This window comes from Streptomyces sp. 3330 (genome assembly GCF_031456635.1).
Taxonomy (GTDB): Bacteria; Actinomycetota; Actinomycetes; order Streptomycetales; family Streptomycetaceae; genus Streptomyces.
In genome coordinates, this window is sequence record NZ_JAVDVA010000023.1 from 1 (window position 1) to 55,756 (window position 55,756).

General features: G+C 73.6%; 48 protein-coding genes, 3 pseudogenes and 1 riboswitch (1 of these 52 cut by a window edge). Of the genes and pseudogenes, 29 read left to right on the forward strand and 22 right to left on the reverse strand.

Going from position 1 to position 55,756, the window contains the following annotated elements; all coding sequences use genetic code 11:
- Positions 1-137 precede the first annotated feature (137 nt).
- Positions 138-4,613, reverse strand: a complete 4,476-nt coding sequence (locus J2X68_RS30795) for a LamG-like jellyroll fold domain-containing protein (RefSeq protein WP_399041245.1) — start codon at positions 4,611-4,613, stop codon at positions 138-140.
- Between the two features lie 309 nt (positions 4,614-4,922).
- Between J2X68_RS30795 and J2X68_RS30800 the strand changes: the two genes are divergently transcribed.
- On the forward strand, positions 4,923-5,657 hold the full coding sequence (locus J2X68_RS30800; RefSeq protein WP_310435879.1) for a lysophospholipid acyltransferase family protein: 735 nt from the start codon (positions 4,923-4,925) through the stop codon (positions 5,655-5,657).
- A gap of 87 nt (positions 5,658-5,744) precedes the next feature.
- On the opposite strand, the gene J2X68_RS30805 is transcribed toward J2X68_RS30800, so the two are convergent.
- The 8 genes and pseudogenes from J2X68_RS30805 to J2X68_RS30840 form a co-directional block, all read right to left on the reverse strand.
- Positions 5,745-7,277, reverse strand: a complete 1,533-nt coding sequence (locus J2X68_RS30805; protein ID WP_399041296.1) for an alpha/beta hydrolase — start codon at positions 7,275-7,277, stop codon at positions 5,745-5,747.
- A gap of 186 nt (positions 7,278-7,463) precedes the next feature.
- Entirely contained in the window at positions 7,464-8,222 is a 759-nt protein-coding gene (locus J2X68_RS30810; protein WP_310435881.1) for an urease accessory protein UreD, read from the reverse strand.
- A gap of 1 nt (position 8,223) precedes the next feature.
- The gene (gene ureG, locus J2X68_RS30815) at positions 8,224-8,901 is read right to left on the reverse strand and encodes an urease accessory protein UreG (protein WP_310435882.1); all 678 of its coding nucleotides are present in this window, start codon (positions 8,899-8,901) and stop codon (positions 8,224-8,226) included.
- Positions 8,902-9,047: 146 nt separating this feature from the next.
- A complete protein-coding gene (locus tag J2X68_RS30820; RefSeq protein ID WP_310435883.1) occupies positions 9,048-9,722 on the reverse strand; it encodes an urease accessory UreF family protein in 675 nt (224 codons plus the stop codon).
- Between the two features lie 21 nt (positions 9,723-9,743).
- Positions 9,744-11,465, reverse strand: coding sequence for an urease subunit alpha (locus tag J2X68_RS30825; protein ID WP_054240444.1), 1,722 nt, complete (start codon positions 11,463-11,465; stop codon positions 9,744-9,746).
- Positions 11,458-11,769 (reverse strand): urease subunit beta, encoded by a 312-nt coding sequence (locus J2X68_RS30830; RefSeq protein WP_307162026.1) that lies wholly within the window; start codon positions 11,767-11,769, stop codon positions 11,458-11,460. The genes J2X68_RS30825 and J2X68_RS30830 overlap by 8 nt, the downstream gene beginning before the upstream one ends.
- 10 nt (positions 11,770-11,779) lie before the next feature.
- Positions 11,780-12,082, reverse strand: coding sequence for an urease subunit gamma (locus J2X68_RS30835; RefSeq protein WP_310435884.1), 303 nt, complete (start codon positions 12,080-12,082; stop codon positions 11,780-11,782).
- Positions 12,083-12,213: 131 nt separating this feature from the next.
- Positions 12,214-12,842, reverse strand: a pseudogene (locus J2X68_RS30840) (TetR/AcrR family transcriptional regulator).
- A gap of 176 nt (positions 12,843-13,018) precedes the next feature.
- Between J2X68_RS30840 and J2X68_RS30845 the strand changes: the two are divergent.
- Positions 13,019-14,014: pseudogene (locus J2X68_RS30845) on the forward strand (ABC transporter permease); the annotation flags it as partial.
- 192 nt (positions 14,015-14,206) lie between these two features.
- Here the strand turns inward: J2X68_RS30845 and J2X68_RS30850 are convergent.
- Positions 14,207-14,485: a type II toxin-antitoxin system Phd/YefM family antitoxin gene (locus J2X68_RS30850; protein WP_310435885.1), complete on the reverse strand. Its 279-nt coding sequence runs from the start codon at positions 14,483-14,485 to the stop codon at positions 14,207-14,209.
- A 74-nt stretch (positions 14,486-14,559) separates the two neighbouring features.
- Here J2X68_RS30850 and J2X68_RS30855 point away from each other — a divergent pair, with 74 nt between their 5' ends.
- The 3 genes from J2X68_RS30855 (at position 14,560) to J2X68_RS30865 (ending at position 16,539) form a co-directional block, all read left to right on the forward strand.
- Positions 14,560-15,195, forward strand: coding sequence for an ATP-dependent Clp protease proteolytic subunit (locus J2X68_RS30855; RefSeq protein WP_310435886.1), 636 nt, complete (start codon positions 14,560-14,562; stop codon positions 15,193-15,195).
- 7 nt (positions 15,196-15,202) lie between these two features.
- Positions 15,203-15,508, forward strand: coding sequence for a hypothetical protein (locus tag J2X68_RS30860; protein WP_310435887.1), 306 nt, complete (start codon positions 15,203-15,205; stop codon positions 15,506-15,508).
- 342 nt (positions 15,509-15,850) lie between these two features.
- A riboswitch (cyclic di-AMP (ydaO/yuaA leader) is annotated at positions 15,851-16,062 on the forward strand.
- 3 nt (positions 16,063-16,065) lie between these two features.
- Positions 16,066-16,539 carry a C40 family peptidase gene (locus J2X68_RS30865; RefSeq protein WP_057601952.1) on the forward strand — a complete coding sequence of 158 codons (474 nt, stop codon included), beginning with the start codon at positions 16,066-16,068 and terminating at the stop codon, positions 16,537-16,539.
- A 58-nt stretch (positions 16,540-16,597) separates the two neighbouring features.
- Here the strand turns inward: J2X68_RS30865 and J2X68_RS30870 are convergent, their stop codons facing one another.
- Positions 16,598-17,080, reverse strand: coding sequence for an ATP-binding protein (locus tag J2X68_RS30870; protein ID WP_310435888.1), 483 nt, complete (start codon positions 17,078-17,080; stop codon positions 16,598-16,600).
- A 213-nt stretch (positions 17,081-17,293) separates the two neighbouring features.
- Between J2X68_RS30870 and J2X68_RS30875 the strand changes: the two genes are divergently transcribed.
- Together J2X68_RS30875 and J2X68_RS30880 are read left to right on the forward strand one after the other, a co-directional pair.
- The gene (locus J2X68_RS30875; RefSeq protein WP_310435889.1) at positions 17,294-18,154 is read left to right on the forward strand and encodes a helix-turn-helix transcriptional regulator; all 861 of its coding nucleotides are present in this window, start codon (positions 17,294-17,296) and stop codon (positions 18,152-18,154) included.
- Positions 18,155-18,163: 9 nt separating this feature from the next.
- A complete protein-coding gene (locus tag J2X68_RS30880) occupies positions 18,164-18,406 on the forward strand; it encodes a DUF397 domain-containing protein (protein ID WP_310435890.1) in 243 nt (80 codons plus the stop codon).
- Positions 18,407-18,451: 45 nt separating this feature from the next.
- On the opposite strand, the gene J2X68_RS30885 is transcribed toward J2X68_RS30880, so the two are convergent.
- Positions 18,452-19,579 carry an 8-amino-7-oxononanoate synthase gene (locus J2X68_RS30885; protein ID WP_310435891.1) on the reverse strand — a complete coding sequence of 376 codons (1,128 nt, stop codon included), beginning with the start codon at positions 19,577-19,579 and terminating at the stop codon, positions 18,452-18,454.
- 147 nt (positions 19,580-19,726) lie between these two features.
- Here J2X68_RS30885 and bioB point away from each other — a divergent pair, with 147 nt between their 5' ends.
- From bioB to bioD, 3 genes are read left to right on the forward strand one after another with little or no spacing between them, the layout of a single operon-like run.
- Entirely contained in the window at positions 19,727-20,938 is a 1,212-nt protein-coding gene (bioB, locus tag J2X68_RS30890) for a biotin synthase BioB (protein WP_310435892.1), read from the forward strand.
- The gene (locus J2X68_RS30895) at positions 20,931-22,229 is read left to right on the forward strand and encodes an adenosylmethionine--8-amino-7-oxononanoate transaminase (RefSeq protein WP_310435893.1); all 1,299 of its coding nucleotides are present in this window, start codon (positions 20,931-20,933) and stop codon (positions 22,227-22,229) included. The genes bioB and J2X68_RS30895 overlap by 8 nt, the downstream gene beginning before the upstream one ends.
- A 2-nt stretch (positions 22,230-22,231) precedes the next feature.
- The gene (gene bioD, locus J2X68_RS30900) at positions 22,232-22,954 is read left to right on the forward strand and encodes a dethiobiotin synthase (RefSeq protein ID WP_310435996.1); all 723 of its coding nucleotides are present in this window, start codon (positions 22,232-22,234) and stop codon (positions 22,952-22,954) included.
- Positions 22,955-22,957: 3 nt separating this feature from the next.
- Here the strand turns inward: bioD and J2X68_RS30905 are convergent, their stop codons facing one another.
- A complete protein-coding gene (locus J2X68_RS30905; RefSeq protein ID WP_399041256.1) occupies positions 22,958-25,456 on the reverse strand; it encodes a LuxR C-terminal-related transcriptional regulator in 2,499 nt (832 codons plus the stop codon).
- Between the two features lie 114 nt (positions 25,457-25,570).
- Between J2X68_RS30905 and J2X68_RS30910 the strand changes: the two genes are divergently transcribed.
- Entirely contained in the window at positions 25,571-26,257 is a 687-nt protein-coding gene (locus J2X68_RS30910; RefSeq protein ID WP_310435894.1) for an alpha/beta fold hydrolase, read from the forward strand.
- A 147-nt stretch (positions 26,258-26,404) separates the two neighbouring features.
- Entirely contained in the window at positions 26,405-27,082 is a 678-nt protein-coding gene (locus J2X68_RS30915; protein WP_310435895.1) for a methyltransferase domain-containing protein, read from the forward strand.
- On the opposite strand, the gene J2X68_RS30920 is transcribed toward J2X68_RS30915, so the two are convergent.
- Positions 27,077-27,451 carry a fic family toxin-antitoxin system, toxin component gene (locus tag J2X68_RS30920; RefSeq protein ID WP_310435896.1) on the reverse strand — a complete coding sequence of 125 codons (375 nt, stop codon included), beginning with the start codon at positions 27,449-27,451 and terminating at the stop codon, positions 27,077-27,079. The genes J2X68_RS30915 and J2X68_RS30920 overlap by 6 nt on opposite strands.
- Before the next feature lie 4 nt (positions 27,452-27,455).
- Complete coding sequence (locus J2X68_RS30925; protein ID WP_310435897.1) at positions 27,456-27,698, reverse strand: toxin-antitoxin system HicB family antitoxin; 243 nt, start codon at positions 27,696-27,698, stop codon at positions 27,456-27,458.
- Positions 27,699-27,846: 148 nt separating this feature from the next.
- Between J2X68_RS30925 and J2X68_RS30930 the strand changes: the two genes are divergently transcribed.
- From J2X68_RS30930 to mug, 8 genes are all read left to right on the forward strand, one after another.
- Positions 27,847-28,710: an ABC transporter ATP-binding protein gene (locus tag J2X68_RS30930; RefSeq protein WP_310435898.1), complete on the forward strand. Its 864-nt coding sequence runs from the start codon at positions 27,847-27,849 to the stop codon at positions 28,708-28,710.
- A gap of 4 nt (positions 28,711-28,714) precedes the next feature.
- The gene (locus J2X68_RS30935) at positions 28,715-31,279 is read left to right on the forward strand and encodes an ABC transporter permease (protein WP_310435899.1); all 2,565 of its coding nucleotides are present in this window, start codon (positions 28,715-28,717) and stop codon (positions 31,277-31,279) included.
- A 152-nt stretch (positions 31,280-31,431) separates the two neighbouring features.
- The gene (locus J2X68_RS30940; RefSeq protein ID WP_310435900.1) at positions 31,432-31,857 is read left to right on the forward strand and encodes a GNAT family N-acetyltransferase; all 426 of its coding nucleotides are present in this window, start codon (positions 31,432-31,434) and stop codon (positions 31,855-31,857) included.
- Positions 31,858-32,043: 186 nt separating this feature from the next.
- Positions 32,044-33,384, forward strand: coding sequence for a hemolysin family protein (locus J2X68_RS30945; protein WP_310435901.1), 1,341 nt, complete (start codon positions 32,044-32,046; stop codon positions 33,382-33,384).
- The gene (locus J2X68_RS30950; protein ID WP_310435902.1) at positions 33,381-34,412 is read left to right on the forward strand and encodes a hemolysin family protein; all 1,032 of its coding nucleotides are present in this window, start codon (positions 33,381-33,383) and stop codon (positions 34,410-34,412) included. The genes J2X68_RS30945 and J2X68_RS30950 overlap by 4 nt, the downstream gene beginning before the upstream one ends.
- Before the next feature lie 98 nt (positions 34,413-34,510).
- The gene (locus J2X68_RS30955) at positions 34,511-35,290 is read left to right on the forward strand and encodes an SGNH/GDSL hydrolase family protein (protein ID WP_310435903.1); all 780 of its coding nucleotides are present in this window, start codon (positions 34,511-34,513) and stop codon (positions 35,288-35,290) included.
- 168 nt (positions 35,291-35,458) lie between these two features.
- Positions 35,459-36,901 carry an adenylosuccinate lyase gene (gene purB, locus J2X68_RS30960; protein ID WP_310435904.1) on the forward strand — a complete coding sequence of 481 codons (1,443 nt, stop codon included), beginning with the start codon at positions 35,459-35,461 and terminating at the stop codon, positions 36,899-36,901.
- A complete protein-coding gene (mug, locus tag J2X68_RS30965; protein ID WP_310435998.1) occupies positions 36,898-37,443 on the forward strand; it encodes a G/U mismatch-specific DNA glycosylase in 546 nt (181 codons plus the stop codon). Before purB ends, mug begins: the two co-directional genes overlap by 4 nt.
- Positions 37,444-37,481: 38 nt before the next feature.
- Here mug and J2X68_RS30970 read toward each other — a convergent pair whose 3' ends face one another.
- Positions 37,482-37,853 (reverse strand): hypothetical protein, encoded by a 372-nt coding sequence (locus tag J2X68_RS30970; protein ID WP_310435905.1) that lies wholly within the window; start codon positions 37,851-37,853, stop codon positions 37,482-37,484.
- Between the two features lie 142 nt (positions 37,854-37,995).
- On the opposite strand from J2X68_RS30970, the gene J2X68_RS30975 reads away from it, so the two are divergent.
- Together J2X68_RS30975 and J2X68_RS30980 are read left to right on the forward strand one after the other, a co-directional pair.
- The gene (locus J2X68_RS30975) at positions 37,996-38,352 is read left to right on the forward strand and encodes a hypothetical protein (protein ID WP_310435906.1); all 357 of its coding nucleotides are present in this window, start codon (positions 37,996-37,998) and stop codon (positions 38,350-38,352) included.
- Positions 38,340-39,497, forward strand: a complete 1,158-nt coding sequence (locus J2X68_RS30980; protein WP_310435907.1) for an ROK family transcriptional regulator — start codon at positions 38,340-38,342, stop codon at positions 39,495-39,497. The genes J2X68_RS30975 and J2X68_RS30980 overlap by 13 nt, the downstream gene beginning before the upstream one ends.
- A gap of 188 nt (positions 39,498-39,685) precedes the next feature.
- Here the strand turns inward: J2X68_RS30980 and J2X68_RS30985 are convergent, their stop codons facing one another.
- The gene (locus J2X68_RS30985) at positions 39,686-40,447 is read right to left on the reverse strand and encodes a GntR family transcriptional regulator (RefSeq protein ID WP_310435908.1); all 762 of its coding nucleotides are present in this window, start codon (positions 40,445-40,447) and stop codon (positions 39,686-39,688) included.
- A 336-nt stretch (positions 40,448-40,783) separates the two neighbouring features.
- Between J2X68_RS30985 and J2X68_RS30990 the strand changes: the two genes are divergently transcribed.
- Positions 40,784-41,614 (forward strand): alpha/beta hydrolase, encoded by an 831-nt coding sequence (locus tag J2X68_RS30990; protein ID WP_310435909.1) that lies wholly within the window; start codon positions 40,784-40,786, stop codon positions 41,612-41,614.
- A gap of 93 nt (positions 41,615-41,707) precedes the next feature.
- Here J2X68_RS30990 and J2X68_RS30995 read toward each other — a convergent pair.
- Positions 41,708-42,553: pseudogene (locus J2X68_RS30995) on the reverse strand (EamA family transporter); the annotation flags it as partial.
- Here J2X68_RS30995 and J2X68_RS31000 point away from each other — a divergent pair.
- From J2X68_RS31000 to J2X68_RS31010, 3 genes are all read left to right on the forward strand, one after another.
- On the forward strand, positions 42,544-43,980 hold the full coding sequence (locus tag J2X68_RS31000) for a PLP-dependent aminotransferase family protein (RefSeq protein WP_310435910.1): 1,437 nt from the start codon (positions 42,544-42,546) through the stop codon (positions 43,978-43,980). The pseudogene J2X68_RS30995 and the gene J2X68_RS31000 overlap by 10 nt on opposite strands.
- Before the next feature lie 126 nt (positions 43,981-44,106).
- Entirely contained in the window at positions 44,107-45,693 is a 1,587-nt protein-coding gene (locus J2X68_RS31005) for an alkaline phosphatase D family protein (RefSeq protein ID WP_310435911.1), read from the forward strand.
- Between the two features lie 194 nt (positions 45,694-45,887).
- Positions 45,888-47,300 carry a GNAT family N-acetyltransferase gene (locus tag J2X68_RS31010; protein ID WP_310435912.1) on the forward strand — a complete coding sequence of 471 codons (1,413 nt, stop codon included), beginning with the start codon at positions 45,888-45,890 and terminating at the stop codon, positions 47,298-47,300.
- Positions 47,301-47,450: 150 nt separating this feature from the next.
- Here the strand turns inward: J2X68_RS31010 and J2X68_RS31015 are convergent, their stop codons facing one another.
- Entirely contained in the window at positions 47,451-48,677 is a 1,227-nt protein-coding gene (locus J2X68_RS31015) for a PLP-dependent transferase (RefSeq protein ID WP_310435913.1), read from the reverse strand.
- A 60-nt stretch (positions 48,678-48,737) separates the two neighbouring features.
- On the opposite strand from J2X68_RS31015, the gene J2X68_RS31020 reads away from it, so the two are divergent.
- Positions 48,738-49,229, forward strand: a complete 492-nt coding sequence (locus tag J2X68_RS31020) for an Lrp/AsnC family transcriptional regulator (RefSeq protein WP_054240412.1) — start codon at positions 48,738-48,740, stop codon at positions 49,227-49,229.
- A 33-nt stretch (positions 49,230-49,262) separates the two neighbouring features.
- Complete coding sequence (locus J2X68_RS31025; protein WP_310435914.1) at positions 49,263-50,954, forward strand: DUF885 domain-containing protein; 1,692 nt, start codon at positions 49,263-49,265, stop codon at positions 50,952-50,954.
- A 57-nt stretch (positions 50,955-51,011) separates the two neighbouring features.
- Here J2X68_RS31025 and J2X68_RS31030 read toward each other — a convergent pair whose 3' ends face one another.
- Positions 51,012-51,527 (reverse strand): rhodanese-like domain-containing protein, encoded by a 516-nt coding sequence (locus J2X68_RS31030; RefSeq protein ID WP_310435915.1) that lies wholly within the window; start codon positions 51,525-51,527, stop codon positions 51,012-51,014.
- Between the two features lie 139 nt (positions 51,528-51,666).
- On the opposite strand from J2X68_RS31030, the gene J2X68_RS31035 reads away from it, so the two are divergent.
- Positions 51,667-52,113: an Lrp/AsnC family transcriptional regulator gene (locus J2X68_RS31035; protein ID WP_054240409.1), complete on the forward strand. Its 447-nt coding sequence runs from the start codon at positions 51,667-51,669 to the stop codon at positions 52,111-52,113.
- Here the strand turns inward: J2X68_RS31035 and J2X68_RS31040 are convergent.
- On the reverse strand, positions 52,074-55,097 hold the full coding sequence (locus J2X68_RS31040; RefSeq protein ID WP_310435916.1) for an SMC family ATPase: 3,024 nt from the start codon (positions 55,095-55,097) through the stop codon (positions 52,074-52,076). The two genes, J2X68_RS31035 and J2X68_RS31040, sit on opposite strands and share 40 nt — an antisense overlap.
- Positions 55,094-55,756 carry the 3' portion of an exonuclease SbcCD subunit D gene (locus tag J2X68_RS31045; protein WP_310435917.1) on the reverse strand. It continues 501 nt past the right edge of the window, so only the last 663 of its 1,164 coding nucleotides appear in the window; the start codon falls outside the window, past its right edge; the stop codon is at positions 55,094-55,096. The genes J2X68_RS31040 and J2X68_RS31045 overlap by 4 nt, the downstream gene beginning before the upstream one ends.

The following is a 55,756-nucleotide window of genomic DNA, read 5'->3' on the forward strand; positions in this document are numbered from 1 at the left end:
GGGGTGGGGGGGGGGGTGGGGGGGGGGGGCCCCGGGGGGGGGGGGGGGGGGGGGGGGGGGGGCCCCCGCGGGGGGGGGGGGGGGGGGGGGGGGGGGGGGGGGGCGCGCCCCCCCCCCCCCCCCCGCCCGTGGCGGCGTCAGCTGCCGGCCGGGACCTGGGTGGGCACGTCGAACCAGGAGCCGGAGAGCTCTCCGACCTGGCTGTCGTCGAGCGCCCCCTGGAAGAACCAGACGTCGTCGATCACGCCGGGGAAGTATTCGGCGCCCGTGGCGCCGGTCTTCGTCCGTCCGATCTGGAGCGACTTGCCGGCCTTGGTGGTCAGGACGTTCTCGCCCCAGGCGATCATGTCCTGGCAGGAGGTGTCGTCCGCCGTGCCGTCGGCGTCGGAGTCCTCGCACGCGGCTTCCTGGAGCACGCCGTTGACGTACAGACGGGCCTGCTTGGCGAAGCCGTCGTAGACCAGGGCCAGGTGGTTCCAGTCGGTCACACCGGTGAACTCCGTGCTGGCCAGGCGTACCGTCGTGGCGCCCGAGGCGTCGGCGTCCGGCAGTTCGATCTCCCAGCTGCCGAGCCCCTCCGGGTCGTTCACGGCCGGGACGAAGCGCATCGAGAACGGGCTCCGTCCGGTTCCCTCCGCGCTGACCACCGCCGCGTTCTGGGTGGGGACCGAGGCGGCCTGGGCCCAGGCGGTGACGGTGAAGCTGGCGCTCGTGTCGACGGGGACCGCCGGGGCGCTCGCGTAGCCGGCCTTGCCGTCCAGCTCCAGGCCGCCCTCCATGAACCCGGCGCCGATCCTGGCACCGCCCGCCAGGGACAGGGCGGCCGTCCGGCCGGCGTCGTCCGGCGAGGCGGAGCCGGTGACGGCGTCCAGCTTCCACCGGGCGTTGAGCAGCGCGCGCTGCTTGAACAGCTGCTGCACCTCGTCGGCCGACACCGGCCGGTCGAAGAGGCGTACGTCGTCGATCTGGCCGGGGAAGAACGAGGTGGCCTTCCCCTCGAACGCGCTCGCGCCGATCTGCACGGCGCCTCCGGCGTACCAGGTCGACGGCAGGGCGGTGGTGCCCGCCAGGGTGCCGTTGACGTACAGCGAGAGCTTGTCGGCCTCGGTGTCCTGCACGCCCACCAGATGCGTCCACTCACCGCCGTACGCGGTGGTGCCGTCGGGCTGCATCGCCCGCACCACCGTGGAGTCGGCGGTGTCGGCGCTGTGCTGGTTGAACACCCAGCGGTCGAAGGAGCTGGAGTAGTACAGCTCCGGCCCCGTGACCGCGGCACCGGCCTGCGAGGCGACGCTCGCCGCGTGGCTCGGTTTGGTCTTCGCCAGCTTCACCCAGGCCGAGACGGCGAAGCTGTACGAGGTGTTGAGGTGCGGGTTGCCCGTGGTGGCGTAGTCGTCGGTGCCGTCCAGGGTGAGCGCGTTGCCGTCCACTCCGGCCGCGCCGGTCGAGGCGCCGCCCTTGAGGACGGCGGGGCTCACGTCGGCCCGGCCGCTCAGTTCGGTCGCGTCGGCGGCCTCGTCCAGGTGGAAGACCATGCGGGCCGGACGGCCGCCGCTCGTGTTCGCGCTGTAGAGGCTCGACACCTCGGCCGGCGACAGGGGCTTCTCGAAGGTCTTCACCTCGTCGATGGCCCCCGGGAAGGGCGACGACGGGATCCCGTTGAGGAAGCTGCCGCCGATCACCATGCCGCGACGGGCGTTCCACGCCGTGCCGTACGCCGTGGTCCCGGCCAGCGCGCCGTCGACATACAGCTTGAGCAGCTTCTCACCCGCGGCGTAGACGCCGACCAGATGCGTCCACTTCCCGGCCTCGGCCCCGCCCGCGGCGGACTGCATGGCCCGGACGGGGGTGCCGTCGGCGGTGTCGGCGCTGTACTGGTTGAACACCCAGCGGTCGTAGCCCTTGGAGTAGTACAGCTCGAAGCCCGGCGCGTTGTTGCCCCGCTGGGAGGCGACGACGGCCGCGCCGGAGGGCATCGCGGACAGCTTCACCCAGGCGGACACCGAGAAGCTGGTGTCGGTGTCGACGGTGGCGATGTCGGAGGCGGCGTAGTCGTCGACCCCGTCGAACTGCACCGCTTTGCCGAACCGGCCCTCCACGTTCGGCGTGGGGCCGTTGTAGAGGGTGGCGGTCTGCTCGGGCGCGCTGCCCGCCACCTGGGTGGCGCCGGCCGCCTCGTCCATGGTCCAGTCGGCGCGTTCGACCTGCCCCGACTTGACCCGGAACTGGTAGGTGCGGATCTCGGAGCCGTTGCCCGCCGCGTCGAACGCCCTGGCGGTGACGAAGTTGAGGCCCGGCTTGGCGGGCAGCATCTTCGCCGCCCTCGCCGCGCCCGCCGCCGTGGTGATCGTGTTCTTCGAGGTGGGGTCGCCGTTGATGCCGAACCAGTACTTCGTCACGTCGGTGTCGGCGGCCTTGAGCTGGAACGAGCCGTAGCGGCCGACCCCGTCGAACCACGGGTCGTCGGGGTTCTCGGGATCCGAGGCCGGATACTCCGCGGACGTGACCGCCGGGGCCTTGGGGACCTTGGTGTCGTAGGTGAAGTAACAGCCCGTCGGGTCACCCGCGCTGGACCACGGCGAGTACTGCGCCCCGTCGTAGCTGCGCGCGTACCAGTTGATCTGCTTGTTCTCGGGCAGGGTGGAGGGGAGGGTCAGCGAGAAGCCGGATCCGGACTTCTTCAGGCCGGTGCGGGCGGGCTTCCAGCGGGCGATCGTCCCCTTGCCGTCGCCGGAGTCCCAGGCGGCCTCGATCTGCACGCCCACGGTGTCGCCGTCCGGGTCCGTGACGCCGTTGGCGTAGATCTTGCCGAGGGTGCGCACGCGCGGGGCGTCGGCCGGCTTCTTGCAGGTGCCGCCGTACTCCATGGTGAGCTGCGACATCTTGATCTGCGTCGGCGGACGGTTGTACTTGACCCGCAGATACGCCTTGTCGGAGAACCGCTTCCAGCCGTAGATGTCGGACTCGCTCGCGGCCTGCATGCCGAACGTCATCGTCGACGACTTGGCGTTGGCCGCGGTCTGCACGGCCGACTTCACGTCGAACTCGGCGTCCTTGGCCGAACAGCCCTCGAAGCCGTGGGCGAAGGAGTCCGTCCTCAGCTTGTCGATCCAGAAGCCGTCCGCGTTCTGCGAGTTCCACGTGGTCGACGAGGAGATGTCCTTCGTGCGCCACAGCTCCACGCTGCGCGCGCTGCACGACGCGGACCACACGTTCCGCACGACGAACTCGGCCTGCAGGATGGTCTTGCCCGCGAACTTCGACACCGGGATGCGGTAGAAGAGCCGCTTGGTGTCGTAGGGCTGGCAGTAGGCCCAGCCGCAGTAGCCGAGACCGGCGTTGTTCTCGCCGTTGAACTTCCACTGCGGAGACGACGCCCAGTACTTGGACGCCATCGTCCACGCGGCGGCGCGCGGCGAGTACCACTGGGGGTCGATGAACACCGGGTAGGTAGTGTCCTCGCCCTTCAGCACGTCCGCGTCCGGGGTCAGGACGAGCTCCCCGCCGCCGGCCGGGATGTCCACCCCGACCGGGGCGAGCTTCGCGGACTCCCCCGCGGCGGGCTCGTCGTCCGGAGCGGGCGCGGCAGCCGAGGAGGCGGACGAGGCCGGGGCGGACGAGGAGGACCACGCCGCCTTCGCCGCCGTGGCCGACCCGGCCGGCCCGGCCGGGGTGGTCTTCCCGTCGGGCGCGGCCTGCTCCGCCGGGGCGGCCTCCGGCGCGGTCTGCTCCGCCGGGGCGCCGGGCTGTGACGCCGTGCTCCGCCGCGGCTCGGCGCCCGGCTGTGGTGCCGTGCTCGCCCGCGGCGCCGTGCTCGGCCCGGGCGCCGTGCTCTGCCGCGGCGGCTCCCGGGTGCTGGAGTCCCACATCACGGGCTTGGGCGCCTCGAACACCGCGCTCCCGGCGCCCTCGTCGACGGCTTCCAGGCCGCCCTCGGACGTCTCGCGGACGTCCATGCCCTCCGCGGAGAGTTTCAGCCGCAGCCGGGTCAGCTCGGGGTCGGCGGCCGCCTCGGCCGACTTGACGACGAGCAACTGGGTGAAGCCGTCCTCCTGGGCGCCCATCCGCAGGTCCACGTCCGGCAGGACGTCGCGATAGGTCGCCGTCGCCCCGTCGAGGACGGGGGCGGGCAGCTCGCCCGGCCAGGTCAGGGCCAGTTCGCGCCCCGCCTTCTCCATCCGCACCAGCGGCGCGTCGCCGCCGCCGGAGAACTCGAGACCCACGGTGGTCGCGCCCGGCGCGACCGCCCCCTCCGAGGTCTTCGCCAGGTCGGTGTCGACCGGCTTCCACTCGCCCCCGACCCGGGTCCGCACGGGGCGCAGATACTCACGCGCCTCCAGGTTCCCGTCGGGCGTGGCGTACACGTCGCCGCTCTCCGAACGGAGAGAGTCGACCTCGACACTCTTGCCGGACCGTTTCGCCTCGGCCAGGGCGTCCTGCGTGGTCGGCGCAGCGCCCTCGGCCGAGGTCTTCGTCCGTACCGGGGCCGTCGGGGCGGCGGCGACCGCCGCGGTCACCGGCGTCACCCCGACCCCCAAGGCCGTCACCAGCGCCAGCGCCAGCGCCAAGGCCGACGTCCGGGCATGTCTTCGCGTCAACACGCGCCCCCGCATTCACAGTTCACAACACGACTCAGTGAGAAAGCACTGAGGAAAGATGGTCAATGACGGAGGTTAAGTAAGAACTTGATGAAGATCCATCGAAATCAATGCGACATGTCCGGCGTCTCCCCCTCGGTGGATGTGAGAACCGACACGGTTGCGGCAAGATCCGTGGAGATTCGACGAAAAAGCGCCGTGCGCGACTCCCGACGGCCGCGCGATCGCTTCCCGCGGCGCCCTGCGGCTTGCTGCGCACCGTCCGGGAGCAGCACCCTGGTCAGGCGGCCATCCCGCCGATCCGCCGGAGTGAGGAGCGACCCCTTGTTCTACTACGTGCTCAAGTACGTCTTGCTGGGCCCCCTGCTGAGACTGGTCTTCCGACCGCGGATCGAAGGCCTCGAGCACGTTCCGGAGTCGGGTGCGGCGATCGTCGCCGGGAACCATCTGTCGTTCTCGGACCACTTCCTGATGCCCGCGATCCTCAAGCGCCGCATCACCTTCCTCGCGAAGGCCGAGTACTTCACGGGTCCCGGCATCAAGGGCCGGCTGACCGCGGCCTTCTTCCGCAGCGCGGGCCAGATCCCGGTCGACCGCTCCGGCAAGGAGGCGGGCCAGGCGGCGATCCGCGAGGGCCTCGGCGTGCTCGCCAAGGACCAACTGCTCGGCATCTATCCGGAGGGCACCCGCTCGCACGACGGCCGCCTGTACAAGGGCAAGGTCGGGGTCGCCGTGATGGCGCTCAGGGCCCGGGTCCCCGTCATCCCCTGTGCGATGATCGGCACCTTCGAGGCGCAGCCGCCCGGCAAGGTCATCCCGACCCTGCACCCCGTGGTGATCCGCTTCGGCGAGCCCCTCGACTTCTCCCGGTACCTCGGCATGGAGAACGAGAAGGCGGTGCTGCGCGCGATCACCGACGAGATCATGTACGCCATCCTGACGCTCTCCGAGCAGGAGTACGTGGACCGGTACGCGGCCGACGTCAAGGCGGAGGAGGCCGCGGCGAAGGCGGCCAAGGCGGAGAAGGAGCGCAAGTTCCCGCGTCTGCCGTCGCGTTGACGTAAAGCGATGAGCTGATGTTCCGTCAGTACGACGGAAAGGGCGGCCGGATCACTCCGGCCGCCCTTCGCTGTCGTGCGAGCGGTGCTACGGCTTGGGCGTGGCGTGCGGCGCGCAGGTCACGTCCGCGGTGTCCAGCTTGCCGGTGAGGAGGTAGGAGTCCACCCGCGCGTTGATGCAGGTGTTCACCAGGCCGGTCACTCCGTGGGAGCCGGCGTCCTTCTCGGTGATCAGGCGGGAGCCCTTGAAGCGCTTGTGCAGTTCGACGGCGCCCTCGTACGGGGTGGCCGCGTCATCCGTGGACTGCACGATGAGCACCGGCGGCAGGCCCTTGTGGGTCTTGACGTCCACCGGCGTCTGCTGCTTGACCGGCCAGAAGGCGCACGGCAGGTTCATCCACGCGTTGGCCCAGGTCATGAACGGGTAGTCCTTGTGGAGCCGCGTGTTGTCGCTGTTCCACTTGCGCCAGCTGGTGGGCCACTTGGCGTCGGTGCACTCGACGGCGGTGTAGACGGCGTTGCCGTTCTCCGAGGAGATGTTGCCGGCCGTGTCGGTCAGGTCCGGGGCGGCCGCGTCGACGAGCGCCTGGGTGTCCCCCGCGAAGTACTTGCTGAAGACCGTGGCGACCGGGATCCACGAGGAGTCGTAGTACGGGGCGCTCTGGAAGAAGGAGATCAGCTCGGCCGGGCCGACGATCCCGCCGATGGGGTTCTTCTTCGCGGTGGCGCGCAGTTCGAGCCACTTGGCCTGGACGGCGTCGCGGGTGGTGCCGAGGTGGAAGGTCGCGTCGTTGGCGGCGACCCAGTCCTGCCAGTCCTTCCAGCGGCCCTCGAAGGCGATGTCCTGGTCGAGGTTGGCCTCGTACCAGATCTTCTCGCGGGAGGGGTTGACCACGCTGTCGACGATCATGCGGCGCAGGTGGCCCGGGAACATGGTGCCGTAGACGGCGCCGATGTAGGTGCCGTAGGAGACGCCCAGGAAGTTGAGCTTCTTCTCGCCCAGGGCGGCCCGGATGACGTCCAGGTCGCGGACGGTGTTCGGGGTGGTCATCTGCGCCAGCACGGCCTTGCCGCTGCGCTCGGCGCACCCGTCCGCGTACTCACGGGCGAGCTTGATCTGGGCGAGCTTGTCGGCCTCGCTGTCCGGGACCGGGTCGGCCTTGGGCGCCTTCACGAACTCCTGCGGGTCGATGCAGGAGATGGCCGCGGAGTGACCGACGCCGCGCGGGTCGAAGCCCACGAAGTCGTAGGCCTTCGCCACGTTGGTCCAGACGGGGGCCTTGGTGGTGACGCGGCGCGGGAAGCGCAGGCCCGAGCCGCCGGGACCGCCGGGGTTGTAGACGAGCGCGCCCTGGCGCTCCCCCGCGGTGCCGGTGTTGCCGATGCGGTCGACGGCCAGCTTGATCTGGGTGCCGTTGGGCTTGGCGTAGTCGAGCGGCACGGTGACCCAGCCGCACTGGATCGGCTTCTCCAGGCCCCAGTCAGCGGGGCAGTCCTGCCAGTCGATGCCGGCCTTGCCCGCGCGCTCCGCCGCGAGCGCGGCACCGCGCGCCTCCCGGTCCTGACCCGCACTGCCGCTGGTCGCGCTCGCCGTGGGCGCCGCGACGGCGCCGGCAAGCATCGTCGCGACGACGAGAGCGCCTGCCGAGCCGAGCGCCGTGGTGCGCCTGTTCGGTCGTATGTCCTTCAAGTGGGAACTCCCCTACCTGGTGATGGCGGCAGAGGGATCCTCTCGGCTGTGAGGCACCTGAGAAAAGGTGTCGTTGACCTTCTTTGCCAATCCGATAACCGGAAAGTGATGTACCGCTCACCGGATGTCGACATGGTCGAGCGCCTCGTCCAACGCCCGCCGCAGCCGCAGCGCGTCGGGCGCGACGGCGCTGACGAGAGCCGCCGGACCGGCCAGCGGCATGACACCGGCGTACTCGCCGATGTTCCTCGCCTGCGCCGGCTCGTCGAGGAACTCAGGTTTCACGACGACGAGTTGACCCACGGCACGATACTCCGCGAGAACGGCGGGCCCGTCCCAGCCGCCCGGCGCGCCGGGACCGCAGGCCAGTTCCTGATCGAGGACGACCCGCCCGCCGACCCGCACGGTGAGCCGGCTGGTGAGCCTGCCCGGCTCCTCCCCCACCCGGCCGAGCACCTGCTCCTCGCGCAGGACGAGCCGGGCGTCGGCCCCGAGCTCGACCCGCGTGGCGACGTACAGGTCGCTCCCCTTCGCGGAGATCAACTGCTCGGGCAGCCAGCGCAGTTCACCGCCGTCGGCGACCGTGAGCCGTACCTCGTAGTGGGCCTCGTCCTTGGCCTGGCCGGGCAGGGCGATGGTGGCGGCGGCCGAACCGACGTGCAGCCGGGCTCCGTTGCCGACGTCGGCCTCGACGGCGAAGCGGTCCCCGCCGAGAGGCCCGCTCATCGCGCCGACGAGCAGGACGCGCGCCTCGCCGCCGACGCCTCGGGTGCGCCGCAGGGCGAGCGGACCGTCGCTCTCGAGGACGGGCAGCGAGGTCCCCCCGCGCCCGTCGGCCCTCGCCCCGATCCGCGCGGTGGCGTGCACTCCGCTCATGTCACGCCGTCCAGGCGGCGAACTGCGCCCGCACCCACGCGGCGACGTCCGTGACGCCACCCTCGCTCCGCAACGACTGGAAGACGAAAGGCAGTTCGGCCCGCTGGGCCTTGGCGTCGGCGGCCATCCGGGCGAGGTCGGAGCCGACGTACGGCGCAAGGTCGGTCTTGTTGACGACCAGCAGGTCGGCGGTGGTCACCCCGGGCCCGCCCTTGCGCGGGATGTCGTCCCCGCCCGCGACGTCGATCACGAAGATCTGCGCGTCCACGAGGCCCTTGGAGAAGGTGGCGGTGAGGTTGTCCCCACCGGACTCGACGAGGATCAGGTCCAGCGGCCCGACCTCGTCCTCCAGGTCCTCCACGGCCTCCAGGTTGGCGGAGATGTCGTCCCGGATCGCGGTGTGCGGGCAGGCGCCCGTCTCGACGGCCGTGATCCGCTCGGGCGGCAGCACGGCCTCCCGGAGCAGGAACTCGGCGTCCTCGCGGGTGTAGATGTCGTTGGTGACGACGGCGAGGGACAGCTCGTCCCGCAGGGCGCGGCAGAGCGCGGCGACCGTGGCGGTCTTGCCGGATCCGACGGGACCGCCGAGCCCGATCCGCAGGGCACGGCGGCTGCCGTCGGGGCGACGGGCGTCGGCGCCGACCGCGGCGGGACCGTCGTGGATGTGGTCGAGATGCATGACTGCGGCTCCTCTGGTCAGCCCCGTCCGGCGTTCGGGGAGAGGCCCTTCTCAGGGCCGGACGGGGGTCCTGGTGGTGGTCGGGGAGGGGTGAAGCCCTCGGGGGCGGGAAGGGAGAGGGCTGCCGGGGGCGAGGGCGGGGTCCCTCACGAGGCGAACAGGCGCACCGGCCAGCCGGCGTGTGCCTGCGCCCCGATCTCCAGCAGCGGCGCCGACGCCGCCGGCAGCATGTCGACACCCCGCGCCGGCACGGCCGACCCGGCGGACACCGCCCGGTCGACCACCAGATCCAGCTCCGGCGCCAGCCGGGCCAGCACCGCCGTGGCCTCGAACGGGTCCAGGCTCAGCAGCCGCACCACGGCCGTCGCCGGTCCGCTCACGCTCTCGTAGACCGCGCAGTGCGCCGCGTCCTCGGCCCCGAGCCCGGCCGACCGCGCGGCCAGTCCCAGCACCACCGGCTGGTGCGCTCCCTTGGGGAACTGCCGTGCCAGGGAGTCGAGTTCGGCGCTCGGCCAGGCAGCCCGGGCGGCCCGCATCAGCTGCCGGCCCAGCTTCCTGGCGGTCAGCCGGAGCGCCGGGGACGGGGTGCGGGCGTCCGCCGCCGCGTCCAGCGCCGCCGGGTCGCCCCCGGCCGCGGCCGCGGCCGCCAGCGCCGCGCCCACCAGCCCCGTGGTGTGCAGCCTCCCGCGGAGGAAGGCCTCCAGGCTCGTCGCGCCGGTGATCCGGCCCGCCTTGACGGCCTGCTCCGCCCCGCCGGAGTGCGCGTGCCCTCCGGCGGGGAAACGCCCGTCGGCCAGGACGAGCAGTGCTGCCCTTGTCACATCGATGTCCTCCGTACCGGATCAGAACAGGAAGTAGCGCTGCGCCATGGGCAGTTCGGCGGCCGGAGTCGCCTCGACGAGCTCCCCGTCGATGTGCACGGCGAAGCTGTCGGGATCGACCCGGACGCGCGGCCGGGCGTCGTTCTCCCGCATGTCCGCCTTGGTGACCCCGCGCGTGGACTCGATGGCCACGAACTTCTTGCCCAGCTGCAGACGCTCCGGCAGGCCGTCCTCGATGGCCAGCGGCGCCACGAAGTTGAACGAGTTCGACGCGGGCGCCCGGCCGATCGCGCCGTACATCGGACGCGGCAGGATCGGCTGCGGAGTCGGGATGGAGGCGTTGGCGTCGCCCATCTGCGCGTACGCGATCTGACCGCCCTTGATCACGAGGTGCGGCTTGACGCCGAAGAACGCCGGCTCCCACAGCACCAGGTCGGCGAGCTTGCCGCCCTCGACCGAGCCGATCTCGCGGGCCAGGCCCTGGGCGAGCGCGGGGTTGATCGTGTACTTGGCGATGTAGCGGCGCACCCGGTGGTTGTCCGCCCGGCCGTCGCCCGGCAGGGAGCCCCTGCGCCGCTTCATCACGTGCGCCGTCTGCCAGGTCCGCAGGATGACCTCGCCGACCCGGCCCATGGCCTGAGCGTCGGAGGAGATGATCGAGATCGCCCCGAGGTCGTGGAGGACGTCCTCGGCCCCGATCGTCGACGGCCGGATGCGCGACTCGGCGAACGCCAGGTCCTCCGGGACCGCCGGATTGAGGTGGTGACACACCATCAGCATGTCGAGGTGTTCCTCGGCGGTGTTCACCGTGTACGGCCGCGTCGGGTTCGTGGAGCTCGGCAGCACGTGCGGCTCGGAGACCACGGTCATGATGTCCGGCGCGTGCCCGCCGCCCGCGCCCTCGGTGTGGTAGGCGTGGATGCCGCGTCCGGCGATCGCGGCGAGCGTGTCGCCGACGAACCCGGCCTCGTTGAGGGTGTCCGTGTGGATCGCGACCTGGATGCCCGTCCGGTCGGCGACGGTCAGCGAGGCGTCGATGACGGCCGGCGTCGAGCCCCAGTCCTCGTGCAGCTTCAGGCCGAGCGCGCCGCCCCGGATCTGCGACAGCATCGCGTCCTGCGAGACGGTGTTGCCCTTGCCGAGGAAGCCGATGTTCAGGGGGTACTGCTCCATCGCCTCCAGCATCCGGGCGAGGTGCCACGGGCCGGGCGTCACGGTGGTCGCCTTCGAGCCCTCGGCCGGCCCGGTGCCGCCGCCGACCAGCGTCGTGACCCCGGCGGACAGCGCCTCGTCGGCGATCTGCGGACAGATGAAGTGGACGTGCGCGTCCACCGCGCCGGCGGTCAGGATCCGTCCGTTGCCGGCGATGATCTCGGTCTCCGGGCCGATGACCAGGTCCGGGTGGACCCCGTCCATCGTGTCGGGGTTGCCGGCCTTGCCGATACCGGTGATGCGCCCGTCACGGATGCCGACGTCGGCCTTGACGACCCCCCAGTGGTCGACGACTACGGCGCCCGTGATGACGGTGTCGGGCGTGCCGTCCGCGCGCGTGGCGCGGGACTGCCCCATGGACTCACGGATGACCTTGCCGCCGCCGAAGACCGCCTCCTCACCGGCGAGTCCGGGGCCGCCGCAGCGGTCCTCCTCGATCTCGATCAGCAGATCGGTGTCGGCGAGCCGGATGCGGTCGCCGGTCGTCGGGCCGAACAGGTCGGCGTACGCGGCACGCGAGATCTCAGGCATCGAGGGCACCTCCGGTCTCCCCGCGCAGACCGGGCACGACGCGGGCGCCGGCGAGGGGGACGAGTTCGACGTCGACGGGGATCCCGGGCTCGAAGCGCACGGCGGTGCCGGCGGCGACGTTCAGCCGCCGGCCGCGGGCGGCGGCGCGGTCGAACTCCAGGCCGGGGTTGGCCTCGGCGAAGTGGTAGTGGGAGCCGACCTGGACGGGCCGGTCGGCGGCGTTGAGGACGGTGAGCCGGGTGACCTCGCGGCCCTCGTTGAAGACGACCGGGTCCGCGGCGAACAGGATCTCTCCGGGAATCATCGAGGCCCCTTCAGACGATCGGGTCGTGGACGGTGACGAGCTTGGTGCCGTCCGGGAAGGTGGCCTCGACCTGGACGTCGTGGATCATCTCGGGGATGCCCTCCATGACGTCGTCGCGGGTGAGCAGCTTGCGGCCGGAGGACATGAGTTCGGCCACCGTGCGGCCGTCGCGCGCGCCTTCCAGGAGGTGCGCCGTGATGAGGGCCACGGCCTCCGGGTGGTTGAGCCTGAGCCCGCGGGCCCGGCGCTTCTCGGCGACGTCGGCCGCCACGTGGATCAGCAGCCTCTCCTGCTCGTGCGGGGTCAGTTGCACGTCCCACCTCACATCCTCGCTCCGGACCGTGCGGGGCCCGGTTGCCGCGGCCACGGGCGAAGACCCTGGTGGCATGGATCGGCAGGCTAGTTGGAGCGCATTTCGAGCAAGTTAACCGAGCTGTGATCGGTTCAGGCCCCCGACGACGGGGCCGACACGCTCATCAGCGCGCGCAGCCCGTCGCGCAGCACCTCCACCGGGGCGGGCCCGAACAGCGTCTGCTGGGCGAGGAATCCCAGCACGACGGCGATCATCGTGCGCGCCACCTGGTCCGGGGCCACGTCGGACCGCATCATCCCGGCCTCCTGGTACGCGACGACGATCCGCCCCCACGCCTCGCGCACGCCGGTGCAGCCCTCCTCCAGGAGGGCGGCCGGCTCGGCGTTGCGCAGCGTCTCCGTCCCCACCTGGATGACCAGCCGGGGGAAGGCGGGCCGCCCGTCGACGAGCAGGGACGCCCGGGAGGCGTGGACCCGGTCGAAGACCGAGGAGACCAGGATGTCGGGCGACGGCGGCGGGATGTGCCGGCCCTCCTCCTCGAAGGCCTCGCTGACCTCGTCGAGCACCTCGCCGACGATCGCGGCGATGAGCTCCTCCTTGCCGCTGAAGTAGCGGTACACCGCCCCGGCGGACAGATCGACCTCCTTCAGCACGTCCTGCATCGACGTGGCGTGGAAGCCGTTGCGGCGAAGCAGAGCGCCGCGCCGTCGAGGATCTGACGACGGCGGGCGTCGAGGTGCGCCTGGGATACACGGGCCATGCGCCACACGTGGAACGACCATTCCTTCTTGACCACCCGCCTCTCCTGGCGGACGGCGTGAGCGAACCTGAAACGAACGATCCTTCTTTTCAGCGCCACGACCCGGCCGTGTCCTCCACGGCGCGACCCGTCGCAGCTCGGCCTCCGCGGCTCGGCCCGTTCGCGGCGCCGCCCGCCTGTCCGTCCCGTCGACCCGCCTCCCAGAGGAGCCCACGTCCGCCACCCGGCGCCTGATCGCCGTCGTCCTGCCCGTCCCGACCCTCGCCGCCGTCGCCCTCTGGGCCTTCGCCTGGCCGGCCGCCCGCACCGCGCCCCGCGAACTGCCGCTGGGCGTGGCCGGTCCGCCCGCCGCGACCGCGCAGCTGGAGAAGCAGCTGACCCGGCACGGGACCGCCTTCGAGATCCACCGCTACGCCGACGGAACGGCCGTCCGGAACGCCGTCGAGAGCCGGACCGTATACGGCGCGGTGGTCGTCACGGCCGGGCGAACCGAACTGCTGACCGCCTCGGCCGGGAGCCCGCTCGTCGCCCAGCTGCTCCAGCAGGCGGTCGCGGAACGGGCGGCCGCCTCGGGCGCCCGGGTGCAGACGGTGGACGTGGTGCCGGCTCCGGCCGCCGACCCGCGCGGCTCGGCTCTCGGCGCGAGCGTGCTGCCGCTGGCGCTCGCCGGGATCGCGGCGGGCGCGCTGGTGTCCCTGTCGGGTCTGCGCGGGATCCGCGCCGTGTCCGGGCTGGTCGGCGCCGCCGCTCTGGTCGGCCTGGCCGCGGCGGCGCCGGCGCACGGCTGGCTCGGGGTGCTCACCGGCGACTGGTGGGCCGAGGCCGCGGTGCTGGGCCTCTCGACGCCGGCGGTGAGCGCGGCGGTGGCGGGCTGCGCCGCCCTGCTCGGCACGCCGGGCATCGGGGCGGTGTCGTTCGTGGTGATGTTCCTCGGGAACCCGTTCTCGGGGGCGGCCTCCGCGCCGCGGATGCCGCCCGAGCCGGTCGGGGCGATCGGCCAGTGGCTGCCGCCGGGCGCGGGTACGACCCTGCTGCGGTCGGTGTCGTTCTTCGACGGGGCGGCGGCCACCGGCCCGGCGCTCACGCTGGTCCGGTGGGCCGCGCTGGGCCTCGGGGCCGTCCTGCTGGGGGCCCGGCCGAAGGGGGACCGGCCCCGGCCGAGCCGGCCGGCGAGGCCCGACGGCCCGCGCTCGTCGCCTGACTCCCGCCTCTCGGCCCTTGCCCGTGATCCGACCCCGCACCACCGGGCCGTGCACCCCGGCTCCGGGACCGCACGGCCTTTCGCGTGCCGGTGCTCCGGTCCTGCTCCCCCGCCTCCTGCTCCCCCGCCCCCGCACGCGCTTCATGGCGCACAGGCGTGTCCCCTAGGACGGATCCGGCCCCCGGTACTCCGCCGTGACCCCGAACCGGTGCTGTTCGCGGGGAGCGGACGCGACCTCGCGCACGGCGGTGACCGAACGGATCACCGGCTCCTCCGCGGCCTTGTCGAGTTCGTCGAGCCGCTCCAGGTCGACGGCGGAGACGAGGGCGACGAGAGGCTTGCCGTGGCGGGTCACGACGACACGTTCACCGCCGTACACCACGCGGTTGATCAGGTCGGCGAGTTCAGCCCTGGCTTGCGTCACCGGAATCTCGTAGGCCATGACCCCATTCTAACGTAACGTACATCCTGTACATTTTTTACAGTTCCTGTGAGGCCGCAGAGGGAGGGGCTCCGATGAACCGACCGTCCGCCCGCCATGTCCTGCCCGGGTTCACCGAGCGCACGGGCTTCGGGCACCGGACCACGGATCCGTACGCGAAGCTGCTGGAGGAGCGGATCGTCTTCCTGGGGACGCGGATCGACGACGTCTCGGCGAACGACGTGACGGCCCGGTTCATGTACCTCGCGCACACGGATCCGGACCGGGACATCGCGCTGTACATCAACTCCCCCGGCGGCTCCTTCAGCGCGATGACGGCTCTCTACGACACGCTCCGGTACGTCACCTGCGACGTGGAGACCACCTGCCTGGGCCGCGCGGACGCGTCCGCGGCGGTGCTGCCGGCGGCCGGCACGCCGGGCAAGCGGTACGCGCTGCAGGGCGCGCGGATGACGATCCGCCGGCCGTCCCTGCCCGGGCAGGCCGAGGGGCGGGCGAGCGACCTGGCGATCCGGGCCGAGGAGCTGGCGCGGACCCGCGCGAGCCTGGAGGAGATGCTCGTACGGCACACCGGGCGGCCGCCGGAGCAGGTGACCGCGGACATCGAGCGGGACAGGTTCCTCCCCGCCCAGGAGGCCGTGGAGTACGGCCTGGTGGACGGGATCGTCCCGCCCCGCAGGGCCTCGGCCGGCACACCCGGCGGGCGGTGAGCCGCCGATGGTGCCCGAACTGCCGCCGTTGCCCGCGCTCACCCGCGCGGAGGCCGAGCTGATCGACGGTTACCTCGACGTAGTCGACATGCTCGGCCGGATCAACCCCGCCCACCAGGGCGACACCTACCGCGGACTGCGCGCCGCCCAGGCGCTGGTGACCAAGGCGGCCGCGCTGCGCGACGCCCTGGCGCGGATGCACCAGCGGGGCGAGAGCGAACTGCACGCGCCGACGCTCGCGCGGGCGCTGCGCGTCCTGGACGGGGAGCGCCGCACCGCGCGGGTCACGCTGCCCCCGCTCTCCGACAGTTGACCCGCCGGATCCACCTCCGGTCCGGCCCGCTCGCGCCCAGGACGTGACGACCGGACCGGAGTTGAAACGGCCCAGAAGAGGTACCCCCGTTCAGCGGAGCGTCTACGGTTCCCCCGACCCCTCCGCGGTTGCGCAAATGGGCGCTCTTCGGGCGGAATAGCGAGCTCCGCCGCTGGTGGGAGGCCCTGGAGCGCCTTGACACCTGATCGCCCATCAGGGTGTCCACCCGAACGGGTGAGTGGTGAGTAACCCCACAAATCCCCGGTTCCGTTGGGATTTTCGGACATCGGTGAGCCAAGATCCCTGACTGACGACAAGCCCCCGCCACAAGCGGCGGGGCGGTCCGGGCGGACGCCGAGTCCTGCCGCCGCCCGGATGACCGGTCGACAGGAGTGCATCGGCAGGAGTGGAGGACCCAAGCACGACGGGTCGCCGGAACGGTCACGCCATGACCGGGCCGAGCAGCCCTTGGGGTGAAGCCGCAGCAGCGGCCGGGCAACTTCGCCAGCCCGAATCCGACAGGTCATCCTTCACAGGCGGCTGACGAAGGGTTGCGCATGACTGCGCTCAATCGTGTCCCGTCGCTCATGGCCCGGGCCGGTACGGCCTCGGCTTTCGCCATCGCCGCCGTGGGCGGCTCGGTCGTGGTCCCGGGGCTCGCCCCCGACGCCGCGGCCGCCACACCGGCGACGAAGGCGCTCCAGATCGCGGCCTCCAAGAAGGGTGCTCCCTACAAGTACGGGGCCACCGGACCGAAGAGGTTCGACTGCTCGGGGCTCACGCTGTACTCGTTCAAGAAGGCGGGCAAGAGCCTGCCCCGGACGGCGTCCCAGCAGTACAACAAGACGAAGCACATCAAGGCGTCGAGCCGCAAGGCAGGCGACCTGGTGTTCTTCCACTCGGGCTCGAACGTGTACCACGTCGGGATCTACGCGGGTAAGGGCAAGATCTGGCACTCGCCGAAGACCGGCGACGTGGTGAAGCTTCAGAAGATCTGGACCAAGAGCGTCTGGTACGGGCGGGTCCGCTAGGGCCCACCAGGGTCACGGGCGGTTCTTCCCGGGGCGGTGGGGGCGTCCTGACGCGCCTTCACCGCCCCGGGAGCTCACCCTCCGCCGAGGCCGTCAGGGCGCCGGCCACCGGCTCCGCCACCGGGACGGCCCACGGGAGCTCGACGGTGACCGTCTTGCCGCCCTCCCGGGTGGGCCGCACTCTCAGCCTGCCGCCGCGCTCCGCGGTGAGCCAGCGAATGATCACCATGCCTCGGCCGTTGTCCTGCTGGACGGCGGCCGGCAGTCGTTTGGGGAAGCGCGGGTGGCTGTCGGTGACCCCGACGCGCAGGTGTTCGTCACGGTCGAGGACCAGGTCCACCGTGAAGGTGGGTGACTGCCCGAAGGTGTGCTGCACGGCGTTGGTGGCGAGTTCCGAGACGATCAGCCGGACGGCGTCGGCCATCTCCGCGTCCGCCGGAAGGCCCCATTCCCCGAGGGCGCCGGCCACGAAGACCCGGGCCGCGGAGACCGAGGCGGGATCGCTCGGCAGAGTGACGGATGCTTCCAGGTGATCTGCCATGGCGACGTCGACCCTTTCCCACGGGACCGGGAGCCCGACACGGCGCGGATGGTTCGAGTACGGTCCCGGACTGGTGCTTCTTCGCCAGACTGCCATTACCGGGCCGGTCACGGGTCGGATCCACCGAGATATGCATATATCTGTCGCCCAATGCGGTGAACTCTGCGACGGCAGAGCGTATTTGGTCGGCCCGATAGGAGTAAGGAGGAGCCCATGCAGCACGGTCCCGCGGTACGCCGCCGAAAGCTGGGCGCCGAACTGCGCAATCTGCGCGCCCAGGCGGGGCTCACCAGTGGTGAGGCGGCCCGGCTCGTGGGCTGGCACCAGTCCAAGGTGAGCCGCATCGAGACCGGCATCAGTGGATCGAAACCGGCCGATGTGCGGTTACTCCTCGACGCCTACGCCGTCGAGGATCCGCAACTGCGGGAGCTGATGCTGGCATTGGCGGGCGCGGGCGGCAGCGGCGGCCGGGACCACTGGTGGCACGCCTACCGCGGGGTGCTGCCGCCCACCTACCGGGACTTCATCAGCCTGGAGTCGCAGGCGAGCGCCATGCGCACCCTGGAGACGACGGTGGTGCCGGGACTGCTGCAGACGCCCGAGTACGCGCGCGCGGTGACCAGGGCATCCGTGGAAGGGGGCGACGAGGACCAGCTCGACACCCTCGTGGAGGTGCGGCTGGCCCGCCAGGACGTGCTGCGCGCGCAGCCGCCGCTGGAACTGTGCGCGGTACTGGACGAGGCGGTGCTGCGGCGGGTGGTGGGCGGTCCCGAGGTGATGGCACGGCAGCTCGGCCGGCTCGTCGAGGCCGCCCGATTGCCCCAAGTCCGGCTTCAGGTGTTGCCGTTCGCCGCCGGAGCGCATATCGGGGTAACTGGCCCTTTCGTTATCTTCTCATTTTCGCGCACTTCTGATCTGGATGTTGTCGTTCTAGACCACTTGACGAGTAGCCTCTATCTCGAACGGAAAGAAGACCTCCAGGCCTACACCGAGGCCTTCAACGCCCTTCGGGCGCACGCCCTTTCGCCCGGGGACTCATCGGATTACATCGCCGCGATAGCCGACGGCGCGTAAGGAGGCACCATGTCCGCATCACCGCGGAACGTACCTTCCAGTACCGATCCCGACCGACTTCCGGATGTGCGCTGGCTGCGCAGCAGCTACAGCACGGGAGCGAACAACTGTGTGGAGACCGCCCGGCCGGCCTCCGGCCCCTGGGCCGGTCTGCTCGCCGTCCGCGACTCCAAGGACCCGGCCGGCCCCGCCCTGCTCTTCTCCCCCGAGAGCTGGTCGGGCTTCACGGCCGTCTTCTCACGGGTCCCCTGACCGCACCGCAACCGTCAGAGCGGTCCACGGCCGTGTCACGCCGACTCATGGTCGTGTTTCGCCGATCACCTGTACAGCGCGTTCCAGCTCGGCCCCGGAGAGGTCCGCGCGCGCGGTGAGCCTGAGACGTGAGATGCCGTCGGGCACGGAGGGAGGACGGAAGCAGCCCACGGCCAGGCCTGCCGACCGGCAGTCCGCCGCCCAGCGCAGGGCCCCCTCCGGGGACGGGGCACGCACGGAGACGACCGCGGCGTCCGGACGCACCGCCGCCAGGCCCGCGGCCGTCAGCCGCGCGTGCAGCTCGCCCGCCACCTCACGCGCGCGTGCCGCGCGCTGGGGCTCCCTGCGCAGCAGCCCGAGGGCGGCCAGCGCCGCCCCCGCCGCCGCCGGGGCGAGGCCCGTGTCGAAGATGAACGTCCGGGCCGCGTTCACCAGATGCTCGATCACCCGCGCGGGACCCAGCACGGCGCCGCCCTGGCTGCCCAGCGACTTGGACAGCGTGACCGTGACGACGACGTCGTCGGCGCCCGCCAGACCCGCCGCGTACGGAGCGCCCTGCCCGCCGTCCCCGAGCACACCGAGCCCGTGGGCGTCGTCGACGACCAGTCCGGCGCCGTACGCCCGGCAGGCGTCCGCCAGGGCGGCCAGCGGGGCGGCGTCGCCGTCGACCGAGAAGACCGTGTCGGAGACGGCCACGGCGGGGCCGTCGTGCGTGCCGAGCGCCTTGCGCACCGCGTCCGGGTCGGCGTGCGCGACGACCTGGGTGGTGCCGCGGGCCAGCCGGCAGCCGTCGATGAGCGAGGCGTGGTTGCCCGCGTCGGAGACGATGAGCGACCCGTGCGGGGCCAGCGCGGTGACCGCGGCCAGGTTGGCCGCGTACCCGGAGGAGAACACGAGGGCCGCCTCGAAGCCGCAGTGCTCGGCGAGCTCCCGCTCCAGCTCGCCGTGCAGCTCCGTGGTGCCCGTGACGAGCCGGGAACCGGTGGCGCCGCCGCCCCAGGTCCGGGCGGCCGCCGCGGCGCCCTCGGTGACCTCGGGGTGCCGGGCGAGGCCCAGGTAGTCGTTGCTCGCCAGGTCGAGGAGCGGCGAGTCGGCCGGACGGGCCCGCAGCGTCCGTACGAGTCCGGCCCGGCGCCGCAGCCGCGCCTGCTCGTCGATCCAGCCGAACGCCATGGGTCCTCCGGGCTTTTGTAGGTAGCGGACAGACACTAGCGGTCCGGCCGCCCACCCACGGTGTGGCAATACCCACACGTCGAACCCGGTGTGTTGTGTGATCCCTACCTTGGCCCGGAGCGGGTGCGTAGGACAGGATCGGCTCTCATGGACCTGCTGAACACGCTGGTGGACAAGGGGCTTCGGCGCGAGCTGCCGACCCGCGAGGAAGCGCTGGCCGTGCTGGCCACCTCCGACGACGACGTGCTGGACGTGGTGGCCGCGGCCGGCCGGGTGCGCCGGAAGTGGTTCGGGCGACGGGTGAAACTCAACTACCTCGTCAACCTCAAGTCGGGGCTGTGCCCCGAGGACTGCTCCTACTGCTCCCAGCGGCTCGGCTCCACGGCCGGGATCCTGAAGTACACCTGGCTCAAGCCGGAGGAGGCCTCGCAGGCCGCGGCGGCCGGGCTGGCGAGCGGGGCCAAGCGGGTCTGTCTGGTGGCGTCCGGGCGCGGTCCGACGGACCGTGACGTCGACCGGGTGGCCGGCACCATCAAGGCGATCAAGGACCAGAACGAGGGCGTCGAGGTCTGCGCGTGTCTGGGCCTGCTCTCCGACGGCCAGGCCGAACGGCTGCGCGAGGCGGGCGCCGACGCCTACAACCACAACCTCAACACCTCCGAGGGCACGTACGGGGAGATCACGACCACCCACACGTACGCCGACCGGGTGGACACGGTGCAGAAGGCGCACGCGGCGGGCCTGTCGGCCTGCTCGGGCCTGATCGCCGGCATGGGCGAGTCCGACGAGGACCTGGTCGACGTGGTCTTCTCGCTGCGCGAGCTGGACCCGGACTCCGTTCCGGTGAACTTCCTCATCCCGGTCGAGGGCACCCCGCTCGCCAAGGAGTGGAACCTCACCCCGCAGCGCTGTCTGCGCATCCTGGCGATGGTGCGGTTCGTCTGTCCGGACGTCGAGGTGCGCATCGCGGGCGGCCGCGAGGTCCATCTGCGGACGATGCAGCCGCTCGCCCTGCACCTGGCCAACTCGATCTTCCTGGGCGACTACCTCACGACCGAGGGCCAGGCCGGCAAGGCCGACCTGGAGATGATCGCGGACGCCGGATTCGAGGTGGAGGGCGCGGAGCAGGTCACCCTGCCGGAGCACCGGGCGACGGCCGCCGGGGGCTGCGGGTCCCACGAGGGCGGCGGGTGCGGCTCCCACGAGGACTCCGGGTGCGGCTCGCACGCGGGGGGCGGGGTGTGCGGCTCCGCACCGGCGTCGGCCCCGGCACCGGCCGCGGCGGTCGGCGAGGCCCGTACGGACCTGGTCGCCGTACGGCGGCGGGGCGCCGGTACCGATCTCGCGCCCAATGCCTGAGCGGCCCCCGCTCGGGGTGCCCGAGCTGCTGGAGCTCGACCGGCGGCACGTGTGGCATCCGTACGGTCCGATGCCCGGCCGGGCCGAACCGCTCGTCGTGGAGTCGGCGAGCGGGGTGCGGCTGCGGCCCGCGGACGGTTCCGGCGACCTGGTCGACGGCATGGCGTCCTGGTGGTCGGCGATCCACGGCTACAACCACCCGGTGCTGAACGAGGCCGTGCGCGAGCAGCTGGGCCGGATGAGCCATGTGATGTTCGGCGGGCTCACCCACGAGCCCGCCGTGCGTCTGGCGAAGCACCTTGTCGACATGTCGCCCGAGGGTCTGGAGCACGTCTTCCTCGCCGACTCCGGTTCGGTGTCGGTCGAGGTCTCGGTGAAGATGTGCCTCCAGTACTGGCGTTCGCTGGGCCGCCCGGCCAAGCGACGCCTGCTGACCTGGCGCGGCGGCTACCACGGCGACACCTGGCAGCCCATGTCCGTGTGCGATCCCGAGGGCGGCATGCACGACCTGTGGACCGGGGTGCTGCCCCGGCAGGTCTTCGTGGGCCCGCCGCCGGCGGAGTTCGAGGAGGCGTACGCCGACCTGCTGCGCGAGACGATCGAGCGGCACGCCGACGAACTGGCCGCGGTCATCGTGGAGCCGGTGGTGCAGGGCGCGGGCGGGATGCGGTTCCACTCCCCCGGGTATCTGCGGGTGCTGCGCGAGGCGTGCGACGCGCACGACGTGCTGCTGGTGTTCGACGAGATCGCGACCGGGTTCGGGCGCACGGGCGCGCTGTTCGCGGCCGGGCACGCCGCGGTGACTCCGGACGTCATGTGCGTCGGCAAGGCGTTGACCGGCGGCTACATGACGATGGCGGCCACGCTGTGCACGTCCCGGGTGGCCGACGGGATCTCGCGGGGCGAGGTGCCGGTCCTGGCCCACGGTCCGACGTTCATGGGCAACCCGCTCGCCGCGGCCGTCGCATGCGCCTCGATCGAACTGCTGCTCGGACAGGACTGGCTCGCCGAGGTCAAGCGGATCGAGGCGGGGCTGCGGGACGGCCTCGCCGCGGCGACGGAGATCCCGGGGGTGCGGGACGTCCGGGTGCTCGGCGCGATCGGCGTCGTCCAGCTGGACCACCCGCTCGACGACGCGGCCATGGCGGCCGCCACCCGGGCCGCCGTGCGCGAGGGCGTCTGGCTGCGGCCGTTCCGCGACCTGATCTACACGATGCCGCCGTACGTCACCGGTGACGCGGACGTGGCACGGATCGCGCGCGCGGTGTGCGCCGCGGCGCGGGAGGGATGAACATGCCGATCCTGGTGATCACGGGGACGGGCACGGAGGTCGGCAAGACCGTCACGACGGCCGCGGTCGCCGCGTCGGCGCTCGCGGCGGGGCGGTCGGTGGCCGTCCTCAAGGCCGCGCAGACCGGCGTGAGCGCGGACGAGCGCGGGGACGCCGACGAGGTGGCCCGGCTCGCGGGCGCGGTGACCACGGCCGAAGTGGCCCGCTATCCCGAGCCGTTGGCTCCGGCGACGGCGGCGCGCCGGGCGGGCCTGGCGGCGGTGCGGCCGCAGGACGTGGCGGACGCGGCGCAGAAGCTGGCCGCCGGGCACGACCTCGTGCTGATCGAGGGCGCGGGCGGACTGCTCGTACGGTTCGACGAGGCGGGCGGGACCCTCGCCGACGTGGCGCAGCTGCTGCGGGCGCCGGTGCTGATCGTGGCCTCGGCGGGCCTCGGCACGCTGAACACGACGGAGTTGTCGGCTCGTGAACTGCGCGGCCGGGGCGTGGAGTTGCTCGGGGTCGTGATCGGCAGCTGGCCCGACTCCCCCGACCTGGCGTCCCGTTGCAACGTCGCGGACCTGCCCGAGGTGGCCGGGGCCCCGCTGCTGGGCGCACTGCCCTCGGGGGCGGGCGCCCTCGCACCGGCCGACTTCCGCGCCGTGGCGCCCGGTTGGCTGGCGCCGCGGCTGGACGGGACCTGGGAGGCGGAGGCCTTCCGGGAGCGGACCGGTTCGGGGTCCTAGCCCCTAGGTCGGGTCCGCGAGCAGCCGCACGAGCTCGATGCGGGAGCGGATGCCGAGGCGGCTGAAGACGCCTCGCAGGTGGTGGTCGATGGTGCGGGGGCTGAGGGCGAGCCGGCCGGCGATCTCCCGGTTCGTGGCGCCCTCGGCCGCCATCCGGGCGACCAGGAGCTGCTGGGCGGTCAGCTGGGCGGTCGGGCTCCGGTCGCCGCGGGCGGGAGCCGCGGGGGCGCCGAGCGCGCGCAGTTCGGCGCGGGCGCTCTCGGCGCAGTGCGGGGCGTCGAAGGACTCGAACGACGCCATGGCGCTGTGCAGCCGGTCGCGGGCCTCGGTACGGCGGCGCAGTCTGCGCAGCGCGCTGCCGAACAGCAGTTCGGTACGGGCCCGTTCGACGACGCGGGTACCCTCGGCGTGCAGCCGGAGGGCCGTGCGGTAGTGCTCGACCGCGTCGGGGCCCGGCGTGAGCAGGGCCCGGCAGCGGGCGCTGAGGGCCAGATCGTCGGGGCTGCCGACGGCACGGGCCCAGCGGTCGTAGTCGGCGTGCGCGGCGCGCGCCGCGCGGGTCTCGCCGGTGCGGACGGCGGCCTCGACGTAGTGCGGGGTGGCCAGGTGGCGGATGGCCCGGTGGCCGTGGCCGGGGCCCGAGGCGGCGAGCGCGCGCAGCCGGGCCGCGGCGGCGTCGAAACGGCCCGAGCCGAGATCGAGGAAGGCGAGCGCCCACTGCGCCAGGGCGGCGGGCAGGCCCAGGGCGTGGGCGAGGGCGTGGGAGCGCGCGGCCGCGGCCCGCTCGCGGCACAGGTCCTCGTCGCCGGTGAGCGCGGCGAACATCGCCAGCGCGGCCTGGAGATGGCAGGCGCCGTTGTCCTGCCCGGTGGCGTACGCCTGCCGCAGAGCGTCCAGCGCGGCGGCCTCGGCGGCGCGTGGGCGGCCGGTCCAGAAGTCGGCGTAGGCGCGGAACTCCATGGCCTGGGGGACGGCGGAGGTGACCCCCCGGGCGCGGGCCGCGGCGGCCGACCGGACCGTGGCGGTGGCGGCTCGGGTGTGGTCGCCGAGCATCAGGGCGGCGATCCCCGCGTGCAGCAGGAGGGTGGGGTCGCCGCCCGGACCGCACCGGCCGGCGGTGGCCTCCAGCAGGTCGCGCGCGTCCTCGTACCGTCCGTCGACGGCGGCCGCGATCCCGCCCAGCACACCCGGCGGTTCGATGCCCGACTGCCGTGCTACGAGGGCCGCTTCACGGCATCGACGCAGATCGCCGGTGTATACGGCCGCTTCGGCGGCCCGGGCCAGGAAGTGGGCGACGGGAGGGACAGGGGTGGGGGCCGGGGTGGTGGGGGCCGGGACCGGGGCAGGGGCTGGGCCCGCCGCCCCGCCGGGCTTCCGCGAGGGGACGGGGACGGCGCCGGAGGAGGCGGTGGCGCCGTCACGACCCGGTGACGGGTCGACGGGTGCGGGCCGCACGGGGGAGACGGTGGCGCCGCCCCGGCCCGGTGGCCGGTTCCCGGGGGCCGGCCGATCACCGGGGGCGGGCCGGTTCCCGGGAGTGGGCCGGTCACCGGGAGTGGGCCGATCACCGAGGGCGGGCCGGTCACCGGGGGCGGGCCGGTCACCGGGGGCGGGCCGTGCCGCGGCGGACCGCGCCGCCCCGGCCAGCAGCGCGTCGAACGCCTCCCCCGCGTGCCCGGTCCGCAGGGCGAGGAGGCCGGTGAGGGCGTCGGCGTCGGTGCGGGCGGCCAGGCCCCGGGCCCGGTCGCCGTCACCGCGGAGCCAGGCGTCGGTCGCCGCGTGGGCGAGCAGCCGGGACCGTTCCCCCGGGTCCGTGCAGAGCCCGGCCGCCCGTTCGGCGAGGGCCCCCGAGAGCGCCGGGTCGGCGGCGGCGCGCGCCTGGGCGGCCGCCGCCGTGAGTTCGGCGGCGAGCCGCGCGCTGGGCCCGAGCGCGCCCGCGCCCCGGTGCCAGGACCGCCGGGGCGTCTCGGCCGTGCCGTGCAGGACGCGGGCGAGCAGCCGGTGGGCGTCGCGCCGGTCGGCGGGGGCGGCCGTCTCGTACGCGGCGATCCGGGTCCAGGCGTCGCGGAAGCCGACCCCGCCGGCCGTGGCGTAGGCGATCCCGGCCGCCACGGCCGCCTCCAGCGGCCGGGTGTCGAGCCGGGCGGCGGCGACGGCGCGCAGGAAGGCGTGGGTGGCCACCGGGTACTGGTCGGCGGCGGCCAGCAGGAGCACCAGCCGGGTCCCGTCGGGCAGCGCGCGGACCTCACGGCGGTGGGCGCGCAGCGTCTCGGGGGCGAGGTCGGACGGTTCGGCCGGCAGCGGGTCGAGGCCGGCCGCCTGCCGTTCGGTGAGCCGCGCGACGAGTTCGGCGGCGGCGCGCGGGTCGCCGTGCACGAGGCGCAGCACGCGCACGCGGACGCCCTCGGACAGCGCCGGGACCGGCCGCGGGCCCGGGCCCGTGCCCGGGAGCGCCGACGGCGAAGTGCGGTCCAGCGAAGGGGGGTTCACTCGTGTCACCACACAAGTGACGTTACTGGCGGGTTACTTGAACCGTAAAGACTGGCGATTTCACCGATGCGGCGCGCGTAGACCCGCCCGACACTCCTGGCAACCCCACACGTTTCAGGAGGCATCATGCAGCGCCACAAGCGTCGCATCGCCGCGGCTTTCTCGGCCGTGGTCTCTTCGCTCCTTCTGTCACTCTCGTTCTCCGCCCCCACCGCCCACGCCGCGTCCCACCATCCGATCGTCTTCGTGCACGGTCTCAGCAGTTCCTCCAGCAGCTGGGACGAATGGGTCGCGGCCTTCAAGGCCGACGGCTACACGGCCGCCGAGCTCGACGCCTGGACCTACAGCTGGTCCCAGTCGAACGTCACGACCGCCTCCCAGCTCAACACCGAGATCAAGAGCGTGCTGGCCAGAACCGGCGCGTCCAAGGTCGACGTGGTCGTCCACTCCATGGGCGCGCTGAGTTCCCGCTACTACCTCAAGAACCTCGGCGGCACGGCGTACGTGGACGACTTCGTCTCCGTCGCCGGTGTCAACCACGGGACGTCGGTCGCCTCGTGGTGCAGCTGGATCTACACCTCCTGCGCCGAGATGGTCACCGGCAGTTCGTTCCTCACCTCGCTCAACTCCGGTGACGAGACCCCGGGCAGCGTGACCTACGCGACCTACTGGTCGAACTGCGACTCGGCCATCGACCCGGACTCCTCGGCGCTGCTGAGCGGGGCCACCAACGTCGGCGTCGGATGCATCTCGCACACCGACATCAACAACGACTCCGGCGTGTACGAGCAGGTGCGCGACTTCGTCCAGTGACCCGGCCCGGGCGGTGAGCCCACCGCTCGCCGGGCCGACCGCCCGGCGAGCGCACCGCCCGGTGAACGACGCGACCGCGACAGCGTGGGTGCGGCGGGCCCGCACGGGGGAGAATCCCGGTAGGCCCGTCCTGCCCGGGAGGTCGCCATGCCCCTACGGTCCACCGGCTCCGGCAAGATGCCCGGTGATCTCGTCCACCATCCGCTGTTCGCCCGCTGCTACGCCCGGCTCGGCACGGCGGCCGAGACCCGCGGCGGTCTGGCCCCGCTGCGCGATCAGCTGCTCACGGGGCTGTCCGGCCGGATCATCGAGGTCGGCGCGGGGAACGGACTGAACTTCGCGCACTACCCGGCCGCCGTCTCGGAGGTCGTCGCGATCGAGCCGGAGCGCCATCTGCGCACGCTGGCCCTGGAGGCCGCCCGGCACGCCGAGGTGCCGGTGGACGTCGTACCGGCCGTGGCGGAGGCGCTGCCGGTGAAGAGCGAGGCCTTCGACGGTGCGGTGCTCTCGCTGGTGCTGTGCAGTGTCCGGGACGTCCCCCGCGCGCTCGGGGAGCTGTCGCGGGTGCTGCGGCCCGGCGGCGAACTGAGGTTCCTCGAGCACGGTCCCGGCGGCGGTCCGGTGATGCGGTTCACCCAGCGCGCGCTGGACCGCACGGTGTGGCCGGCCCTGGCCGGCGGCTGTCACCTCACCCGGGACACGCTCGGCGCCCTGCGCGAGGCCGGGTTCGAGCCGGGGCCCCATCGCCGGCTGTGCGTGCCGGAGAAAGGCCCGCGGCTCCCCTCCTCGTACTGCGTCCTCGGCAGCGCCCGTCGCCCCTCATAGGCTCCACGCGCGCAGCTCCCGCGCGATGTCGGACACCGACGCCTCCCCGGTCTTGGCCAGGCGGGCCAGGTCGCGGACCTGTTCGGGCGAGGTGGCGACCTTCAGGCCGCTGGCGACGAGATAGCCGTACGCGACGGCGCAGGCGAACAGGGCGTTGGAACGCTCCAGCGCCGGGACGTGGAGGAGGAGCTGGAGCAGCGCGGCTGCGCGGGCCGGCGCGTCGTCGTAGACGGGGACGTCGAATATCTCGGCCTGATGGCGCGCCACGGCGGCCACGAGCGCCCCCCAGTCGGTGACCTGGGGGTCCCCCGGGGTCTTCTGTTCGGCGAGCATGAGGAGCCAGGCGAGATCGATACGGAGGTCGCTCAAGGGATCAGCGGCGACCTTCGCGCGTGCCGCCCTCGCGGTCGGCGCCGAACTCCTCCGCGAACACGGCCCCGTACTGCTTCATGAAGTCGCTCGCGGCCTCGACGAACGTGTGGCCGACTTCGCCGGCGTCCTGTCTGACCAGCTCTTCTATGTAGCGGTTGACGCTCATGCCGCGGGCCGTGGCGCGCTCGCGGGCGGCGCGGGCCGTGCCCTCGTCGACGCGTACGTTCAGCTGGGTCTTCGCCATGCTTCGACGCTAGCGCCGTGGTGCTAGCAACGGCAAGGGCGGCCCGGAGGTGAAAAGGGATACCGGGTGTGCGCCGGGTCACACTACGCTCGGGCGGGCAGAAACCCGGCCCACTGGTCGGCATGTCCGAACGAGCGAGGAGGCAGCCTTGTCCACACCTGCTGCGGAGCACGCCCCCGGCCTGGCTTCGGCCGGCGGGATCGCGGCCCGCGCCCGCGGTCTGACCAAGGCGTACGGCTCGGGCGAGACCACGGTGCTCGCCCTCGACTCGGTCGACGTGGACATCGCGCGCGGCCGCTTCACCGCCGTCATGGGACCGTCCGGCTCCGGCAAGTCGACCCTGATGCACTGCCTCGCGGGTCTCGACACGGTGTCGGCCGGCCAGGTGTGGATCGGCGACACCGAGATCACCGGGCTGAAGGACCGGGAGCTGACCCGGCTGCGACGGGACCGGATCGGGTTCATGTTCCAGTCGTTCAATCTGATCCCGACGCTGAACGCGGCCGAGAACATCACCCTGCCCATGGACATCGCGGGGCAGAAGCCCGACCAGAAGTGGCTGGACCAGGTGATCGACACGCTCGGCCTGCGGGACCGGCTGAAGCACCGGCCGGCCCAGCTGTCCGGCGGCCAGCAGCAGCGTGTGGCCTGCGCCCGGGCGCTCGCCTCCCGCCCGGAGCTGATCTTCGCCGACGAGCCGACCGGCAACCTGGACTCGCGCGCCGGGCTGGAGGTCCTCGCGTTCCTGCGGGAGGCCGTCGACCAGCTGGGGCAGACCGTCGTCATGGTCACCCACGACCCGGGCGCCGCCACCCACTCCGACCTGGTGCTCTTCCTCGCGGACGGGCGGATCGTGGACGAGATGGAGCGGCCCACGGCGGAGGCGGTGCTGGAACGCATGAAGCGTTTCGACGTGATCCGCGCCCAGTCCGACGGCGAGACCGGCGCCGCCGTCGGCATCTCGGCCGCCGACGCCGCCGCCCACGGCGCCGACGTCGCCGAGGAGAAGTGATCCGGTGCTGAAAGCCACGCTCAGGAGTTTCCTCGCGCACAAGGGGCGGCTGCTGCTGTCCGCGCTCGCCGTCGTCCTGTCGGTGGCGTTCGTCGCGGGAAGCCTGATCTTCTCCGACACGGTCTCGCGCACCTTCGACCGGCTCTTCGCGTCCACGTCCGCGGACGTGACGGTCGAGCCCGCCGACGACCTGGACGCCTCCGTGCCGACCGGCGCGGTGCAGACCGTGCCCGCCTCCCTCGCCGCGGAGGTGGCCCGCCTCGACGGCGTCGCGTCGACCCACGCGGACGTGAGCGTGGAGAACATCACGGTCGTGGACGGCGAGAACGAGTCCGTCGGGCCGACCACGGGCGCGCCCACCATCGCCACCGACTGGTACGTCACCGACCGCAGCCCGGTGAAGCTGACGTCCGGCCGCGCACCGCGGGGCGCGGCCGAGGCCATGCTCGACGCCGACACCGCCGACAAGAAGCACGTGGAGATCGGTGACACCCTCACCGTGATGGCCCAGCCGGGCTCGTTCAAGGTGAAGGTCGTCGGCATCGCCACCTTCACCACCACCAACCCGGGCGCGGCCCTCGTCTACCTCGACCCCGTGACCGCCGGCGCCCAGCTCCTCGGATCGCCGGACAAGGCCACGAGCATCTCCGTCGACGCGGCGCGGGGGGAGAGCGACGCGGCCCTCGCGCGGCGCGTCACCGCCGCGATCGGCGCCGGGTACGACGTGAAGACCGCGGACGAGCAGGCCGAGTCGTCGGCGGAGGCGCTGGGCGGGTTCCTCGACGTGGTCAAGTACGTGATGCTCGGCTTCGCCGGGATCGCCGTCCTGGTCGGGGTGTTCCTGATCGTCAACACGTTCTCGATGCTGATCGCCCAGCGCACCCGCGAGCTGGGGCTGCTGCGCGCCCTCGGGGCCGACCGGCGTCAGGTGCGCCGCTCGGTGCTCACCGAGGCGGTGCTGCTCGGTGTCGTGGGCTCCACGCTCGGCCTCGCGGCGGGCGTCGGTCTGGCGGCCGGGCTGATCAAGCTCATGAGCGCGTTCGGCATGAACCTGAAGGCCACGGAGATGGTCGTCGGCTGGGCGACCCCGGTGGCGGCGTACGTCGTCGGCGTCGGCGTCACCTTTGTGGCGGCGTACCTGCCGGCCCGGCGCGCCGCGACCGTGTCGCCGATGGCGGCCCTCGCGGACGCGGACATCGCCGGTGTGGGGCGGCCGCTGAAGGTGCGCGCGGTGGTGGGCGCGGTCGTCGGCGCGCTGGGCGTGGCGGCGCTCGCCGGCTGTGTGACCTCCTCGGAGACGGCGTCCGCCGCCTCCCTGCTGGGTCTGGGCGTCGTGCTCACGCTCGTCGCCACGGTCATCGCGGGGCCGCTGCTGGTGCGTCCGGTGATCCGCGTCCTCGGCGGCGCCTTCCCCGCGCTGTTCGGCTCGGTCGGCCGGATGAGCCAGCGCAACGCCCTGCGCAACCCGCGCCGCACCGGCGCCACGGCGGCCGCGTTGATGGTGGGCCTCGCCCTGGTGGGCGGGATGTCGGTGGCGAGCGCCTCGATGTCCAAGTCCTTCGACCAGCAGATCGACAAGACGCTGGGCGCCGACTTCGTCGTCCAGAACGCCAACTTCACGCCGTTCTCGCAGGAGGTCACGGACGCGGTGCGCGGCACCGACGGCGTCGGCCTCGTCGTACGGCAGCGGTTCGCGCCGCTCGCGGTACGGCTGCCCGACGGCAAGCGCGTGGAGACGACCGCCGCCGGTTACGACGACCGGGTCGACGACGTCGCGCACGTCACCTACGCGCAGGGCGACACGGCGGCCGCGCTGGCGGACGGCGCCATCGGCATGGACGTCGACTTCGCCAAGGACCACGGGGTGCGGCTGGGCAGCGTGCTGCCGGTGGAGTTCCCCGGGAAGCAGACCACGTCGCTGAAGGTCGCCGCGCTCACCGACCAGGACGGCGGCGACGGGTTCGGCATGCAGGGCGGGCTGTTCCTCGGGATCGCCACCGTCGAGAAGTACGTGCCCGGCGGGCAGGACTCCGCGCTGTACGTGAACGCGGCCTCCGGCACCGGCGGCGACCGACTCCGTCCCCGGCTGGAGCGGACGCTCGACGCGTATCCGCAGGTACAGGCGCGCGACCAGGCCGACTACAAGAAGCTGGTGCACGATCAGATCGCGGTACTGCTCTACCTGGTGTACGCGCTGCTCGGGCTCGCGATCGTCATCGCGGTGCTCGGTGTGGTCAACACCCTGGCGCTGTCGGTGGTGGAACGGACCCGGGAGATCGGGCTGCTGCGGGCCATCGGGCTGGGCCGGCGGCAGTTGCGCCGGATGATCCGGCTGGAGTCGGTCGTGATCGCGGTGTTCGGCGCGGTGCTGGGTCTGGCGCTCGGTCTGGTGTGGGGCGTGTGCATCCAGCAGGTGCTGGAGCTGCAGGGCATGAAGGCGCTCGCCGTCCCGTGGGGCACGATCGTCGCGGTCGTGGTGGGCTCCGCGGTCGTCGGCGTCGTGGCGGCGCTGCTGCCCGCGCTGCGCGCCTCGCGGATGAACGTGCTGGCCGCCATCGCACACGAGTGAGCGGCCGCGGCGGGCACCCGAGTTCCTGACGGCGGCGCGGCGGCAGCATCGCCGCGCCGCTCCCGGCGGGCCCGGCGGCCCGGCGGCGGGCAGGCGTCCGCATGCTGGAAATCCGCGGCCGGCCCGCTCTCCCGCGTGGTGGGATCGGTTCCATGACCGATCTGCGGATACGGGCCGCCGGGCCCGAGGACCTGGACACCGTGCTGGCCTTCTGGAAGACCTCCGCCGAGGGCACGAGCATCAGCGACGACCGGAGCGGGGTGGAGCGGCTCGTCGCGCGCGATCCGGGGGCCCTGATCCTCGCCGAGCGGGGCGGTGAACTGGCCGGGACGGTGATCGCCGGGTTCGACGGATGGCGATGCCATCTGTACCGGCTGGCGGTGCACCCGGAGCGGCGCCGCCAGGGCATCGGCTCGGCGCTGCTGGCCGCCGCGGAGGAGCGGTTCGTGCGGCTGGGCGGGCGCCGCGGGGACGCCATGGTGCTCACCCGCAACGAAACGGCTCATCATGCCTGGCGCGCGGCGGGGTACGCGCCGGAGGAGAAGTGGCGGCGCTGGGTGAAGCCGCTCAGCGACTGACCGGAGCCCCGAAAAGGCTCCTTTGCCGATCCTTTACTATTGGGGGACTGCGCGGAGGATCCGTGCGGTCCCCTGACGACTCCATGAAAGGTGTGAGCGTCCGCCCATGGGCGAGCCTCCCCGTACCCCCACGCGACATCGCGCGCCCCTCGCCACCCTGTCCGATCATGGGACGGAGGTGACCCGATGACCGAAGTCCTGCTCCTCCTGGTGGCGATCCTGCTGTCGCTCGCGTGCGGCGCCTTCGTCGCCGCGGAGTTCTCGCTGACCACGGTCGAGCGCAGCGAACTGGAACGGGCGGTGGAGCGCGGGGAGCGCGGCGCTCCCGGAGCGCTCAAGGCCGTACGGAACCTCACCTTCCAGCTCTCCGGCGCCCAGCTCGGCATCACCGTCACCAACCTGGTGGTCGGCATGCTCGCCGAGCCGTCGATCGCCCAGCTGATCGCCGGGCCGCTGGAATCGCTCGGCCTGTCGAGCAGCACGTCGAGCTCCGTCGCACTGGTGCTGGGCACGGCCCTGTCGACGGTGTTCCTGATGGTCGTCGGCGAACTCGTGCCCAAGAACTGGGCGATCTCCTCCCCGCTGGCCGTCGCCAAGCGCGTGGGCAACGCGCAGCGCTGGTTCAGCGCCGCCTTCCGGCCCTTCATCACCCATCTCAACAACACCGCGAACCGCATCGTGCGCCGCTTCGGCGTCGAACCCACCGAGGAACTGGCCGCCGCGCGCGGCCCGCAGGAGCTCGCGGCCCTGGCCCGGCACTCCGCCAAGGAGGGCGCGCTGGAGGCGGACACCGCGGAGCTGTTCGTGCGCACGCTGAACCTGGCCGATCTCACCGCGGAGAACGTGATGACCCCGCGCGTCCAGGTCATCGCCCTCGAAGCGGCGGCCACCTGCGAGGATGTGGCGAACGCGACCCGGGCGACGGGTCTGTCCCGGTTCCCGGTGTACCGCGGCAGCCTCGACTCGGTGGTGGGCACCGCGCACATCAAGGACGTACTGGCGATCCCGGCCGAGCGCCGGCTGCGCGTGCCCGTCTCGGAGATCATGCGGGAACCGCTCCTCGTGCCCGAGTCGCTGACCGTCGACCGGCTCCTGGACCGGCTGTCCGGCAAGCGGACGATGGCGGTGGTCATCGACGAGTACGGCGGCACGGCGGGCGTGGCGACGCTGGAGGACATCGTCGAGGAGGTCGTCGGCGAGGTCCGCGACGAGCACGACCCGCACGAGACGTCCGACCTGGCGGCCGCGGGCAAGGACGACGAGGGCCGCACGCTCTATTCGGCCGACGGCGCCGCCCGCACCGACCAGCTCGCGCGCGTGGGCCTGCAGACGCCCGAGGGGCCGTACGAGACGCTCGCCGGCCTGCTCGCCACCGAGCTGGGCCGGATACCGGCCGTCGGCGACTCGGTGGAGGTCGCGGGCTGGCGCATGGACGTGGTGGACGCCTCCGGCCGGCGGGCCGCGCGCGTGCTGCTGCACGCGCCGCTCGCCCCGTCCGAGGACTTCGAACAGGAGGCCGGGAAGTGACCGCCGTCCAGTTGCTGATCGCACTGGCGACCCTCGTCGTCAACGCGTTCTTCGTCGGCGCCGAGTTCGCGCTGATCTCCGTACGCCGCTCCCAGATCGAGCAGTACCTCGAGGACGGCGCGAAGGGCGCCCAGGGCGAGCGGCGCGCCCGGAGCGTGCTGTGGGGCCTCCAGCACGTGTCCGCCCTGATGGCGGCCGCGCAGCTCGGCATCACGCTGTGCACGCTGGTCCTCGGTGTGGTCGCCGAACCCGCCATCGCGCACCTCCTGGAACCGGTCTTCCACGCGGTGGGCGTGCCCGAGGGCGCGGGACACGCGGTCTCCTTCGTGATCGCGCTGGCGGTGGCGACCTATCTGCACATGCTGCTCGGCGAGATGGTGCCGAAGAACATCGCGCTCGCGGAGCCGGTGCGCAGCGCGCTGCTGCTGGGCCCGCCGCTGGTCACGCTGGCCCGGGCGCTGCGTCCGGTGATCTTCGCGATCAACGCGTTCGCGAACGGCCTGCTGAAGCTGCTGAGGATCGAGACCAAGGACGAGGTCGCGGCGGCCTTCTCGGACGCCCAGCTCGCCCAGATCGTCAAGGACGCGGGCGAGGCCGGCCTCATCGACGACCGGGCGCTGGAGCGGCTGCACGACGCCCTGGAGCTGGGCCGCCGGCCGGTGCGGGATGTCGTCCTGCCGCTGGAGCGGGTCGTCTACGCGCGCGTCGGCGTCACTCCGGAGGAACTGGAGCGGCTGGCGGCGGAGTCCGGGTTCTCGCGGTTCCCCGTGGTGGACGAGGGGCGCCGGATCGTGGGTTACCTGCACGTGAAGGACGCGCTGGACGCCTCGCCGCGGGACACCGCGTTCCGGCCGGCCGACATGCGGCCCATCGCGCGTGTGCGGGAGGCGACTCCGCTGGACGACGTCCTCACCGCGATGCGGGGCACCCGTACGCACCTGGCGGCCGTGCTCGGATCCGACGGCCGGCTGTCCGGCCTGGTGACCATGGAGGACGTCCTGCGGGAGCTGTTCGGTCAGCGGGCGTGAGCCCGCCGGGGCCGGAGGGCGAGCGGCCGCCGCGCGGCGGGAGAGGTCGGAGGTGACCGACCGCTGGGTATGGGACTCGGGCTACCATCGATGGCGCCATGCAGACGAATCCCACACACACCAGCCTGGTCGCCCTCGGCGACTCCTTCACCGAGGGCATGTCCGACCTGCTGCCCGACGGCTCCTACCGGGGCTGGGCGGACCTCCTCGCCGCGCGGATGGCCGCCCGCACCCCCGGCTTCCGGTACGCCAACCTGGCGGTGCGCGGCAAGCTGATCGGGCAGATCGTCGACGAGCAGGTGCCGGTGGCCACCGCGATGGGCGCCGACGTGATCACCCTGGTCGGCGGCCTCAACGACACCCTGCGCCCCAAGTGCGACATGGGCCGCGTGAAGGGTCTGCTGACGGAGGCCGTGGAACGCCTGACCCCCGCCTGCAAGGAGCTGGTGCTGATGCGCAGCCCGGGCAGGCAGGGGCCGGTCCTGGAGCGTTTCAGGCCGCGCATGGAGGAGCTGTTCGCGCACGTCGAGGAGCTCGCGCAGCGGCACGGCGCGCTCCTCGTCGACCTGTACGGCGCCCCGTCCCTCGGGGACCCGCGCATGTGGGACATCGACCGGCTGCACCTGACGGCGGAGGGCCACCGCCGGGTCGCGGAGGCGGTCTGGCAGGGCCTCGGGCACGACCCCGAGGACACCGAGTGGCATACGCCGATGCCGGCCACGCTGCCTCCGGGCTGGGCCGCCCGCCGCGTCGCGGACGCGCGGTTCGCCCGGCAGCACCTGCTCCCCTGGATAGGCCGCCGCCTGACCGGCCGGTCCTCCGGGGACGGCCTGCCGCCGAAGCGGCCCGACCTGCTGCCGTACGAGGGCCAGGGGTAGGCGTCTCCCGAGCCCGTCCCGCGCGCGTCCCGAGCCGGCCCGGGGCCCAGGCCGGTGGCCGGAGCCGGGGCGGGCCCGCGGGCGGGGCGGGGTGACGCCGGTCTCGTAGGTTCCGCCGAACGGGACCGTGGCGCTGGCCTGCACGAATCGCCAGTAGAATCCGTACACGTGACTTCCGCTCCCGCCAAGCCCCGCATCCCCAACGTGCTCGCCGGACGCTACGCCTCCGCCGAGCTCGCCACGCTCTGGTCGCCCGAGCACAAGGTGAAGCTGGAGCGTCAGCTCTGGCTCGCCGTGCTGCGGGCTCAGAAGGACCTCGGGATCGAGGTGCCGGACGCGGCGATCTCCGACTACGAGCGTGTCCTCGACACCGTCGACCTGGCCTCCATCGCCGAGCGCGAGAAGGTCACCCGGCACGACGTGAAGGCCCGGATCGAGGAGTTCAACGACCTCGCCGGGCATGAGCAGGTCCACAAGGGCATGACGTCCCGCGACCTGACGGAGAACGTCGAGCAGCTCCAGATCCGGCTCTCGCTGGAGCTCGTCCGCGACCGCACGGTGGCCGTGCTGGCGCGCCTCGGCAAGCTGGCCGGCGAGTACGGCGAGCTGGTCATGGCCGGGCGCTCCCACAACGTGGCCGCGCAGGCCACGACCCTGGGCAAGCGGTTCGCGACCGCCGCCGACGAGCTGCTCGTCGCCTACGGCCGGGTCGAGGAGCTGCTCGGGCGCTACCCGCTGCGCGGTATCAAGGGCCCCGTCGGCACCGCCCAGGACATGCTCGACCTGCTCGGGGGCGACGCCGCCAAGCTCAGCGAGCTGGAGGACCGGATCGCCGGTCACCTGGGCTTCTCGCAGGCGTTCACCTCGGTCGGCCAGGTCTACCCGCGGTCGCTGGACTACGAGGTCGTCACCGCGCTGGTGCAGCTCGCGGCGGCCCCCTCCTCGCTGGCCCGGACGATCCGGCTGATGGCCGGGCACGAGCTGGTCACCGAGGGGTTCAAGCCCGGCCAGGTCGGCTCCTCGGCGATGCCGCACAAGATGAACACCCGCTCCTGCGAGCGCGTCAACGGCCTGATGGTCATCCTGCGCGGCTACGCCTCGATGACCGGCGAGCTGGCGGGCGACCAGTGGAACGAGGGCGACGTGTCCTGCTCGGTGGTGCGCCGGGTCGCGCTGCCGGACGCGTTCTTCGCGCTCGACGGTCTGCTGGAGACGTTCCTGACGGTGCTCGACGAGTTCGGCGCCTTCCCGGCGGTCGTCGCCCGGGAGCTGGACCGCTACCTGCCGTTCCTCGCCACCACCAAGGTGCTGATGGGCGCCGTGCGCGCGGGCGTCGGCCGTGAGGTCGCGCACGAGGCGATCAAGGAGAACGCCGTCGCCTCGGCGCTGGCGATGCGCGAGCAGGGCGCCGAGCGCAACGAACTGCTGGACAAGCTGGCCGCCGACGAGCGGCTCCCGCTCGACCGCGCCCGGCTGGACGAGCTGATGGCCGACAAGCTGTCCTTCACGGGCGCCGCGGCGGCCCAGGTGGCCACGGTCGTCGGCCGGGTCGAGGAGATCGTGAAGCAGCGCCCGGAGGCGGCGGGCTACACCCCGGGAGCGATCCTCTGACCCGCTTCACCCAGGCGGAACTGGAGGCCGCCCGCGACCGTCTCGTACCGGACGTCGTCGCGGGCGGTCTCCGCGTGCTGTTCTGCGGCATCAACCCGGGCCTGATGACGGCGGCCACCGGTCACCACTTCGCCCGCCCGGGCAACCGCTTCTGGCCGGTGCTGCATCTGTCCGGCTTCACCCCGAGACTGCTGAAGCCCGCCGAGCAGCAGGAGCTGCTCTCCTACGGGCTCGGCATCACGAACGTGGTGGCGCGGGCGACCGCGCGGGCCGATGAGCTCACGGCGCGGGAGTACCAGGACGGCGGCCGGCTGCTGGCGCGCAAGGTGACCCGGCTGAAGCCCCGCTGGCTGGCGGTCGTGGGCGTGACCGCGTACCGGGCGGCCTTCGACGACCGCAAGGCCGCGGTGGGCCCGCAGGAGCGCGTCATCGGGGACACGCGCGTGTGGGTGCTGCCCAATCCCAGTGGGCTGAACGCGCACTGGACGGCGGCGACGATGGCGCAGGAGTTCGCGCGGCTGAGGGCGGCGGCGGAGGACTGAGGGCCTCGCGCCGGAACGGCGCACGTCGTCCGGGGCGCTCAGGGCGGGTCGGTCTCGGTGACGACCAGCAGGAGCTGGATCTCGTCGTACGGGTCGAGGTCGGCTACTCCCAGGGCCACCCAGCGGCCGTGCTCCTCCGCCCGCCAGAGGCACATCTCGCCCACCCGGAGGCTCAGCTCGGCCCAGGGCTCGGGTATCTCCTCGGCCCCGGTCCGCAACCGGACCGTCTGCAGTCCGACGCGGTACGGAGCTCCCCATCGCACCGTCAGTTTCCCGGCCAGGTGCTCCTTCTCCTCGAAGAACCGCTCCCCCTCCGCCCGGCGCACCGCGGCGTCCGCGACCGCGAGGCCGTAACTGGTCACCAAGGCCGTCGTACCGTGACCGGGCCCGAGGTACCTGTCGATGTCCATGAGCTCCAGTAAACCGGCCGCCACTGACAATTGGCGGACCGTCAGCGGGCCGGGCGGCCGGGCGACCCGCACCGCCCCCGCCGCGCGTCGGCGGCCCGAGGGTCCCGGCGGGGCCGCCGCCGCGCTGATCTACGCTGGCCGGATGCCGGTCACCGTGGTCCTCGTCGACGAAGAACCCCTGGTGCGGGCCGGGCCGAACAAGCGGGAGGCCGAGGGACCGCGGCGGCCGCCCTGCCGGATGCCGGAAGCCGGGATCGCGGCCCGGCCCGTCCCCGGGGCCACGACGCCCCGGTCCCGTGCCGGGGGCGCCTCCGGCGACGACCGGGGCGCGGGACCGGGCGCGGGCGGTGATCACGGTGTACGGGTCGGGGTCCGTCGCGGCGGGGTGAGCGCGCCGGTGGATATCGGTACGGATTCCTTACTCGCCGGGGTCCGCATCGCCGAGTACGATCCGCGCAACACGCGCACGAGCTGGAAGGACGGACGTTGGGGCAGCTGACCGGCGGGGATCCCTCGCTGCTGCGAAGGATCAATTCCGCGGTGGTGCTGCACGCTCTGCGTGCCGCGGACTGCGCGACGCTCACGGAGATCACCCGCGTGACGGGCCTGTCCCGGCCGACCGTCGAGGGGGTCGTCGAGGACCTCATCGGGGCGGGGCTCGTCGTCGAGAAGGCGGCCGACGGGAGTGTCGCCCGGCGGCAGGGGCGGCCCGCGCGGCGGTTCCGGTTCCGGGCGGAGGCCGGGCATCTGCTGGGGCTGGAGATCGGCTCGCACCGGGTGGCCGCGCTGCTGTCCGACCTGGACGGCCGGATCCTGGGCGCGCAGGCCAAGGAGGTCGACGAGGCGGCTCCTGCGGACGATCGGCTGGAGCGGCTGCGCACGGCCGTGGCCGAGCTGCTGCGCCGGGCGGGCGTCCCGCGCAGCTCGCTGCGGGCCGTGGGGGTGGGCACGCCCGGGATCGTGGAGGCGGACGGGACCGTGCGGCTCGGCACCGCGCTGCCCGAGTGGACGGGGCTGCGGCTGGGCGAGCGGCTGAGCCGTTCGTTCAAGTGTCCGGTGCTGGTGGAGAACGACGCCAACGCGGCGGCCGTGGCGGAGCACTGGAAGGGGTCGGCCACCGAGTCGGACGACATCGTCTTCGTGCTGGCCGGCCTGAGCCCGGGCGCGGGCTCGCTGATCGGGGGCCGGCTGCACCGGGGGTACGGCGGGGCGGCCGGGGAGATCGGCGCGCTGCATCTGCTGGGCCGGGAGGTGACACCGGAGACGCTGCTGTCCATGACGGACGAGCCGCTGCATCCGCTGGACGAACAGGCGGTCGCCGCGGTGTTCGCGCAGGCCCGCGAGGGCGACCGGCAGGCCCTTGCCGCGGTGGACCGCTTCATCCAGCGGCTCGTCCACGACGTGGCCGCGCTGGTCCTGGCGCTCGATCCGGAGCTGGTCGTGGTGGGCGGCTGGGCGGCCGGGCTGGACGGTGTGCTGGAGCCGCTGCGCAACGAGTTGGCGCGCTACTGCCTGCGCCCGCCGAAGGTGGCCCTGTCGCTGCTGGGCGAGGCGGCCGTCGCGACGGGGGCGCTGCGGCTCGCCCTCGACCATGTCGAGGAGCAGTTGTTCGCGGTCGAGGGGACCGTGACGGCGCGGCGGTGACGGCGTTCCGACGACGCGGCGGTGACGGTCCGTCACCGTGAAGAGCGCCGCGCCCCGGTGGAGTTCCGGGGCGCGGCGGGCAGGTCCGCCCGGTGAGGTGCGCACCGGCGCGCGGACCGCCCTCGACGGGCGCCGGGTGCAGGCCGTTCAGGGTGCCTGCCGTGTCCGGCGCGCGGCGGACGGGGTGTTCAGGAGGCCCGGCGCTCCGGTCCGTGGTGTATCTCCACGCCGCCGGACGCGCCGAACGTCAGCCGGCAGGTGTCCGCGCGGTAGGTCGCGACGGACAGCGCGGCGGTGCGTCCCGCGGCGAAGAAGCGGGTGGTGACGACGAGGACGGGTGCGCCGGGGAGGCGGTCGAGTTCGCGGGCGTCGTCCGCGCGGGCGGAGCCCAGCTCCACGGCGCGGTCCTGGCCGTCCAGTTCCAGGTGCTGGAGGGCGCGCAGCACCGCACGCGCGCGTGCCGCCTCGGAGGGGGTGTCGATCGCGGCGAGGCCGGGCACCGACGCGACGGGGACGTAGAGCAGTTCGGCGGCGACGGGCTGGCCGTGCGAGACCCGCGAGCGGCGCACGATGTGGACGGCCTGGTCGCGCGCGGTCTCCAGCGCGGTGGCGACGGCCGCGGGCGGAGCCGCGAGGGTGCAGTCGACGGCCTGCCAGGCGTCGTCGCCCGTGCCCGGCCAGACCTGCTGGTCGCTGCCGACGGCGACGCCCATCCGGGGTGGGGCGACCGTGGTGCCGACGCCCCGGCGGCGCTGGAGCCGGCCCTCGAGTTCGAGCTGCTCGAGTGCCTGGCGGAGCGTGGCGCGTGCGACGCCGAAGCGGGCGGCCAGGTCACGCTCGTTGGGCAGGATCTCGCCGACGGTGAATTCCGAGTCGAGTGCCTCGCTGAGCACGGTCTTGAGATGCCAGTACTTCGGTTCCGGTACCGATTCCAGCTGCGTGGTCCCCACCCTGTCCTCCGCAATCGCCGTGGTCCGGCGGCGTTTTTCGCGCCCTTGTTTATTAAAGGTTGTTGTACTTCTCTGCGACGATAGGGCGGCCCCCACCCTTGGTCAAGACCAATCCTCGATCCCTGCGGGGGCCGGCAGGCGTCGGGATGAAAAGGGTTCACGGGGCGTTCGTACGGGCGCGGTTCCGTGACACTGCGGCAAGGTCCGCGCAGCAAAGGCGGACTCGCGGCGGGCAGCGCGGCCGGCCCCGGGGGCTACCCGCCGGTAGCTATTGCTGACAAACTGTCCAGGGCGTCCGCCGGCCGGCCCACGGCCCGTCCTGTCGAGGAGCTCACCATGTCCGCCACCGTCTCCTTCACGGTCCCCTCCCCCCGTGGCCCGCTGCCCGTCACGGTGTCCTACGCGCGCGTGGGCCGGGGCGAGCCGCTGCTCCTGCTCCACGGCATCGGACACCACCGGCAGGCCTGGGACCCGGTGGTGGACATCCTGGCCGCCGAGCGCGAGGTGATCTCCGTGGACCTGCCGGGCTTCGGCGTGTCCCCGCCGCTGCCGGACGGACTCTCCTACGACCTGCGCACGACGGCCGCCGTGTTCGCCGCCCTCTGCGAGGCGCTGGAGCTCGACCGGCCGCACGTCGCGGGCAACTCCCTCGGCGGGCTGATCGCCCTGGAACTGGGCCGCGAGAAGCTCGTACGGTCCGTCACCGCGCTGTCGCCCGCCGGGTTCTGGTCGCAGGCCGAGCGGCGCTACGCCTTCGGCGTCCTGCTGACGATGCGGCAGATCTCGCGCCGGATGCCGCTGCCCCTCGTCGAACGGATGGCGAGCACCGCGGCCGGCCGCACCGCTCTCACCAGCACCATCTACGCCCGGCCCAGCCGGCGTTCACCCGAGGCCGTGGTCGCCGAGACGCTGGCCCTGGCCCGGGCCACCGGGTTCGACCAGACCCTGCGGGCCGGCGCCACCGTCCGCTTCACCGACGACCTCCCCGGCATCCCGGTCACGCTCGGCTGGGGCACCCGCGACTGGCTGCTCGTGCGCCGCCAGGGCGTGCGCGCCAAGCGGGTCATCCCCGGCGCGCGTCTGGTGCGGCTGCCCGGCTGCGGCCACTGCCCGATGAACGACGATCCGGCGCTCGTCGCGCGCGTGATGCTCGACGGCAGCCGCTGAGGCACCGGGGCCACGCCCCAGCACCCCGGCCCCCAGCGCGACTCCGGCCCCGACCAGGGCACTCCCCACGCCCTGGGCGGGGCCGTACGAGCCCGTTCCTACGAGCGGGGCGGTGCAGGCGGCCGCCACCGGGATGAGCCCGGAGAACAGCGTGGCGCGCTCCGCTCCGATCCGCTGCATGCCCATGTACCAGCACACGAAGCCGACGACGGTGACGACGGCCGCCTGCCACAGCAGCGCGGCCGCCTCCGTGCCGTCCGGCCGCCGCAGCCACGCGCCGCCGTCGAGCAGCAGCCCGGTCGCGGCGGCCTCCGCCGCCGCGACCGCGCACACCGTGGCGGACAGCAGCCGCGGCCCGAGGACGCGCAGGACGGGCACGGCCAGCACCGCGAAACCGACCTCCCCGGCCAGCGCGCAGACCGAGTAGGCGATGCCCGCGCCGTCCGTGCGGCCCCACCCCTGCACCGTGCACGCGCCGACCGCGACCAGCAACGCCCCGGCCAGCACCGGACGGCGGGGCCGCCGCCCCTCCAGCAGCGGGACGACGACCGCCACCACCACGGGCGCGCAGCCCACGAGAACGCCGGGGACGGCGGGTTCCGCGCTGCGCTCGGCGGCCAGCACCGCCACGTTGAAGCCGACCGTCCCGACAGCCGCGAGCAGCGCCAGGCGCAGCCACAGGCGGCGGGTGAGCGCGCGCAGCCGGTCCACGGCCCCCGCCCCCACCAGGGGTACGAGCAGCAGACAGGCGAGGCCGTAGCGCAGGGCCTGGCCGCCCGCGTACGGGTAGGCGCCGAGGACGCTGTTGGCGGTGAACGACCCTCCGACGAGAAGGCAGGCGAGCGCGGCGAGCAGGGACCCGCGCAGGGTGATCGCGTTCATGGAACCGACGCTAGGAACGGCGGCGGTCCCGGTTAAGGTCCACTTCCATGACGCCATCGGGGACCAATCCCGGCGCGGGCCCCGGGTCACCCGCCTGGGAGCTGCTGCTGCCGGCCGCCTCGGCCCCGCCGCGCGCGCGGGGCCGTGCCCTCCGGGCCGCGCTGCGGGACGCGGTCCGCTCGGGTCGGCTCGCGCGGGGCACCCGGCTGCCGTCGAGCCGGGATCTCGCCACCGACCTCGGGGTCTCGCGCGGGCTGGTGACGGAGGCGTACGAGCAGTTGACGGCCGAGGGCTATCTGCGCAGCGACCGCGGCGCGGGGACCTGGGTGAGCGGAGCCGTCCGGGCGGCCCGGCCCCGCGCGCGTGACCTCGCTCCGCGTCCCGCGGGCGTCCGGGCCGACTTCGTGCCGGGCACCCCGGACCTGTCGCTGTTCCCGCGTGCCGCCTGGGCCGCCGCGCAGCGGGGGGTGCTCGCCGAGCTGCCCCATCACGAGCTCGGCTACCCCGACCCGCGCGGGCTCCCCCGGCTGCGCACCGCGCTGGCCGGGCTCCTCGCCCGCCGCCGGGGCGTGGTCGCCGACCCGGAGCGGCTCGTCGTCGTCTCCGGGGTGGCGCAGGCGAGCGCGTTGCTCGGGCTCGCGCTGCACGCGCGCGGGACGCACACCGTGGGCGTCGAGGACCCCGGGAGCCCCCGGCACGGCGCCCTGTACGCCGCGACGGGCGTGAGCGCGGTGCCGCTGCCGCTCGACGCCGAGGGGCTGGCCGTGGAACCGCTCAGGTCGTCCGGGGTACGGGCGGTGGTGACGACACCCGCGCACCAGTTCCCCACCGGGATCGCGTACTCGGCGCGGCGGCGCGCCGAACTGCTCGACTGGGCGCGGTCCGTGGACGGCTTCGTGATCGAGGACGACTACGACGGCGACTTCCGTTACGACCGCGCCCCGGTGGGCGCGCTGCAGGGCCTGGACCCCGAACGCGTGGCCTACACCGGGTCGGTCAGCAAGTCGCTCGCACCGGGACTGCGGCTCGGCTGGCTGCTCGTGCCCGAGGCACTGGCCGCGGAGGTCGCCGAGCGCAAACGGACGATGGACCTCGGCCATCCCACGCTCGACCAGGCGCTGTTCGCCCGGTTCGTGGAACGCGGCGACTACGACCGTCAGCTGCGCCGCTGCCAGCGGGCCTACCGGGAGCGCCGGGACGCCCTGGTGGGCGCGCTCCGGGAGCACTTCCCCGGGGCGCGGGTGTCCGGGATCGCGGCGGGGCTCCATGTCATCGCCGAGTTCCCCGCGCGGTACGGGCCGCGGGAGCGGTTCCTCGCGCGGACGGCAGCGGCGGGGGTCGAGGTGCGCGCGCTGACGGAGTACACGCACGCGGGTGCCGCGCGGGACGCACGCCTGCGTCTCGTCCTCGGCTACGCGCAGCTGTCGCCCGCGCGCGTCCGGGACGGCGTGCGCCTGATGGCGGAGGCGGTCGCGGGCGGGTGACGGCCGCGCGCGCCGGATCCCGTGTTCCCGCGGCCGGTTGTTCACTTGCGGTTTCCGTGCGCGCTGCGGCGCACCAGTAGGTGTGGCTGTGCACACCGGCCGGTTCCCGACCCTGGAGGCCCCTCCATGTCACCCAGTCCGATTCCCGGACGCCGCGGCGTCCTGCGCGGCTCGCTCGCCGCTTCCGCGGCCCTGACCCTGCCCGCCGCCCTCGGCGCGGCTCCCGCTTTCGCCCGGTCCGGGCGGCCCGGGGCGGGATGGGGTGTGCAGGCCGGGGACGTGACCTCCGACTCCGGGCTGGTGTGGGTGCGCTCCGACCGTCCGGCGCGGATGGTCGTCGAGACCGCGGCCACCGAGTCGTTCCGCGGCGCCCGCCGCACGTACGGTCCGCTGCTCGGCGCGGGCACGGACTTCACCGGCACCACCCGGCTGCACGGGCTGCCCGCGGGCGAGCAGATCCACTACCGGGTGCTCCTCGCCGACCCGGACGACCCGCGGCGCACCGGGGAGCCGGTGACCGGCACCTTCCGGACCGTCTCCCCGGGGCGCCGGCGCGGGGTGCGTTTCCTGTGGTCGGGAGACCTCGCGGGCCAGGGCTGGGGCATCAACCCCGAGCTGGGCGGTTACCGCATCTACGACGCGATGGCGAAGCTCGATCCCGACTTCTTCCTGTGCAGCGGCGACACCATCTACGCCGACGGCCCGATCGCGGCGACCCAGGCGCTGCCGGACGGCACCCTCTGGCGGAACATCACCACCGAGGAGAAGTCCAAGGTCGCCGAGACGCTGGCCGAGTTCCGCGGCAACTTCCGCTACAACCTGCTCGACGAGAACCTGCGCCGCTTCAACGCCCGGGTGCCGTCAGTCGTCCAGTGGGACGACCACGAGGTCCGCAACAACTGGTACCCCGGCGAGGTGATCGCCGGCTCCGACGCCCGCTACACGGAGAAGAGCGTCGACGTGCTCGCGGGGCGCGCCCGGCGGGCGTTCGGCGAGTACTTCCCGATCTCGACCCTGCGTCCGGGTGCGCGCGAGGGCCGGGTCCACCGGGTGGTGCGCCACGGGCCCCTGCTGGACGTGTTCGTGCTGGACATGCGGACGTACCGCAACGCCAACTCGCCGGACGACCAGACCGTGGACCCGCAGGGCATCCTCGGCGCCGAGCAGCTGGAGTGGCTGAAGCGGGAGCTCTCCCGCTCGCGCGCGGTGTGGAAGGTGATCGCCGCCGACATGCCGATCGGCCTGGTGGTGCCCGACACCACCGAGGGCAGGGCGAACATCGAGGCCGTCGCGCAGGGCGACCCGGGCGCGCCGCTGGGCCGCGAGCTCCAGATCGCCGAGCTGCTGCGGTACATCAAGCACCGGCGGATCACCGGCACCGTGTGGCTGACGGCCGACGTGCACCACACCTCGGCGCAGCACTACCAGCCCGCGCGGGCCGCGTTCGGCGACTTCGAGCCGTTCTGGGAGTTCGTCTCCGGACCGCTGAACGCGGGAGCCTTCCCGGCCGGCGCGCTGGACGACACGTTCGGTCCGGAGCGGGTGTTCGTGAAGGCGCCGACCGCCTCGAACGTGTCGCCCGCCGGCGGCTACCAGTTCTTCGGCGAGGTCGACATCGACGGCGGCAGCGGGGAGCTGACGGTGCGTCTGCGCGAGCAGGACGGGACCGTGCTGTTCACCCAGGTCCTCCAGCCGGGGCGGGTCGGCCAGTAGTCCCGTCCCGTACCCTCGGACGCGTGCCGCGCACCGGCGTCATCCCCCGGTGCGCGGCACGGTCGTGACGTCCCGTACAGGGTGTGATCGTAGAAGAATTAACAAAACGGGCATTGGGAACCTTTACCCATCAGTCACAAACCGTTCGTGATCACGCAACACCATTCCTCCACAGTGGCTGCATGACTCGAGACATGTCTGATGTGACGCGTGCGAAACGCGGACGCCCCGTGCACCACTGGCGACGGGACGTGGTGGAACTCGCCGCGCTGTTCACGGCGGTCGCGGTGGCCGACGGGGTGGCGAACCTGGTGGGCCACGGCCCCGACGGTCCGGCGCTGCTGACCGTCTCCGCGGCCTTGCTCGTCGCCACGGCCGGCTTCCACACCTGGTGGGCGCGGCGCCACGGTCACGCGCCGCCCACGGGCGATACCGACGCCCGGCCGCCCTCCGAGGAGTCGCAGGCCGGGCCGTCCGAGCTCCCCTCCGGGGCCGCCGGGGAGAGCGCCCTGTGGCGGATGCGGACGACGGTGAAGGACGCCCCGGGGTCGCTGGCGGCGCTCTGCGCGGCGCTGGCCGGCCACCGGGTGGACATCCTGAGCCTCCAGACGCACCCGCTGGGCGAGGAGACCGTGGACGAGTTCCTGCTGCGCGGCCCGGGCGGCCTGGCGGCGGGCGAGATCACCCGGGCCGTGGCCCTGGCGGGCGGCAGCGGCACCTGGATCGAGCGGGCCGACGCCCATGACCTGGTGGACGCGCCGACCCGGGTCCTCGGCCTGGCCACCCGCACCGCTCTCGACGCGGCTGAACTACCCTTGGCCCTACGTCAGTTGCTGGGCCGCTGCACGATCCGTTCGCTGCCCGCCGCGCCGGGCGCCGGCGGCCGTGGGCCGGAGGGCGTGCCGGTGGAGGGCGTACTGGAGGACACCGTGATGCGCCTGCGGGCGCCGGAAGGCGGAGTGATCACCGTGGAGCGGCCGTATCTGCCGTTCACCCCGACCGAGTTCGCCCGCGCGCGTGCGCTGGTGGAGCTGGACGCCCGGCTCGGCCCGCGGGTGCCGAGCGGCCAGGACGTGCTGACCCTGCCCGAGGGCAACGCGATCACCGTGCGCCGGGCCGACACCGGTGACCTGGCGGCGGCGAAGGCCATGCACGAGCGGTGCTCCTCGCGCACGCTCGGCATGCGCTACCACGGGCCCGTCGGCGACGCCGACCGCTACCTCAGGCACCTGCTCAGCCCCCGCTTCGGCCGCACCCTCGCGGTGCAGACGCCGTCGGGGCGCGTCGTCGGCCTGGGCCACCTGCTGTGGGACGGCGACGAGACGGAGGTCGCCCTGCTGATCGAGGACCAGTGGCAGCGGCGCGGCGTCGGGGCCGAACTGCTCGGCCGGCTGGTGGCGATGGCCGTCGAGGCGGGCTGCGAGAGCGTCTACGCCGTGACGCAGGCCTCCAACACCGGCATGGTCGCCGCCATGCGCGGCCTCGACCTGCCCCTCGACTACCAGATCGAGGAGGGCACGCTGGTCATCACCGCCCGCCTGGACGGCGCCACGACCGGGGCACGGGCCGGCTCCGGGCGCTACGACGAGCGCGTCACCCGCGACTGAGCGACGCGCCGCGGACGGCCCGGCGGTACGACGACCGCCGGGCCGTCCGCACACGGTCCACCGCTCACGGGTGACGCACACGCCGTCCGGCGCATCCGACGCGCCGCGCGCCCGCGCGGGCCGTTCACCGCACACGGACCGCGGCCCGCGTCACACGACGGCGGCCCCGCGCCCGGCCGGGTCGGCGGCCGTGGCGTCCGCCGCGCCGAGTGCCCCCCGCAGGTCGTCCCACAGATCCTCGACGTCCTCCAGGCCGACCGAGAGCCGCAGCAACCGGTCGCTCACGCCCGCGCCCCGGCGCTCCTGGGCGTCCACGATGCGGTGGCTGATGGACGCCGGGTGCTGGATGAGGGTGTCGACGCTGCCGAGGCTGACGGCCGGGGTGATCAGACGGACCCCCGCGATGACCTCGTGCGGGTCGCCGTGGACCTCGAAGGCGATCATCGCGCCGCCGATCCGCGGGTAGTGGACGCGGGCCACCCGCGGGTCGGCGGCCAGCCGCCCGGCCAGGTCGGCGGCGGTCGCGGAGGCGGCCCGCACCCGCACCGGCAGCGTCGACAGGCCCCTCAGCAGCAGATAGCCGGCCAGCGGATGCAGCACGCCGCCGGTGGCGAACCGTATCTGCCGCAGCCGCCCGGCGAACTCCTCGTCGCAGGCGACCACACCCCCGAGCACGTCACCGTGTCCGCCCAGGTACTTGGTGGCACTGTGCAGGACGAGCCGCGCTCCGCGCTCGGCGGGGCGCTGGAGCACGGGCGTCGCGAAGGTGTTGTCGGCGAGCAGCGGGACCGAGCCGCAGGCGTGGGCGACGGCCCGCAGATCGACCTCGGCGAGCGTCGGGTTGGCCGGCGACTCGACCATGACGAGACCGGTGTCCGGGCGCAGCGCGTCGGCGATCCCGGCCGGGTCGGTCCAGGTGACCTCCGAGCCGAGCAGCCCGGCGGTCAGCAGATGGTCGCTGCAGCCGTAGAGGGGCCGTACGGCGACGACGTGCCGCAGCCCCGTCGAGGAGCGCGCGAGCAGCACCGCGCTCAGCGCCGCCATCCCGCTGGCGAACGCGACGGCGCTCTCGGTGCCCTCGAGCCGGGCGAGGGCCGTCTCGAACCGGGCGACCGTCGGGTTGCCCAGCCGGCCGTAGACGGGCGGCCCCTCCGGCTCCGCGCCCGTCGCGGCGAACGCGTCGATGCGGGCCGCCTCGCCACGGCTGTCGAACGAGGGGTAGGTGGTGGACAGGTCGATCGGCGGGGCGTGCAGGCCCTGGCCCGCCAGGTCGTCCCGCCCGGCGTGCACGGCCTCGGTGGCCAGTGCCCGGGGTGCTCCCGACGCGGGTCGGCGTACGCCGTCGTACGCGTGCGTGCTCGCTGAGGCTGAGTCCATGGACGGCAGGGTGAACAACGGACGGGGTCCTGTATTCGAACGCCGTGCTACGTTCGGCCCATGGCTGAATCCGTCGTACTGGATCCGGTCGATCTCCAGCTGCTGCGGCTGCTCCAGAACGACGCCCGGACCACCTACCGCGACCTGGCGGCCCAGGTCGGGGTCGCGCCGTCGACCTGTCTGGACCGGGTGACCCGGCTGCGCCGCTCGGGCGTGATCCTCGGTCATCAGCTGCGGCTCGATCCGGCCAAACTGGGCCGTGGCCTCCAGGCGCTGCTGTCGGTGCAGGTCAGGCCGCACCGGCGGGAGTTGGTGGGGCCCTTCGTGGAGCGGATCCGAGGGCTGCCGGAAGCGCTCACCGTCTTCCACCTCACCGGGCCCGACGACTACCTCGTCCACGTCGCCGTCGCGGACATGGCCGATCTCCAGCGACTGGTGCTCGACGAGTTCACCTCGCAGCGGGAGGTGGCCCGGGTCGAGACGCGGCTGATCTTCCAGCAGTGGGAGTGCGGACCGCTGCTGCCGCCGACGACTTCGGGACAAACAGCGTGACGTGCGCCGCCGCCTCGTACGAGGATGGAGCCCATGTCACAGACCAGCAGCCCGCTTCCCCGCGAGGTCGCCGACGCGTACGTCGACCACCTCATCGCCCTCGACCCGGTGACCGGCACCTACCTCGGCGTGCAGGAGAGTTCGAGCCGTCTGCCCGACTACTCGCCCGCCGGCCGGGAGGCGCTCGCGCAGCTGGCCCGGGACACGCTGGCCGCGCTCGACGAGGCCGAGCGGCGGCCCGGCGCCGACCGTGACATCGAGCGCCGGTGCGCGCGCCTGCTGCGCGAGCGCCTGACCGCGGAACTCGCGGTGCACGACGCCGACGAGGCACTGCGCGCCGTCGGCAACATGGCCACCCCTCCGCATCACGTGCGCGAGGTGTTCACCGTGACGCCGACGCAGACCGACGCGGACTGGGCGGCGGTCGCGGAGCGGCTGCGCGGGGTGCCGGCGGCCCTCGCGGGCTACCGGGAGTCCCTGGCCCTGGGCCTGGAGCGCAAGCTGTACGCGGCGCCGCGCCCGACCGCCACGTTCGTCGGACAGCTCACCGAGTGGTCGGACACGGACGGCGAGGGCAACGGCTGGTTCGAGGGCTTCGTGTCCACCGGGCCGGACGCGCTGCGCGCCGAGCTGGACGAGGCCGCCCGCACGGCGACCGCGGCCGTCGTGGAGCTGCGGGACTGGATGCGCGACGTGTACGCGCCGACGATCGAGAACGCGCCGAACACCGTCGGCCGGGAGCGCTACGCCCGCGCGGCCCGCTACTTCAACGGCACCGACCTCGACCTCGACGAGGCGTACGCGTACGGATGGGCGGAGTACCACCGGCTGCTCGCCGAGATGAAGAAGGAGGCCGAGAAGATCCTGCCGGGCGCGGAGACCCCCTGGGTGGCTCTGGCCCACCTCGACGAGCACGGCACGCACATCGAGGGCGTCGACGAGGTCCGCGACTGGCTCCAGGGCCTGATGGACCAGGCGATCGAGGCGCTCGACGGCACGCACTTCGAACTCGCCGAGCGGGTACGGAAGGTGGAGTCGCGGATCGCCCCGCCCGGCGGCGCGGCCGCCCCGTACTACACGCCCCCGACGGAGGACTTCTCGCGGCCGGGCCGCACCTGGCTGCCGACGATGGGGCAGACCCGCTTCCCGGTCTACGACCTCGTCTCCACCTGGTACCACGAGGGCGTCCCCGGTCACCACCTCCAGCTGGCGCAGTGGGCGCACGTCGCCGGGGACCTCTCCCGCTACCAGGCCTCCATCGGCATGGTCAGCGCCAACTGCGAGGGCTGGGCGCTGTACGCGGAGCGGCTGATGGACGAACTCGGATTCCTCACCGACGCGGAGCAGCGGCTCGGCTATCTGGACGCGCAGATGATGCGGGCGGCGCGGGTCATCGTCGACATCGGCATGCACCTGGAGCTGGAGATCCCGGCGGACTCCCCCTTCCACCCGGGCGAGCGCTGGACCCCGGAACTGGCCCAGGAGTTCTTCGGCGGGCACAGCAGCCGCCCGGCGGACTTCGTGGAGAGCGAGCTGACCCGCTATCTGACCATCCCCGGCCAGGCGATCGGCTACAAGCTCGGCGAACGGGCCTGGCTGCTGGGCCGGGAGAAGGCCCGCGAGCGGCACGGTGCCGCCTTCGACCTCAAGTCCTGGCACATGGCGGCCCTTTCGCAGGGCTCGCTGGGCCTGGACGACCTGGTGGAAGAGCTGGCGCGGCTCTGAGGCGCGGTGCGGGGCCGGGAGAGGCGGAGAGCCGCCCGCCCGGCCCCGAACGGGCTGTCAGCAGCCGCAGTTCTCCGCGTCGAGGGGCGCCGTGAGCGGATCGGCGGCGCGCCGCTCGCCGCCCTCCCAGGTCTCGTAGGCGAAGCCCTCCCGCACCCAGTACTCGAAGCCTCCGAGCATCTCCTTGACCCGGTAGCCGCGTTCGGCAAGCGCGAGGGCGGCGCGGGTGGCGCCGTTGCAGCCGGGCCCCCAGCAGTAGGTGACGACCGGCACGTCAGGGTCGAGGAGCTGCGCGGCCTGCTCGGCGATGAGCGCGGTGGGCAGGTGCACGGCGCCCGGGATGTGGCCCTGGTCCCAGGACGCGGTGGAGCGGGAGTCCAGGACGACGAAGCCGGGGTCGCCTCCGGCGGCGAGGGCCGCCGCCACGTCGGAGACGTCGGCGTGGAAGGCGAGGCTCGCCCGGAAGTACGCGGCGGCCTCGGCCGGCGCCGCGGGGGCGACGCGCAGGACGGGGTCGACCGCGGTCGCGGCGGCCGTGCCGGTCGTGGCGGTGAGCGGGGTCATGGGGGTCATCGCGGGGCCCTCCCGAGGGGTTCCGGCTGGTCACTGCTCTCTACGACCCGAAATCTACGACCGGTGATCCCCCTGCCTGAAGGGGCGTTCCCCGGCCTGAGCCTTGCCCTGCCGGGGATTCCCCTGCTATTCCTCGCTCATGACCGCGTATTCCCCGGACGCCACCGACTGGCGCATTCTCGAGGTCCTCCAGCGCGAGGGCCGGGCCAGTTTCGCCGACCTGGCCCGTGCCGTGGCGATGTCGGCGAGCGCCGTCACCGAGCGGGTACGGCGGCTGGAGGAGGCGGGCGTCATCCAGGGGTACGCGGCCGTGGTGGACCCCGAACGGCTGGGGCTGCCGATCCTGGCCTTCGTGCGGCTGCGCTACCCGAACGGCAACTACAAGCCCTTCCACGACCTGGTGGCCGTCACGCCCGAGATCCTGGAGGCACACCATGTGACGGGCGACGACTGCTTCGTGATCAAGGTCACCGCCCGGTCGATGCGGCACCTCGAAGAGGTGTCGGGCAAGATCGGCGCGCTGGGGTCGGTGACCACCAGCGTCGTCTACTCGTCGCCGCTGCCGAGGCGTCCGCTGGGCCGGTAGCCCCGCTGCCGCACCAGCGACCCCGATCTCCCCTTGACGACCTCCAGCTGGGCGTGGATGCGCCGCCGCAGGTCGGCGACATGGCTGACGATGCCGACGCTGCGGTCGCGTTCGCGCAGCGAGTCGAGGACGTCGAGGACCTCGTCGAGCGTCTGGTCGTCGAGGCTGCCGAACCCCTCGTCGATGAAGAGGGTGTCGAGGCGGACCCCGCCCGCCTCGTCCGTCACCACGTCGGCGAGACCCAGGGCGAGGGCGAGCGAGGCGAAGAAGGTCTCGCCGCCGGACAGCGTGGCCGTGTCCCGCTCGCGCCCGGTCCAGGCGTCGACGACGTGCAGTCCGAGCCCGCTGCGGCCGCGCCCGGCCCGGTCGTCGGAGTGCACGAGGGTGTAGCGCCCCGAGGACATGCGGTGCAGCCGGACGGTCGCGGCGGCGGCGACCTGTTCCAGGCGGGCGGCCAGGACGTACGCCTCCAGACGCATCTTGCGCTCGTTGTCGGCGGAGGTGCCTGCGGTGAGCCCGGCCAGGCGGGCCACCCGGTCGTACTCCTCGCGCAGCGGCCCGAGCCGGCGTACGCCGTCGCTCGCCCGCGCGGAGAGCTGGTCGAGTTCGGCACAGCGGCGGGCGGCGGCGTCCTGGGCGGAGGCGGCCGTGCGCAGCCGCTCGGCCGCGGCGGCCGCGGCCCGTTCCGCGGCCGCGAGGTCGGCGGGCGGCTGCTGCGCCGCGGCCACGGTCTCGGGTTCGGCGAGGACCGCCCGTACGGCGGCCTCCTCGGTCTGCCGGGCGTCGAGCCGCCGTTGCAGCTCACGGTGGGCGGTGTCGTCGAGGAGGGCCTCGGCGGCGGCCCGCGGGGTGTCGAAGCCGGCCCGGAAGGCGGCTTCGTCGAGGCGTCCGTCGGCTGCCTTGAGGCGCTCGGCGCTCCCCTCGGCGGCGCGGGCGGTGTCGGCCGCGTCGGTGAGCCGTGCGGCCAGCACCTCCAGTTCGGCGGCCCGCGCGGCCACGCTCTCCGCGGGGCCCCTGACCTGCGTCAACTCTTCTTCCAGCGCGGCCCGTTCGCGCTCCAGGCGCTCGCGGTGGCCGACCCGGGAGGCGGTCCGCACCGCGGCCTCGCGGTGCGCCTCCGTGCGGCGTTCGTGCTCCTGCTCGGCCTGGCGCAGCTCCTCACGCGCGGGATGCAGCGCGGAGGCTTCGCGGCGCGCCTGCGCGTAGCCCTCCTCTCCCTCCCGGGCTTCGGCGGCGAGCCGGTCGGTCGGGGTGTCGCCCGCCTCCGCGGTCGCCGCGGCGAGCGCCTCTCGTACGAGGCCGAGCTCGCGTTCGTCCTGGGCGTGCCGTTCCTCCGCGCGCCGCGAGTCGGTGAGCGCCCGTTCCTCGGTCTCGCGGTCGACGTGCCCCGCGACCTTGCGGGCGGGCGCGGGATGCTCGGTGGCGCCGCAGACGGCGCAGGGCGTCCCGTCGGCGAGGGTCGCGGCCAGTTCGGCGGCGATGCCGTTCAGGCGCTGTTCCTTGAGGTCGAGCCAGTGCGCGCGGGCCGTCTGCGCCTGCTCGCCGGAGGCGAGGGCCTTGCGCTGGGCGGCCTCCAGGTCGCGGGCCAGCTCGTCGCGCAGGCGGGCGGCCTTGAGGCGCCGCTGCAGGGGCTCGCGCCGGCCGTCGAGCTGTTCGGCGCGGGCGGCGGCCTCCTGGGCGGCCTCGACGCGGGCCTGGAGACCCGCGCGGACGGTGTCCCAGTCCGCGAGCCAGGCCTCGGCCTCCGTCAGGACGTCCTCGTCGTCGCGCTCGCGCCGGTCCAGGTCGGCCCGCTCGGCCACCAGCGCGGCCAGCCGTAGCTCGCCCCGGCGGGCCGACTCCAGCCCGCCCAGTTCCTCGGCCGTCCGGCGGGCGGCGGCGGCCAGCCCGGCCGCGCCTGCGTCCGCGAACCGCCGCGGCAGCAGGTCCCGCGCGCGGGCCGCCCGGGCGGAGGCCTTCGTGTGCTCGGTCGAGGCGGCCTCGCGCAGTTCCAGCGCCGGCGCCACCGACTCGGCCTTGCGCGCCCGCTCCATCCGCGCCTGCGCGTCCCGGTGGTCGTCCGCCCGCTCCTCCAGTACGGCGGCCCGCTCGCGCGCGTCGGCGAACCGGCGCTGGAGCCGGGCCCGTTCGCGTACGTCCTCCAGCGTGCGTTCGGCCGCGGCCTGCGCGGACTCGGCGGCGAGACGGCCGCAGTGGGCGGTCGTCAGCAGCTCGCGGGAGGTGCTGCGGGCGACGGCGGCCGCGGCCAGGACCGCCTCGGCGAGCCCAGGGTCCCCCGGGGCGAAGGGGGGCAGCTCCATGGCGTCCCCGGCGACCTGCTGCATCCGGTGGGCGTCGGCGAGCAGGGCGGAGTCGCCGTCACGCACGCGTGCCTCGGTGCTGCGGCGGCGCTCGACGAGCCGCTTCTCGACCTCGGCGAACCGCCGGGTGTCGAAGAGGCGGCCGAGGAGCCGGCCGCGCGCCTCGGCGTCGGCGCGCAGGAACCGGGCGAAGTCGCCCTGGGGCAGCAGCACGACCTGGCAGAACTGCTCGCGGCTCATGCCGAGCAGCTGGGTGATCTCCTCGCCGATCTCCTGGTGGGAGCGGCTGAGGTCCTTCCAGGCGCCGGCGACCGCGTCGTACTCGCGCAGCCAGCTCTGCGCCTTCTCGACCGTCGTGCCCGTGCCGCGCTTCTTGGGCCGCTCCCAGGGCGGCTGCCGGGTGACCTCCAGCCGGCGCCCCGCGACGGTGAGTTCGAGGGTGACCTCGGTGCGGGCGCCCGGCGCCGCGTGGTCACTGCGCAGGGTCAGGCCCTGGCCGCTCTGCCGGGCGCCGGGCACGGAGCCGTACAGCGCGTAGCAGACGGCGTCCAGGACGGAGGTCTTGCCGGCGCCGGTCGGCCCGTGCAGCAGGAAGATCCCGGCGGCGGAGAGCTCGTCGAAGTCGACGCTCTGCGGGTCGCCGAAGGGGCCGAAGGCCGTCAGGTCGAGCCGGTGCAGCCTCATCGCGCCACCTCCCGCACCGCGTCGTCCGCGCGCACCGCGTCGAAGGCGTCCCGCAGCACGCCCTGCTCGCGTGCGTCGGGGCCCGCGCCGCGCACGTGGGCGACGAAGTCCTCGGCGATCTCCTGGTCGCTGCGGTCGGCGAGGCGCCGGGCGTAGGACACGCCGGGGTCGTCGGGGGCGCGCTCGGGGGCGAAGACGAGGCTGAGCGTGTGCGGGAAGCGTCGGGTGAGCCGGGCCATGGGGTCGGCCGGGCGGGCGGCGTCGGTGAGCGTCGCCTCGACCCACGCCTCCTCGTGCCGGGTGAGCGCGGGGTCGGCGAGGAGTTCCTCCAGGGGGCCGCGGACCCGGGCCAGCGCGCGCGGTACCGGGCAGTCGATCCGCTCGGCGTCGAGCTCCCCGTCGGCCCCGAGGTCGATCAGCCACATGGTCTTGCGGTGCTCGCTCTCCGAGAAGGAGTACGGCAGCGGGGAGCCGGAGTAGCGCACGCGTTCGGTGAGGGTCTGGCAGCCGTGCAGGTGTCCCAGCGCGGTGTAGTCGACGCCGTCGAAGACCCCGGCGGGCACCGAGGCGACCCCGCCGACGGTGATGTCCCGCTCGCTGTCGCTGGGCTCGCCGCCGGTGACGAAGGCGTGGGCGAGGACGACGGAACGCGTCCCGCG

Excerpts from the sequence above, each read along its gene's own strand:
- J2X68_RS30795 (WP_399041245.1), bottom strand. The coding sequence starts at position 4,613 with ATGCGGGGGCGCGTGTTGACGCGAAGACATGCCCGGACGTCGGCCTTG.
- bioD (WP_310435996.1), top strand. The coding sequence starts at position 22,232 with ATGCCGATCCTGGTGATCACGGGGACGGGCACGGAGGTCGGCAAGACC.
- J2X68_RS31010 (WP_310435912.1), top strand. The coding sequence starts at position 45,888 with ATGTCTGATGTGACGCGTGCGAAACGCGGACGCCCCGTGCACCACTGG.
- J2X68_RS30860 (WP_310435887.1), top strand. The coding sequence starts at position 15,203 with ATGGTGCCCGAACTGCCGCCGTTGCCCGCGCTCACCCGCGCGGAGGCC.
- J2X68_RS30940 (WP_310435900.1), top strand. The coding sequence starts at position 31,432 with ATGACCGATCTGCGGATACGGGCCGCCGGGCCCGAGGACCTGGACACC.
- J2X68_RS30925 (WP_310435897.1), bottom strand. The coding sequence starts at position 27,698 with ATGGCGAAGACCCAGCTGAACGTACGCGTCGACGAGGGCACGGCCCGC.
- J2X68_RS30865 (WP_057601952.1), top strand. The coding sequence starts at position 16,066 with ATGACTGCGCTCAATCGTGTCCCGTCGCTCATGGCCCGGGCCGGTACG.
- J2X68_RS31030 (WP_310435915.1), bottom strand. The coding sequence starts at position 51,527 with ATGACCCCCATGACCCCGCTCACCGCCACGACCGGCACGGCCGCCGCG.
- J2X68_RS30825 (WP_054240444.1), bottom strand. The coding sequence starts at position 11,465 with ATGCCTGAGATCTCGCGTGCCGCGTACGCCGACCTGTTCGGCCCGACG.
- ureG (WP_310435882.1), bottom strand. The coding sequence starts at position 8,901 with ATGCATCTCGACCACATCCACGACGGTCCCGCCGCGGTCGGCGCCGAC.
- J2X68_RS30850 (WP_310435885.1), bottom strand. The coding sequence starts at position 14,485 with ATGGCCTACGAGATTCCGGTGACGCAAGCCAGGGCTGAACTCGCCGAC.
- J2X68_RS30945 (WP_310435901.1), top strand. The coding sequence starts at position 32,044 with ATGACCGAAGTCCTGCTCCTCCTGGTGGCGATCCTGCTGTCGCTCGCG.
- J2X68_RS31035 (WP_054240409.1), top strand. The coding sequence starts at position 51,667 with ATGACCGCGTATTCCCCGGACGCCACCGACTGGCGCATTCTCGAGGTC.
- J2X68_RS30970 (WP_310435905.1), bottom strand. The coding sequence starts at position 37,853 with ATGGACATCGACAGGTACCTCGGGCCCGGTCACGGTACGACGGCCTTG.
- J2X68_RS30895 (WP_310435893.1), top strand. The coding sequence starts at position 20,931 with ATGCCTGAGCGGCCCCCGCTCGGGGTGCCCGAGCTGCTGGAGCTCGAC.
- J2X68_RS30910 (WP_310435894.1), top strand. The coding sequence starts at position 25,571 with ATGCAGCGCCACAAGCGTCGCATCGCCGCGGCTTTCTCGGCCGTGGTC.
- J2X68_RS30830 (WP_307162026.1), bottom strand. The coding sequence starts at position 11,769 with ATGATTCCCGGAGAGATCCTGTTCGCCGCGGACCCGGTCGTCTTCAAC.
- J2X68_RS31025 (WP_310435914.1), top strand. The coding sequence starts at position 49,263 with ATGTCACAGACCAGCAGCCCGCTTCCCCGCGAGGTCGCCGACGCGTAC.
- J2X68_RS31040 (WP_310435916.1), bottom strand. The coding sequence starts at position 55,097 with ATGAGGCTGCACCGGCTCGACCTGACGGCCTTCGGCCCCTTCGGCGAC.
- J2X68_RS30975 (WP_310435906.1), top strand. The coding sequence starts at position 37,996 with ATGCCGGTCACCGTGGTCCTCGTCGACGAAGAACCCCTGGTGCGGGCC.
- J2X68_RS31005 (WP_310435911.1), top strand. The coding sequence starts at position 44,107 with ATGTCACCCAGTCCGATTCCCGGACGCCGCGGCGTCCTGCGCGGCTCG.
- J2X68_RS30955 (WP_310435903.1), top strand. The coding sequence starts at position 34,511 with ATGCAGACGAATCCCACACACACCAGCCTGGTCGCCCTCGGCGACTCC.
- J2X68_RS30855 (WP_310435886.1), top strand. The coding sequence starts at position 14,560 with ATGAACCGACCGTCCGCCCGCCATGTCCTGCCCGGGTTCACCGAGCGC.
- J2X68_RS31000 (WP_310435910.1), top strand. The coding sequence starts at position 42,544 with ATGACGCCATCGGGGACCAATCCCGGCGCGGGCCCCGGGTCACCCGCC.
- J2X68_RS30805 (WP_399041296.1), bottom strand. The coding sequence starts at position 7,277 with ATGCTTGCCGGCGCCGTCGCGGCGCCCACGGCGAGCGCGACCAGCGGC.
- J2X68_RS31015 (WP_310435913.1), bottom strand. The coding sequence starts at position 48,677 with ATGGACTCAGCCTCAGCGAGCACGCACGCGTACGACGGCGTACGCCGA.
- J2X68_RS30885 (WP_310435891.1), bottom strand. The coding sequence starts at position 19,579 with ATGGCGTTCGGCTGGATCGACGAGCAGGCGCGGCTGCGGCGCCGGGCC.
- J2X68_RS30870 (WP_310435888.1), bottom strand. The coding sequence starts at position 17,080 with ATGGCAGATCACCTGGAAGCATCCGTCACTCTGCCGAGCGATCCCGCC.
- J2X68_RS30880 (WP_310435890.1), top strand. The coding sequence starts at position 18,164 with ATGTCCGCATCACCGCGGAACGTACCTTCCAGTACCGATCCCGACCGA.
- J2X68_RS30810 (WP_310435881.1), bottom strand. The coding sequence starts at position 8,222 with ATGAGCGGAGTGCACGCCACCGCGCGGATCGGGGCGAGGGCCGACGGG.
- J2X68_RS31020 (WP_054240412.1), top strand. The coding sequence starts at position 48,738 with ATGGCTGAATCCGTCGTACTGGATCCGGTCGATCTCCAGCTGCTGCGG.
- J2X68_RS30875 (WP_310435889.1), top strand. The coding sequence starts at position 17,294 with ATGCAGCACGGTCCCGCGGTACGCCGCCGAAAGCTGGGCGCCGAACTG.
- J2X68_RS30990 (WP_310435909.1), top strand. The coding sequence starts at position 40,784 with ATGTCCGCCACCGTCTCCTTCACGGTCCCCTCCCCCCGTGGCCCGCTG.
- bioB (WP_310435892.1), top strand. The coding sequence starts at position 19,727 with ATGGACCTGCTGAACACGCTGGTGGACAAGGGGCTTCGGCGCGAGCTG.
- J2X68_RS30915 (WP_310435895.1), top strand. The coding sequence starts at position 26,405 with ATGCCCCTACGGTCCACCGGCTCCGGCAAGATGCCCGGTGATCTCGTC.